This is a genomic window from Bacillus sp. NPDC077411, from assembly GCF_044543425.1.
Lineage (GTDB): Bacteria > Bacillota > Bacilli > Bacillales > Bacillaceae_G > Bacillus_A > Bacillus_A bruguierae.
Genome location: NZ_JBITWA010000013.1, coordinates 1 through 57,671, shown reverse-complemented (window position 1 = coordinate 57,671; position 57,671 = coordinate 1). Strand labels below are relative to the sequence as shown.

51 protein-coding genes, 1 pseudogene, 1 riboswitch and 1 other annotated feature (1 of these 54 running past the window's edge) are annotated in these 57,671 nt (G+C 34.7%); of the genes and pseudogenes, 32 read left to right on the top strand and 20 right to left on the bottom strand.

What is annotated here, in order from left to right:
• Positions 1-94, top strand: partial view of an ABC transporter ATP-binding protein gene (locus ACIGHG_RS16585; RefSeq protein WP_336471745.1) — the final stretch only. 728 nt of this gene lie to the left of the window's left edge; the window shows 94 of its 822 coding nt (coding positions 729-822); its start codon lies off the left edge, out of view; it ends in the stop codon at positions 92-94.
• A 257-nt stretch (positions 95-351) separates the two neighbouring features.
• Positions 352-858, top strand: a complete 507-nt coding sequence (locus ACIGHG_RS16580) for a DinB family protein (RefSeq protein WP_336471746.1) — start codon at positions 352-354, stop codon at positions 856-858.
• 198 nt (positions 859-1,056) lie between these two features.
• On the opposite strand, the gene ACIGHG_RS16575 is transcribed toward ACIGHG_RS16580, so the two are convergent.
• Together ACIGHG_RS16575 and ACIGHG_RS16570 are read right to left on the bottom strand one after the other, a co-directional pair.
• Positions 1,057-1,365, bottom strand: coding sequence for a carboxymuconolactone decarboxylase family protein (locus ACIGHG_RS16575; protein ID WP_090912263.1), 309 nt, complete (start codon positions 1,363-1,365; stop codon positions 1,057-1,059).
• Positions 1,358-1,777, bottom strand: coding sequence for a tautomerase family protein (locus ACIGHG_RS16570; protein WP_336471747.1), 420 nt, complete (start codon positions 1,775-1,777; stop codon positions 1,358-1,360). Before ACIGHG_RS16570 ends, ACIGHG_RS16575 begins: the two co-directional genes overlap by 8 nt.
• Positions 1,778-1,886: 109 nt before the next feature.
• Between ACIGHG_RS16570 and ACIGHG_RS16565 the strand changes: the two genes are divergently transcribed.
• The 3 genes from ACIGHG_RS16565 to fumC all read left to right on the top strand — a co-directional run bounded on the left by ACIGHG_RS16565 (position 1,887) and on the right by fumC (position 6,096).
• Positions 1,887-2,762 carry a LysR family transcriptional regulator gene (locus ACIGHG_RS16565; protein WP_336471748.1) on the top strand — a complete coding sequence of 292 codons (876 nt, stop codon included), beginning with the start codon at positions 1,887-1,889 and terminating at the stop codon, positions 2,760-2,762.
• Between the two features lie 343 nt (positions 2,763-3,105).
• Positions 3,106-4,509, top strand: coding sequence for a Na+/H+ antiporter NhaC (nhaC, locus tag ACIGHG_RS16560; RefSeq protein WP_336471749.1), 1,404 nt, complete (start codon positions 3,106-3,108; stop codon positions 4,507-4,509).
• A gap of 198 nt (positions 4,510-4,707) precedes the next feature.
• Positions 4,708-6,096, top strand: coding sequence for a class II fumarate hydratase (fumC, locus tag ACIGHG_RS16555; RefSeq protein ID WP_336471750.1), 1,389 nt, complete (start codon positions 4,708-4,710; stop codon positions 6,094-6,096).
• A gap of 544 nt (positions 6,097-6,640) precedes the next feature.
• On the opposite strand, the gene ACIGHG_RS16550 is transcribed toward fumC, so the two are convergent.
• Complete coding sequence (locus ACIGHG_RS16550) at positions 6,641-6,883, bottom strand: hypothetical protein (protein WP_336471821.1); 243 nt, start codon at positions 6,881-6,883, stop codon at positions 6,641-6,643.
• Positions 6,884-7,213: 330 nt separating this feature from the next.
• Here ACIGHG_RS16550 and ACIGHG_RS16545 point away from each other — a divergent pair, with 330 nt between their 5' ends.
• The 7 genes from ACIGHG_RS16545 (at position 7,214) to ACIGHG_RS16515 (ending at position 13,822) form a co-directional block, all read left to right on the top strand.
• Entirely contained in the window at positions 7,214-8,491 is a 1,278-nt protein-coding gene (locus tag ACIGHG_RS16545) for a right-handed parallel beta-helix repeat-containing protein (protein ID WP_396549471.1), read from the top strand.
• Positions 8,488-9,006, top strand: a complete 519-nt coding sequence (locus tag ACIGHG_RS16540; RefSeq protein WP_090912249.1) for a nitrous oxide reductase accessory protein NosL — start codon at positions 8,488-8,490, stop codon at positions 9,004-9,006. The genes ACIGHG_RS16545 and ACIGHG_RS16540 overlap by 4 nt, the downstream gene beginning before the upstream one ends.
• A 186-nt stretch (positions 9,007-9,192) precedes the next feature.
• The gene (locus ACIGHG_RS16535) at positions 9,193-10,005 is read left to right on the top strand and encodes an ABC transporter permease (protein ID WP_396549559.1); all 813 of its coding nucleotides are present in this window, start codon (positions 9,193-9,195) and stop codon (positions 10,003-10,005) included.
• A complete protein-coding gene (locus ACIGHG_RS16530) occupies positions 10,002-10,700 on the top strand; it encodes an ABC transporter ATP-binding protein (RefSeq protein ID WP_336471752.1) in 699 nt (232 codons plus the stop codon). The genes ACIGHG_RS16535 and ACIGHG_RS16530 overlap by 4 nt, the downstream gene beginning before the upstream one ends.
• A 323-nt stretch (positions 10,701-11,023) precedes the next feature.
• The gene (locus tag ACIGHG_RS16525) at positions 11,024-11,788 is read left to right on the top strand and encodes a DUF2087 domain-containing protein (RefSeq protein ID WP_396549468.1); all 765 of its coding nucleotides are present in this window, start codon (positions 11,024-11,026) and stop codon (positions 11,786-11,788) included.
• 285 nt (positions 11,789-12,073) lie between these two features.
• Entirely contained in the window at positions 12,074-12,430 is a 357-nt protein-coding gene (locus ACIGHG_RS16520) for a GIY-YIG nuclease family protein (protein WP_336471754.1), read from the top strand.
• A gap of 63 nt (positions 12,431-12,493) precedes the next feature.
• Entirely contained in the window at positions 12,494-13,822 is a 1,329-nt protein-coding gene (locus tag ACIGHG_RS16515; protein ID WP_396549557.1) for an MATE family efflux transporter, read from the top strand.
• Positions 13,823-13,919: 97 nt separating this feature from the next.
• On the opposite strand, the gene ACIGHG_RS16510 is transcribed toward ACIGHG_RS16515, so the two are convergent.
• Positions 13,920-14,597 (bottom strand): HAD family hydrolase, encoded by a 678-nt coding sequence (locus ACIGHG_RS16510; RefSeq protein WP_396549466.1) that lies wholly within the window; start codon positions 14,595-14,597, stop codon positions 13,920-13,922.
• A gap of 208 nt (positions 14,598-14,805) precedes the next feature.
• Entirely contained in the window at positions 14,806-15,816 is a 1,011-nt protein-coding gene (locus tag ACIGHG_RS16505; protein ID WP_396549464.1) for a ketoacyl-ACP synthase III, read from the bottom strand.
• Positions 15,817-16,144: 328 nt separating this feature from the next.
• Here ACIGHG_RS16505 and ACIGHG_RS16500 point away from each other — a divergent pair, with 328 nt between their 5' ends.
• The gene (locus ACIGHG_RS16500) at positions 16,145-17,011 is read left to right on the top strand and encodes an SMP-30/gluconolactonase/LRE family protein (protein WP_396549462.1); all 867 of its coding nucleotides are present in this window, start codon (positions 16,145-16,147) and stop codon (positions 17,009-17,011) included.
• A gap of 105 nt (positions 17,012-17,116) precedes the next feature.
• On the opposite strand, the gene ACIGHG_RS16495 is transcribed toward ACIGHG_RS16500, so the two are convergent.
• From ACIGHG_RS16495 to ACIGHG_RS16465, 7 genes are all read right to left on the bottom strand, one after another.
• Positions 17,117-19,669, bottom strand: coding sequence for an ABC transporter permease (locus ACIGHG_RS16495; protein WP_336471756.1), 2,553 nt, complete (start codon positions 19,667-19,669; stop codon positions 17,117-17,119).
• Positions 19,660-20,400: an ABC transporter ATP-binding protein gene (locus ACIGHG_RS16490; protein WP_090912238.1), complete on the bottom strand. Its 741-nt coding sequence runs from the start codon at positions 20,398-20,400 to the stop codon at positions 19,660-19,662. Before ACIGHG_RS16490 ends, ACIGHG_RS16495 begins: the two co-directional genes overlap by 10 nt.
• Entirely contained in the window at positions 20,348-21,589 is a 1,242-nt protein-coding gene (locus ACIGHG_RS16485) for a peptidase (protein ID WP_336471758.1), read from the bottom strand. The genes ACIGHG_RS16490 and ACIGHG_RS16485 overlap by 53 nt, the downstream gene beginning before the upstream one ends.
• Before the next feature lie 66 nt (positions 21,590-21,655).
• Positions 21,656-23,110 carry a radical SAM protein gene (locus ACIGHG_RS16480; protein ID WP_396549459.1) on the bottom strand — a complete coding sequence of 485 codons (1,455 nt, stop codon included), beginning with the start codon at positions 23,108-23,110 and terminating at the stop codon, positions 21,656-21,658.
• A gap of 16 nt (positions 23,111-23,126) precedes the next feature.
• A complete protein-coding gene (locus ACIGHG_RS16475) occupies positions 23,127-24,506 on the bottom strand; it encodes a radical SAM/SPASM domain-containing protein (protein WP_336471760.1) in 1,380 nt (459 codons plus the stop codon).
• A gap of 800 nt (positions 24,507-25,306) precedes the next feature.
• Positions 25,307-26,227 carry a DMT family transporter gene (locus tag ACIGHG_RS16470; protein ID WP_336471761.1) on the bottom strand — a complete coding sequence of 307 codons (921 nt, stop codon included), beginning with the start codon at positions 26,225-26,227 and terminating at the stop codon, positions 25,307-25,309.
• Between the two features lie 19 nt (positions 26,228-26,246).
• A complete protein-coding gene (locus ACIGHG_RS16465; protein WP_090912228.1) occupies positions 26,247-26,966 on the bottom strand; it encodes a class I SAM-dependent methyltransferase in 720 nt (239 codons plus the stop codon).
• Positions 26,967-27,383: 417 nt separating this feature from the next.
• Between ACIGHG_RS16465 and ACIGHG_RS16460 the strand changes: the two genes are divergently transcribed.
• From ACIGHG_RS16460 to ACIGHG_RS16450, 3 genes are all read left to right on the top strand, one after another.
• A complete protein-coding gene (locus tag ACIGHG_RS16460; protein ID WP_396549456.1) occupies positions 27,384-27,812 on the top strand; it encodes a DUF3995 domain-containing protein in 429 nt (142 codons plus the stop codon).
• Positions 27,813-27,917: 105 nt separating this feature from the next.
• Positions 27,918-28,057, top strand: a riboswitch (cyclic di-AMP (ydaO/yuaA leader).
• A gap of 128 nt (positions 28,058-28,185) precedes the next feature.
• Positions 28,186-29,853 (top strand): potassium-transporting ATPase subunit KdpA, encoded by a 1,668-nt coding sequence (gene kdpA, locus ACIGHG_RS16455; RefSeq protein ID WP_396549454.1) that lies wholly within the window; start codon positions 28,186-28,188, stop codon positions 29,851-29,853.
• A 196-nt stretch (positions 29,854-30,049) separates the two neighbouring features.
• Complete coding sequence (locus ACIGHG_RS16450; RefSeq protein ID WP_396549452.1) at positions 30,050-31,297, top strand: DUF445 domain-containing protein; 1,248 nt, start codon at positions 30,050-30,052, stop codon at positions 31,295-31,297.
• Positions 31,298-31,341: 44 nt separating this feature from the next.
• Here the strand turns inward: ACIGHG_RS16450 and ACIGHG_RS16445 are convergent, their stop codons facing one another.
• Genes ACIGHG_RS16445 through ACIGHG_RS16430 form a run of 4 tightly spaced genes read right to left on the bottom strand, consistent with a single transcriptional unit; the run spans position 31,342 to position 34,376 of the window.
• The gene (locus ACIGHG_RS16445; protein WP_396549450.1) at positions 31,342-32,298 is read right to left on the bottom strand and encodes an exosporium protein E; all 957 of its coding nucleotides are present in this window, start codon (positions 32,296-32,298) and stop codon (positions 31,342-31,344) included.
• On the bottom strand, positions 32,295-33,365 hold the full coding sequence (locus ACIGHG_RS16440; protein WP_336471766.1) for a hypothetical protein: 1,071 nt from the start codon (positions 33,363-33,365) through the stop codon (positions 32,295-32,297). Before ACIGHG_RS16440 ends, ACIGHG_RS16445 begins: the two co-directional genes overlap by 4 nt.
• Entirely contained in the window at positions 33,358-33,810 is a 453-nt protein-coding gene (locus tag ACIGHG_RS16435; protein ID WP_336471767.1) for a hypothetical protein, read from the bottom strand. The genes ACIGHG_RS16440 and ACIGHG_RS16435 overlap by 8 nt, the downstream gene beginning before the upstream one ends.
• Complete coding sequence (locus ACIGHG_RS16430) at positions 33,807-34,376, bottom strand: RNA polymerase sigma factor (RefSeq protein ID WP_244547972.1); 570 nt, start codon at positions 34,374-34,376, stop codon at positions 33,807-33,809. Before ACIGHG_RS16430 ends, ACIGHG_RS16435 begins: the two co-directional genes overlap by 4 nt.
• A 196-nt stretch (positions 34,377-34,572) precedes the next feature.
• On the opposite strand from ACIGHG_RS16430, the gene ACIGHG_RS16425 reads away from it, so the two are divergent.
• The 5 genes from ACIGHG_RS16425 (at position 34,573) to ACIGHG_RS16405 (ending at position 39,811) form a co-directional block, all read left to right on the top strand.
• Complete coding sequence (locus ACIGHG_RS16425; protein ID WP_090912212.1) at positions 34,573-35,211, top strand: response regulator transcription factor; 639 nt, start codon at positions 34,573-34,575, stop codon at positions 35,209-35,211.
• A gap of 4 nt (positions 35,212-35,215) precedes the next feature.
• The gene (locus tag ACIGHG_RS16420) at positions 35,216-36,319 is read left to right on the top strand and encodes a sensor histidine kinase (protein ID WP_396549447.1); all 1,104 of its coding nucleotides are present in this window, start codon (positions 35,216-35,218) and stop codon (positions 36,317-36,319) included.
• A gap of 262 nt (positions 36,320-36,581) precedes the next feature.
• The gene (locus tag ACIGHG_RS16415; RefSeq protein ID WP_336471824.1) at positions 36,582-37,517 is read left to right on the top strand and encodes an ABC transporter ATP-binding protein; all 936 of its coding nucleotides are present in this window, start codon (positions 36,582-36,584) and stop codon (positions 37,515-37,517) included.
• A gap of 37 nt (positions 37,518-37,554) precedes the next feature.
• Positions 37,555-38,664, top strand: a complete 1,110-nt coding sequence (locus ACIGHG_RS16410) for an ABC transporter permease (RefSeq protein ID WP_396549445.1) — start codon at positions 37,555-37,557, stop codon at positions 38,662-38,664.
• Position 38,665: 1 nt separating this feature from the next.
• On the top strand, positions 38,666-39,811 hold the full coding sequence (locus tag ACIGHG_RS16405; protein ID WP_396549443.1) for an ABC transporter permease: 1,146 nt from the start codon (positions 38,666-38,668) through the stop codon (positions 39,809-39,811).
• 55 nt (positions 39,812-39,866) lie between these two features.
• Here the strand turns inward: ACIGHG_RS16405 and ACIGHG_RS25700 are convergent.
• A pseudogene (locus ACIGHG_RS25700) lies at positions 39,867-39,959 on the bottom strand (esterase/lipase family protein); the annotation flags it as partial.
• Positions 39,960-40,112: 153 nt separating this feature from the next.
• Here ACIGHG_RS25700 and ACIGHG_RS16400 point away from each other — a divergent pair.
• The gene (locus ACIGHG_RS16400) at positions 40,113-41,258 is read left to right on the top strand and encodes a phospholipase D-like domain-containing protein (RefSeq protein WP_336471825.1); all 1,146 of its coding nucleotides are present in this window, start codon (positions 40,113-40,115) and stop codon (positions 41,256-41,258) included.
• A 459-nt stretch (positions 41,259-41,717) separates the two neighbouring features.
• The gene (locus ACIGHG_RS16395) at positions 41,718-42,386 is read left to right on the top strand and encodes a nucleoside/nucleotide kinase family protein (protein WP_336471772.1); all 669 of its coding nucleotides are present in this window, start codon (positions 41,718-41,720) and stop codon (positions 42,384-42,386) included.
• A 251-nt stretch (positions 42,387-42,637) separates the two neighbouring features.
• On the opposite strand, the gene pyrH is transcribed toward ACIGHG_RS16395, so the two are convergent.
• A complete protein-coding gene (gene pyrH, locus ACIGHG_RS16390) occupies positions 42,638-43,381 on the bottom strand; it encodes a UMP kinase (protein ID WP_090912197.1) in 744 nt (247 codons plus the stop codon).
• 376 nt (positions 43,382-43,757) lie between these two features.
• Here pyrH and ACIGHG_RS16385 point away from each other — a divergent pair, with 376 nt between their 5' ends.
• The 5 genes from ACIGHG_RS16385 to ACIGHG_RS16365 all read left to right on the top strand — a co-directional run bounded on the left by ACIGHG_RS16385 (position 43,758) and on the right by ACIGHG_RS16365 (position 50,744).
• On the top strand, positions 43,758-45,029 hold the full coding sequence (locus ACIGHG_RS16385; RefSeq protein ID WP_090912195.1) for a cation:dicarboxylate symporter family transporter: 1,272 nt from the start codon (positions 43,758-43,760) through the stop codon (positions 45,027-45,029).
• A gap of 173 nt (positions 45,030-45,202) precedes the next feature.
• Entirely contained in the window at positions 45,203-46,642 is a 1,440-nt protein-coding gene (aspA, locus tag ACIGHG_RS16380) for an aspartate ammonia-lyase (protein WP_090912193.1), read from the top strand.
• A gap of 55 nt (positions 46,643-46,697) precedes the next feature.
• Complete coding sequence (gene malS / locus ACIGHG_RS16375; RefSeq protein WP_396549554.1) at positions 46,698-48,428, top strand: oxaloacetate-decarboxylating malate dehydrogenase; 1,731 nt, start codon at positions 46,698-46,700, stop codon at positions 48,426-48,428.
• A gap of 74 nt (positions 48,429-48,502) precedes the next feature.
• Complete coding sequence (locus ACIGHG_RS16370) at positions 48,503-49,807, top strand: ATP-binding protein (protein WP_336471773.1); 1,305 nt, start codon at positions 48,503-48,505, stop codon at positions 49,805-49,807.
• A gap of 4 nt (positions 49,808-49,811) precedes the next feature.
• On the top strand, positions 49,812-50,744 hold the full coding sequence (locus ACIGHG_RS16365) for a response regulator (RefSeq protein WP_396549442.1): 933 nt from the start codon (positions 49,812-49,814) through the stop codon (positions 50,742-50,744).
• Between the two features lie 244 nt (positions 50,745-50,988).
• Here ACIGHG_RS16365 and ACIGHG_RS16360 read toward each other — a convergent pair whose 3' ends face one another.
• Positions 50,989-51,165 carry a DUF3934 family protein gene (locus ACIGHG_RS16360; protein WP_020060606.1) on the bottom strand — a complete coding sequence of 59 codons (177 nt, stop codon included), beginning with the start codon at positions 51,163-51,165 and terminating at the stop codon, positions 50,989-50,991.
• A 582-nt stretch (positions 51,166-51,747) separates the two neighbouring features.
• On the opposite strand from ACIGHG_RS16360, the gene ACIGHG_RS16355 reads away from it, so the two are divergent.
• The 3 genes from ACIGHG_RS16355 to ACIGHG_RS16345 all read left to right on the top strand — a co-directional run bounded on the left by ACIGHG_RS16355 (position 51,748) and on the right by ACIGHG_RS16345 (position 54,595).
• Positions 51,748-52,275 carry a nucleoside/nucleotide kinase family protein gene (locus ACIGHG_RS16355; RefSeq protein ID WP_396549439.1) on the top strand — a complete coding sequence of 176 codons (528 nt, stop codon included), beginning with the start codon at positions 51,748-51,750 and terminating at the stop codon, positions 52,273-52,275.
• 335 nt (positions 52,276-52,610) lie between these two features.
• A complete protein-coding gene (locus ACIGHG_RS16350; RefSeq protein ID WP_396549437.1) occupies positions 52,611-53,462 on the top strand; it encodes an NAD-dependent epimerase/dehydratase family protein in 852 nt (283 codons plus the stop codon).
• A gap of 236 nt (positions 53,463-53,698) precedes the next feature.
• Positions 53,699-54,595: a sigma-70 family RNA polymerase sigma factor gene (locus ACIGHG_RS16345; protein ID WP_396549436.1), complete on the top strand. Its 897-nt coding sequence runs from the start codon at positions 53,699-53,701 to the stop codon at positions 54,593-54,595.
• A 68-nt stretch (positions 54,596-54,663) separates the two neighbouring features.
• Here the strand turns inward: ACIGHG_RS16345 and ACIGHG_RS16340 are convergent, their stop codons facing one another.
• Positions 54,664-55,860, bottom strand: a complete 1,197-nt coding sequence (locus ACIGHG_RS16340) for an MFS transporter (protein ID WP_396549434.1) — start codon at positions 55,858-55,860, stop codon at positions 54,664-54,666.
• A 181-nt stretch (positions 55,861-56,041) separates the two neighbouring features.
• Positions 56,042-56,301 (top strand) — a binding site (T-box leader).
• A gap of 72 nt (positions 56,302-56,373) precedes the next feature.
• Here ACIGHG_RS16340 and asnA point away from each other — a divergent pair.
• Positions 56,374-57,357 (top strand): aspartate--ammonia ligase, encoded by a 984-nt coding sequence (asnA, locus tag ACIGHG_RS16335; RefSeq protein WP_336471779.1) that lies wholly within the window; start codon positions 56,374-56,376, stop codon positions 57,355-57,357.
• Positions 57,358-57,671 lie beyond the last annotated feature (314 nt).

The following is a 57,671-nucleotide window of genomic DNA, read 5'->3' as shown; positions in this document are numbered from 1 at the left end:
TGTGTATGATCCAGTTGCGATGACGTACATGTGTACACCGTATGCGTTACTCTCAGAGAAAAAAGAACAGCAAAAAGAAAGAATTGTTGGATAAAAAAACTGTTGAGAAAAGATTCTCAGCAGTTTTTTTATTGGGAATTTTATCTCGTTCTTTGCGGGCAGTAAAATCCCATTTAAGAATGAGAGAGAAGTGAAGAAGATGTGCACATAATAAAGTCATTTCATTTTATTTTTAGGTTGTTTTCTCAAAGATTGTTGTTTTGTAATTAAAAACAAAAAAGAACATATGTTTGTTGTGTGTGAGTTTTATGTTATGATTATATTAACTTAATTTAGAAAAGAGGGATTAATTTGAGTGAGGTAAAAAGTATAATTCGTCATTTTAATCATTATTCATCTTGGCTAATCACTTTAGAAGAAGTCGATGAAACTTTATGGTTTAAACCGATAGCCGATGGTAAATGGTCTGTAAGTGAGATAATAGCACATATTATGAATTGGGATAATTATCTATTAACAGAAATCCTCCCATCTGTACAAAATGAAAAGGGAATGGAGTTTCCCGATTTTGGTATACATAATCAAAAGGCATCAAACTACGCAAAATCAGGCATATCACAATCAAAACTTCTTGAAGAAGCAAAAGATACAAGGGAACTACTTGTAAAAGAACTTAATGAACTGCCAATCGAAAAGCTAAAAAAGCCATTAACTGCAAACGGTGTAACTCATTGTCCACATACAGGAACGCCTTATTCACTTATATATATTGTTAAGGAATTTACAGACCACGATAACCACCACCAAAGACAAATTATACAATTCCTAAGGGAAAACAGCCTATTTTTAAAAATATAAAGGTGTAGCTTTATAATCAGGTTTGATTTAAAGTGTTTCTCAAAACTGGATGATACAACCAAATAAAAAGAAGCCATTTTGAAAAAGCTTAGTCAAAATGGTTTTCATTTTTGAAATTAGATTTTTGGTTTTATAAAAAAGTTGATTATTTCTTTGGCTGTTAATATAGATGCCTTAAGAAATACTATATTGTTATTTTTAACTCAGTATTTTATTTATCGCTGTAGTTGCTTTGGGCCATCCAACATAAAAAGCCATATGTGTTATCAAAGCAATAATCTCCTTTTCGTTAATTCCATTCTTTTTAGCTAATTGTAGATGAAATGGTAGTTGTTCAGTATTGCCAATACTAATTAGAGCGGAAAGGGTAATTAAACTTCTTTCTTTTGATGTTAATGTTGGATCTCTCCATACTTTTTCAAATAATATATTTTCACCGTAATCAACAAAATCAGGAGCAATATCTCGCATTTCCTTTGGTATATTGGATTCGATACGATCATTCACTATTTTTTTCCTCCTTCATAGTAACCATTTGTGCTATTCCTTGACCAAATGACCAGTTTTCAGCAGATGTCTCGTTTAATGTAATAAAAACATCAGTTGTAGAGATGTTTAAATGATTATAAAAAGCTTCCGCGATGGATTGATACAAATCTCTTTTTTGATTTATTGTTCTTCCTGGTCCACATGTAATAGAAACGTGTAGTATTTTATCTGTTCTCTTTTGCTCTCCTTCTAAGAGATAATACGGGTCGTAAAAAAACTGATTAGATTGGTAAGGTAAAAACATGTGAAAGTAATCATTTTTGGGAATTTTAAAATGTTCAATTAATGAATGATGAATACAATTGCTCACCTTTTTTAACTCTTCTTTATTCAATTGCCCTTCTGGATAATAAACATTAACAAACGGCATATTTTCACTTCCTTCCTGACAACTTTATTGTACTTCTGGAATGTTGATTTGTATAATTGAAAATAAATAATATTATTATCAATAAAATCGATAGAGATTAGGTGTAAAATTGGAAATAAAAGAGTTAAATACATTTAAAAAGATTATTGAAGAAGGAACTTTTTCACTTGCAGCTAAAAAATTAAACTATGCTCAATCAACGGTAACAACACATATAAAAAAATTAGAAAATGAGCTTGGCTTTCTTTTATTTGAACGAGGGTGGGATGCTCGATTAACAGATGAAGGTGTATTATTTGCTGAGGAAGTAGATAACTTATTAATGCATTGGGATTATTCTGTATCTCAAGCGCAGCGCATAAGTAATGAAGAGAAGGGGGATTTAAGAATAGGATTATTGGAATCAGTTGCAGAAAAATTAATTCCACCTATATTAAAATATTTAAACGATAAGAAACCATACATACATTGTGATTTTGTCGTGGGAAATACAGCGCTTTTATCACAAATGATCGATCAAAATAAGATTGATTTTGCCGTTTGTGGAAACAACAAAAATATTTCCAATGTAAATTTTACTCCACTTTGCAAAGAACAAATCGAATTTATAGTAAGTAATCCAAATCATCCAGTATTATCAAAAGAATTAGTTGAAATATCTGATATTATTAATTATCCCATTTTGGTTGGAGAGAATAGTTGTTATTATTATCAATCTGTGAATGCTTTTTTATCAGAGAACAATTTATCTTTTAAAAGAGTCTATAATTGTAGTGCCCTGCATCTTATTCCACAAATGGTTTTTGGGGATGCGATAGGTATAATCCCTAAGGGAACTATTTTAAAACAAAATTCAATATCATTTAAGGTTGAGGGATTTGATCCTAAAATGCCTATAGGATTAGTAATTTCTTCTAAAAAAAGAAACTATTTAAGCCAAACAAAACAGCAACTTATGAAATTGATTGAATCGATGTTGTTATAAATAACGTTTTCGATTACTTATTATCTAAGTTGATTTGATTAAATACATCATACAAATCTTTAAAAGTTGAGAATACAAAAAGAAGCTATTTTTATCAATTTTAAAATAGCTTTTTTTTTTATGACTCGGATTGAATATGATGAGATATGAAAAAATAATGTAATTTTTAAAAATTAGCATTGCGAAATACAGGTTGTACTTTTAAAATAAAAAGGTCGTGTATTTATTATACTAAAAAAACAAATCGGAATAATGTGAATATTTATGTTTTATCTAGTTATGTTTATGTAAAAATAACTAAACGACATGCATCATGTTATTGCTTCATAAGGAGAGAAGAAATTTGAAAAGTGTAAGATTACCATCGATGATCGAAATCATCATTCTTTTGTTGTTATTTTTAGGCGTTGTCTTTTCATTTCAGACAATTTTTGATTTACCGATTCAGCTTGCGTTATTTATTTCATGGTTTCTTGTCATTGCGCTTGGATTAAGACTTGGGTTTCGTTATCAAGAATTACAAGATGCAATTACAAAAGGAATTTCGAATGGACTTGAAGCAATTTTAATATTAGTAGCGGTTGGTTCTCTTATTGGAACTTGGATTGCTGGTGGTGTTGTGCCAACACTTATTTATTATGGTTTAGAATTTATTCACCCAAGTATCTTTCTATTAGCGACATTAATTATTTGTTCGATTACATCTATCGCAACAGGTACTTCTTGGGGGACGGTAGGTACAGCTGGTATTGCCATGATGGCAATCGGGGAAGGACTTGGATTACCACTTCCTCTTGTAGCTGGTGCAGTTCTATCTGGTGCATATTTTGGAGATAAATTATCACCATTATCTGATAGCACCGTACTTGCAGCTTCTATGGCGAAAGTAGATGTTATTGCGCACGTTCGTGCTATGTTGTATTTAGATATTCCAGCTTATATTATTACCGGTATTATGTTTACAGTTGCCGGCTGGATATATGGCGGGAAAAATGTAGATTTAGAAAAAGTAGATTTCCTAAAGGCATCTTTACTAAAACAATTTGATATTCACATTTGGATGCTCGTTCCAGCGGTCGTTGTCATTATACTGTTAGCGATGAAACGTCCATCTATGCCTACAATTGCAATGGGTGCTCTTCTTGGTGCCATCTGGGCAGCTGTGTTCCAAGGCATGCCTTTTGGAGAAGCGATTGGCACAGCTTACAAAGGATTTTCTATTGATTCTGGTATCGATTTCATTGATAAGTTATTAAATCGCGGCGGAATTGAAGGAATGCTCAGCTCAGTTGCTGTTATTATTTTCGGACTTGGTTTTGGTGGTTTACTAGAAAAGCTTGGCGTTTTGAAAGTTATTGTTTCGAAGTTTGAGAAAAAATTAACATCTGCAGGTAATGTAACACTTTCGACTTTAATTGTTGCATTTTTAGCAAACGTATTTGGCTGCGCCATGTATGTATCATTAATTTTAACGCCAAAAATTATGGAAGAAAGCTACGATAAATTAAAATTAGATCGCCGCATTTTAGCTCGTAACTCAGAAGTCGGTGGAACGCTCACATCAGGAATGGTTCCATGGTCTGATAACGGTATTTTTATGGCGGGTATTCTAGGCGTTTCGACGTTATCTTATCTGCCATTTATGTGGCTGAGCTTTGTATCATTAGCGCTTGCTGTTATTTACGGATATACAGGTAAATTTATTTGGTATGTAAATGATGTAGAGAAAGAAAAGCAAGTATCATAGTATGAAAAAATCATCCTTTCGCTTATAGCGGGGATGATTTTTTGTTTTTATGGGCTAATTTAATATCTTTGTGCAGTAATTTATATTATCAAAATCATCATTCAATAGATGACTTTCATTTTTAGTGGTAATATTTATTATTTTTAGTGTTTTCAGTAAAATGAAAGAGAAGGTATTTAATTCTAAGGGGATGAAAATATGGAGTACAGAATTGAAAGAGATACATTAGGAGAAATGAAAGTTCCAGCTGATAAATTATGGGCAGCACAAACGCAGCGTAGTAAGGAGAACTTTCCAATTGGAACAGAGTGTATGCCGCTTGAAATTGTTCGGGCATTTGCAATTTTAAAGAAAAGTGCAGCGATTAGTAATCAAAAGTTAGGGAAGCTAGCAGACGAAAAGGCAAATGCAATTGTAGAGGCAGTTGATGAAATTTTATCGGGAAAATGGGATGAGCATTTTCCGCTTGTTGTTTGGCAGACAGGAAGTGGTACACAATCTAATATGAATGTGAATGAAGTGATTGCTAACCGTGGAAATCAAATTTTAAGAGAAAAAGAGCTTGATCTACATATTCATCCAAACGATGATGTAAATATGTCTCAAAGCTCAAATGATACATTTCCAACAGCACTTCATATTGCGTGCGTGATAGCTGTAGAAGAGCAAGTATTACCAGCAGTAGAAAAATTAAAAGGCACGTTAAAAGAAAAAGTAAACGAGTTCTCTCATATAATTAAAATTGGTCGTACTCATTTGCAGGATGCAACGCCGTTAACGTTAGGTCAAGAAGTGAGTGGCTGGCATCGTATGCTTGAAAAGACAGAGCGGATGATTATAGAAAGTAGTACATATATGAAAGAGCTTGCAATTGGTGGTACTGCGGTTGGAACAGGGATTAATGCCCACCCAAAATTCGGTGATATGGTTGCAGAAGAAATTAGTAATTTCACAGGAAAACATTTTGTATCAGCACTAAATAAATTTCATGCGTTAACAAGTCATGACGAAGTTGTTTATACGCACGGGGCATTAAAAGCGTTAGCAGCGGATGTAATGAAAATTGCAAACGATGTCCGCTGGCTTGCAAGCGGACCGCGTAGCGGCCTTGGGGAAATTACGATTCCAGTCAATGAGCCAGGGAGCTCTATTATGCCAGGAAAAGTAAATCCAACGCAAAGTGAAGCTTTAACGATGGTTGCAGCACAGGTCATGGGAAATGATGCAACAATCGGCTTTGCGGCAAGTCAAGGAAACTTTGAGTTAAATGTCTTTAAGCCAGTCATTGCTTATAATTTCTTACAATCTGCTAGATTATTAGCAGATGCGCTTGTTTCATTTAATGATAAATGTGCAGTAGGTATTGAAGCAAATGAAGAAATTACCAGACAGCACTTAAATAACTCGTTAATGCTTGTAACAGCGTTAAATCCGCACATCGGTTATGAAAATGCAGCAAACATTGCCAAGCATGCACATAAAGAGGGATTAACACTAAAAGAAGCGGCACTGCAATCAGGTTTGTTAACAGAAGAACAATTTGATGAAATTGTAGATCCGAAGAAAATGATTGAGCCGAAGGAATGAAATACTTTATAAAAGGTAGGGTTCTCAAGTGAGGATCCTATTCTTTTAGTTTATCCCGCTATTTTTGGGCAGTAATACTCCCACCTCAAAATTCAGCGAAAGCATTGTCCAGCTCCAGTGGCTAGAATGTTCGGTGGGAGATAAACGGCTGGCATGCGCCCGATTGGTGAGGATTGATTAAAGTTTCACTTTATAAAGGGATTATATATATGAATCAGTTTCATAATTGTTTCTTTTCCTGAGTTGGATTGGCAGAATTTTAGAAGTATGTTTTTTGAAAATACTAAGCGGTTTTTCCATCATGTAAGTAGTTTAGAAAAGATAAAATGAAATTTCCATTAGTATGGATCTTACTGCCCACGAATAGCGGAATAAAAAAATCTCCGTTATAAACGGAGATTAGAAGGAAAGAAAGAATAAAGTTGTATTTTGAATCTATTACTAATTTGGGGGCAATATAAGATTATATTTTCCTTAAGTTTTAAATAAATAATGAAACAACTTTTTGATGCATTTTATTAATCTCTGCAAGCAATTCGTGTTTTTAATAGACGCGAAAAAACAAACCAGTAAGTTCAGAGTTAACACTAAAATCATCATTTAACGTGATAGAGAAACAAGCAGTTAAAGGTAACGTAATTACGACAGATCCATCTGCTTTTACTTCGATTGTAGGACTTGTCCCACATGCATCAGCACAATCCACAACTACTTCAGTTTCACTACCTGGTGTAATGGTAATTGTAAGACATATATCAAAACAAACATTCTCTTTTGTACAAGCCATCATTTTCCCTCCTTTAATAGAATTCACTGATAGATTATGTAATAAAGAGAGAAAATGTACCTTATAATTCATATATTAAGTTTAAAATGGGGTATATACTCTATATTTTCTCTTGAAAAATGTTGTTATTATTTATGGCTTATATTCTTTATTAACAACATTTGCTCTTATTTTTCTTTCTATATATAGAATCCACTTATCGATTTAACTAAGTTGCACTTTATAGTGAAAAAATATTATTTTCCAAATCATACAAAATTACTTCACAAATTCCACACAATTGTTTGTTATCCTTCATATAGGTCGACTTGATTTAGAGGAGATTGCCATATGAAAATAACTCGAGTTTTTTTTCTCTTTTGTATAATTTTTTTAAGTTTTTCATTCCATACTTATGCACAGGATACGTTACAATCTCAAATTAACGCTGCTCCTGAATATGGAATTGTAAAAATACCGAGTGGTGTCTATAACGAGACACTCGTTCTTTCAAAGCCTGTTACTTTAGAAGGGACAGGGGAAGTCACTGTTCGTTCTTGTAGTAAAGAACCTGTTATTACGGTAAAAGGACAATCTATCACCCTGAAGCATATAAAGGTAGAACAATGCAGCAGTAGAGCAGACACGGAGGCTATTCGTGTTACTGGTAAGAATCATAGGTTGAATAATCTTCAAATCTACACAAAGCAGTTCGGGATTAAATTTAACGAGACAAATGATACGGTTGTAGAAGGTGGTTTTATTAAAGGGAATTCGAAAGGAAACGGAATCGACTTATGGGAATCAAATAACAATATGATTCAAGGAGTCGAGATTGATAGAGTAAGAGATGGCATTTATATTGAAAATAGCCATTTTAATCGAATAACTCGCAATGCTATCGGAAATTCTCGTTATGGCATACATATTATGTTTTCTAATCACATAACCGTACAGGATAACAAGTCTCACAACAATATTACAGGTGCCATGGTGATGGGAACAAAAGAGACAAAAATTAAAAGGAACGAGTTAACTTTCAATAATCGTAATGTTAATGCACAGGGTTTATTGCTGTATGATGCAGAGAAAACAGAAGCGATTGGCAATCGAATTTCTTATAATCGTGTTGGAATGTATGTGGAAAATGCAAATAACAACCGTATTTCAGATAATGAAGTAAATGGGAATTTTATTGGCATGCAATTTAAAAATGCTAATGAAAATAATGTGTCTGACAATGTCTTTATTGGAAATGTAAATGAGTCTCAAGCGATAAACAGCACTGAAAACAAAATTATACATAATTATTGGGACGCATCCTTGAAACTGGATACAAAGGGAAATGGTATTAGCAGCATTCCGCACAGAGCAGATCCATTTTTTCTAACACTAACAAATGAAGTCCCCGAATATCAGTTGTTTTTCCAAGCACCTGGTATGCTTGTACTCCAAGCATTGTTAAAAAGTCCTGAAAATCAAGTTTTAACTGATTATGAACCTAGGATGACAATTAGAGGGGAAAAGGAAGAAAACAATTCTTCATTTAAGATGCAAATCGGAATAATCAGTATGAGTATGTTAGCAATAAGTATTACTTTATTTAAAATTGGGAGGAAAAGAAGATGAAATGGAAAGGTTTGTTTATTACAATAGTTGCAGCTCTTTTATTGACAGTAGTTGGCTGCGGGAAAAAGGAAGTTAAGCCAGTATCAATTGACGAGAAAACTGATAAATGTGCCAACTGTAATATGGCTGTGACGAACGATCAGTTTGGAACAGAAGTAATTCTTGAAAACGGTAAATCATTAAAATTTGATGATCTTGGTTGTATGTACAAATGGATGAATAAAAACAAGAACGAAAAGTTGCAGGCAAAATTTGTACGTGATTACAATACAAAAGAGTGGGTTGAAGTAGAGAAAGCGACTTATGTTTATGACAAAGATATTAAAACACCGATGGCTTATAATGTGATTTCTTTCAAAGATAAAAAAGATGCAGAAAGCTTTGTCTCTAAAAATAAAGGTGAAGTGTTAGAAGCAAAAGATTTGGAAAAGCATGAATGGAAAAAGAACATGGATATGATGATGAAAATAAAAGAAGAGAATGCAAAGAAAAAGGATATGAATCATTCTCATTAATAAAAAAGGACAACCGTTCCGGTTGTCCTTTTTTATCCTGCAATAAGAGGGAGTTAGCCCCACTTTAAGATTGAGAGAGAAGAAAATAGGTGGGGGCTAACTGCTGGCATGCGCCCGATTGGTTCAATTAACCATCAGTGGGAGACTCCACTGATGGAAGTTTCACATTATGGAAAGAGGGATATTATGTGGCACATTTGGCAATCTGAGTGGCGAATCACGATAAGACAACGTTCATCTTATACATTTGTCATTCTTTGGACGAGCGTTTTGTCTTTACTATTTTTATTGGAGCGAAATACACCTACTATAACAGGATACACAAATATGACAGGTACAATGGTGAATTTAGTGCTGTATATTATACCGTTATTTATGCTTATTATCAGTTCTTTTTCTATTGCAAATGAAATGGAAAACGGACAGTGGCGGTTATTAAGTACGTATCCCATTTCTAGTGTTGCTTATGTAATGGGAAAAGCATTCGGGCAATTTACAGCGCAGCTCATTATTTTTACACTTAGTTATGGTATAAGTCTTATAATTGGTCTCATTAGTGGAAGTGCATTATCTATTAAATGGGTGCTAGCTCTTTATATATTCTCAATAGTATTAATGCTTTTCTTTCTAATAATCGGTTTCGTGGTAGGTTCTTTTGTCGTAACAAGATGGCAGGCGCTAACAATATCTGTTGGGGTTTGGTTTTTCTTAATTATGATTTGGCCTACTGCACTTATTGCTGTTCTTAGCTTTGTTCCGTATCCAATGATTGCTGTGTTCCTAAAAGTAGCTTTGTTTGTTAATCCTGCTGAACTGCTTCGCATCGTATTTGTTGTTCAATTAGGTGGTGGTGCAATATTTGGACAAGCATACGATACTCTTATTACTTTCTTACAATCTGAGGCGGCGTGGGGAGTTCTCATTTTATATACACTGATATATATGGTTTTTGGCTTTACTCTCTCTGCATGGAAGTTAGAAAGGAGAAAAATGCAATGACACTTTTACAAGTTACAGAGGTTTCAAAAGAATATAAGACAAAACAAGCACTTTCTCACTTTTCACTTCAAGTAGATGCGGGAACTTGTATCGTACTATGCGGCGGAAACGGTGCAGGAAAAAGTACACTTCTTCATATATTGGCAGGTATTTTAAAACCGACAGCAGGTACAATTGTATTAAACGGTATTGCTCTCCATGAAAACAGGAATGCATACGTGTCGCAAATTGGATATATGCCAGATGACTTCCATGCGCAGGAAATGATGACTGTGCACGAATTTCTTTCTTTTTATGGTGTGTTACGAAAGGTAAGTCAAAAACAAATACAAGAGATTTTAGAAAAAATCGGTCTGATTGAAAAGAGGAATGAACTTGTAAAACATTTATCGAAGGGAATGCGGCAACGCTTAGTATTTGGACAAGCGTTGTTAGGGAAACCGAAACTATTATTATTAGATGAACCGACAAATGGTTTGGATCCATTTTGGGTCAATGCATTCGTCGAGGTTTTACAGGACATCAAGAAGAATGGGACAATTGTTATTTTTTCCACACATATGATGGACGTGGCGGCGGAGATAGGGGATTGTATTTTGTTTATGAAAGATGGAATCGTGGCAAAGCGTATTGAACATAAAGGGAGTAAAGAGGAGAAAACACTGCATCTATTACAATTGCACCGGCAGGGATGAAATCGAAAAAATAAAAGTTTAATAGTGATAATGAACAATAGGACTAGTATGGTAGCTAGTCCTATTTGTTGTATGTAAGCAAAAGTTGTAGTTGCTTCTTCAGTTACTGGGGAGAATAAGACCACATTGATAGAAATGTTGTTTTATTGAAAGGCATAAAATTCCCTTTTGATTTTTATGAAACATAAACATTATTTAATTTTGTTTGAAGATAGGCAAACGATATGTTGGAATGTTTGTTTTTGTTATGATATTATAAATAAAAATAAACTAAATCATAATTTGTTTGTTTTTAAAATAAACTTTTTAGGGGATTGTTTAGCATGAATGATATTTCAGAATGGTTTTGGAATGCCACGGTTGATGAATTGAAAAAAGGATATGTATTTGAGAAAGACACTGAAGAATACGTTTGTTTAGCTTGCGGAGAAAAATTTATGAAAGGTATTATTTATCAAGAACAGAACGTTTTTTATGAAGCGGAGAAATTTACACAACTTCATATCGCAAACGAACATATTTCTATGTTCGACTATTTATTAGGGTTAGATAAGAAGTTAACAGGTTTAACAGATTTACAGAAGAAGATGATACAGTTCTTTCATATGGGTTTAAACGATAAAGAAATTGTGAAGGAAATGGACGGTGGAAGCACTTCAACTATTCGGAACCATCGTTTTACATTAAGGGAGAAGATGAAACAAGCAAAAGTGTTTCTTGCGCTTATGGAACTGTCAGAAGAAAAAGCAACGAATCAACCTAAAATTCTCCCTATTCATCGTACAGCTACGATGGTTGACCAGCGGTATGACATTACAGAAGCAGAGAGTGAAGAAGTTTTAAAATTGCATTTTACAGAAGGATTAGACGGACCGCTCTCTACATTTCCGAAGAAACAAAAGCGAAAGCTCATTATTTTGAAACATTTAGTCACAAAGTTTGATAGTAATCAAAAATATACAGAAAAAGAAGTTAATGAGATTTTAGAAAATGTATACCCTGATTATGTCACGTTAAGAAGGTATTTAATTGAATATGGTTTCCTCGATAGAACAGCAGATGGAGATCAGTACTGGGTGAAATTATAGAGAATAATATAAATGCAAATTTAAAAATCAATATAAAAACCCTGTTTTTTTTAGGTGGGCGAGAGCATCTGGTCGTGAATAGAAGCGGTCAGGGCCTTTTTCTACCACATGCCAGGTTTAAAACAAAAGGAGAAAGCAAGTAGCGGTCATGGTGTATTCTGCATAGCAGCGACTTACAAAGAAAAGCGGAAGCGGCTCGCTCAGAACAAGAGGGGGCAGAGCTAGACAAAGATGTCGAAAAAATAAAATGGATATATATAGATGAAGTTGAAAGGAGAAAGGAAATTGAATAGAAAAAAAGAATTAAAACAAATGTATAAAGAAACAAAAACAGAAGCGGGTATTTATTGTATTAGAAATACAAAGAACGAAAAAGTGTATGTAGAGAGTACAAGGGATTTAAAAACGATGAGTGGAAGACGACTTTTACTTAATATGGGTTCTCATACGAATAAGGCATTGCAAGATGATTGGAAGGAATACGGGACAGATGCTTTTGAGTTTGAAATATTAGAAGTGTTGAAAAAGAAAGAAACGGGATATTTTAATGAAAAAGAAGAATTAAAGAAACTAGAAGAGAAGTGGTTAGAGAAATTGCAGCCATATGGAGAGCGAGGATATAACCGCGAAATCTCTCGATAAAAGGGGTTATGAAACTTGAAAATAACTGAAGAAGGAACAGAAAGTAAACCAATATGGCGTTCTATGGCTATGTTTCTTATTCCTTTACTGTTAAGTAATGTATTGCAGTCACTTGGACAGTTGTTTGGTATGGTAGTGGTAGGGCGTTGGCTTGGTATGATTGAATTAGCTGCTATTTCGGCTTTCTTTCCGTTATTTTTTCTACTTATTTCATTTGTAATTGGGATTGGTTCTGGTAGCTCGATTTTAATTGGTCAGGCTTTTGGGGCTCGTAATGAAGAGCGCTTAAAGGCCATTGTCGGTACAACGTTGACATTTACGTTTGTACTTGGAGCAATTTTAGCAGTAGTGGGTAGTATGTTCGCAATGGATATTATGCGACTTGTTGGTACGCCGGAAAATATTATTGATATAAGTGTTCATTATGCACGAATTTTATTTATTTCCATGCCAGTGCTATTTTTGTATTTTGCATATACAACATTTATGCGCGGAGCAGGGGATTCTAAAACACCATTTTATTTTTTAATTGTGAGTACAGGACTAAATATGATATTTTTACCTATTCTTATATTTGGTTGGTTCGGCCTGCCGAAACTCGGTGTGTACGGCGCAGCATATGCTTCTGTTATATCAACAATTGTTACATTTATTATTCTGTTAGTGTATTTAAGAAAAACGAAACATCCATTACAATTTGATGCAACAGTTCGAAAGTATCTTCGCATGGATGGGGAGTTGTTAAAACTATTATTACGTCTTGGCATTCCAGCAAGTATTAATATGATACTCGTTTCATTATCAGAGATTGCCGTTATTTCGTTTGTAAATCGTTTTGGGTCAGGTGCAACGGCAGCGTATGGAGTAGTGAACCAAGTGGCAAGTTATGTACAGATGCCAGCAGTGAGCCTTGGGATTACTGTTTCCATATTTGCAGCGCAGTCCATTGGAGCAAATCAATTTGATCGCCTGCAAAAAGTAATTCGAGCAGGACTTGTTATGAACTATGTAATTGGTGGAATATTAATCTCTTTTATTTATTTGTTCTCAAAACAAATTTTAGCGCTCTTTTTAACGAGTCAGAATACCATTGATATTGCACATAGTCTCATTATGATTACATTATGGAGTTACTTAATTTTTGGTCATGCGCAAATTATTGGGGCAACAATGAGAGCGAGCGGAACTGTATTATGGCCGACTATTTTTGCGGTTATTTCAATTTGGCTTGTAGAAGTTCCGGTAGCCTATTTTCTGTCGTATCATACGAGCCTTGGAATAAAAGGAATATGGGTTGGGTATCCAGCTGCGTTTATTGTGAGTTTGCTCCTGCAATACGGATATTACAGGTTGTCGTGGAAGAAGAAGCGAATTACGCGTCTTATAAGTTAGAATCAATGACGTAGATAAGGACTCCCCTTCAGATAAGCGGTCTGAAGGAGAGTTTTGTGGTTCAAGATAAAGAATAAATTTTGCACATTTTCTTGTACTACTCCGCAATCGTACTCGTTTGTGGAAAATAACTTAATAATCTATCAAAAGAATGGATCTCGGCATATGGTTTTATTTCGGTATCATTCTCGATCATATGGGGATTGAACCAAATGCCCTTTATATTTGCATTCTGACAACCACCGATATCCTTTTCTATGTCATCTCCAACGAATAATACGTCTTCTGGTTGCACATTAAGCTTGTTTAATGCTAATTCAAATATGCGTTTGTCAGGTTTACTAAATCCCACTTCTTCAGAAATAATGATTATATCAAAACAACTATTTAAATTCGTGTTAATTATTTTAGATTTTTGTCTCTGAGTTAGGCCGTTTGTTATTATCGCAACTTTAACATGCATCTTTAGAGTATTTACGATATTTATAGTATTTTGGTTTATAGAAAAACAATGAGGGAAATTATTATTCCAAAAATCTTGAATGTAATAGCGTGGCAATCTATATTTTGGTGGGAATTCATCGAAAAATGATTCTAAAACGGTTGTTTTATCACCATAGCCGTAGCTTTTTTTATCGTATTCTTTGAATTTCTGTAACATTTCATTTTTTACTGAATGTTTAACATCCTCATAACACTTTTCTAAAATAATTAAAAACATGTTATCTACTGCCTTATCTCTATTAAGTAAGGTATCATCTAAATCAAATAGCATTGCTTTATAACCTCTCAAATAACTTCACAGCCTTTCTCATATTATATAAATAATCCTTAGTTCGTACCTTCAAACTTTTGTTTTACCAAAAAACGTTATCTTCAATTATCGCGCCCGATAATTGAAGATAAGAAAAACTGAGTTGTCGATTGGCAACCAGTTTTTAAAATCAAATTCATTTCTTTGTTCATCATTACGAAAAAATCTATCACAACGGGGTTGGAGCATTAATTAGTTGGTCAAAATTTATTTCTAAAAGTTGTCCAGCGTGAACCAAACCAGATCCAAAACCATACAAAAGAACTCGATCCCCATTCTTGACTTTTCCATGGCGGATTCCAAGATCAAGAGCTAAAGGAATTGTTGCAGCAGAGGTATTTCCAAAGTTGATTAAGCTATAAAGGGTTTTCTTCAATGGGTATTCTAATTTTTCGCAAATCGGTTCTATCAGCCTTAAGTTAGCGCTATGGGGTATAAACCAATCAACTTGATCTAAACTCGTTTGCGTTTTTTCTAGAAGCTGTCTTATATTATCAGGAACATTCCTTACAACCCATCGAAAAACTTCTCTACCATTTTGTACAAGATATTGAGTATCGATTAACTCAATCCCATTGACTTTTTTCGATAGTCCAGGTTGATATACATGTTGGGCTCCTCTTCCATCACTTCCTAGGTGGAATCCAATGAAGCTGCTTGATTGTTCATCCCTTTCAACTAATACTGCACCAGCACCATCACCAAACAAAATACATGTACTTCTATCGGTATAATCGGTAATTTTTGAGATTGTATCTGCCCCGATAACAAGTACCTTTTTGTGGAGCCTAGAAGAAATTAAACTGTGTGCTGTATGCAATGCGTAAACAAATCCTGCACACGCTGCACTTAAATCTATAGCACCTGTTTGGGATATATTTAATTTCTTCTGAATTATACTGGAGACAGATGGGAATGGAAAATCTGGCGTGCTAGTTGCCACAATAATCATATCTACATCTTCGACTTTTTTATTATATCGGTGCATCAAATCTTTTACTGCAGATACACATAAATCACTGGTAAATTCATCAGGACGAGTTATTCTACGTTCATGAATTCCTGTTCTTTGAATAATCCACTCATTATTTGTTTCAACCATTTGCTCAAGCTCAAAGTTTGTTAACTTCTTTTCAGGTACATAGGTACCAATAGCTGTAATTCGTGTTTTTGAACTCATTTATTTTTCCTCCTTTACCATTTTTATACTTGCTTATATAACTTAATATTAGTAGTAAGTGCTAATATATGTCAATAATTAAAAATGAAAATAATGGTAATTAAATGTCCGCTTGTGAAAATATAAAAAGGAGATGGATTTATGTTTAATACTCAACAAATTAAAGAAATTATTTCACATCGTTACCCGTTCTTATAAGTTGATCGTATTCTTGAAATGGGTATAGTGTGGTTTCAAATCCGCAATAATGTTTGCCATTAATAAAAATATAAAACTATTACATGTTATTATGAAAAGACAGAATATTCTTTAATGTGGAGGGATTAATTTGCTAGGTGAATTAGAACTAGTCATTGATGCAAAGGCTACTCTTGGAGAAGGGCCTTGCTGGGATAGTAAAAAGCAGTTATTGTATTGGGTCGACATTTTGGAGAAGAAAGTTCATATGTATAATCCAGTTACAAATGAAGATAAGGAAATTTTTCTTGGACAAATGGTAGGATCAGTGGCTCCGAGTGAATGTGGTGAAATGATTCTTGCTCTAGAGAATGGCTTTTATTTCTTAAATTCGGATACGGAAGAACTACGGGCTATTTGTGACCCTGAAAGTCATTTGCAAGAAAATCGTTTTAATGACGGGAAATGTGATCCGGCAGGTCGTTTTTGGGCAGGCACCACAGAAGGTGTTGGTATTGATGGAAAGGGAGCTCTTTACTGTTTAGATACCGATTTGAATGTAAAAAAGAAAGTAGAACATGTAAGTACTTCTAATGGCTTAGCGTGGTCACCAGACCATATGTATATGTATTTCATAGATACGCCGACAAGAAAAGTAGTTCGTTTTGATTATGATATTTGCACAGGTCATATTGAAAATCCACAAGATGTTGTTGTCGTGCACAAAGAAGAAGGATTTCCTGATGGAATGACAATTGATGAAGAAGGAATGTTGTGGATTGCCCATTGGGGTGGTTCTAAAGTATCGAGGTGGAATCCTATGAACGGAGAACAGCTACTAAGTATTTCTATCCCAGTCTTAAATGTAACTTCTTGCACATTTGGTGGAAGTGACTTAAACGAGTTATACATTACAACAGCCAAAATGCATACTACTGATGCAAGCGCTGGTGGAGTATTTCGAATAAAAACGAATGTAAGAGGGTGCCCTACATATCGATTTAATAGACTTTACTAAATATATTGTTTTTTGATTTTTAAAATGTAAGAAATATAAGACGAAGAAAAAACGTAGTTTGATCAAACTATGTTTTTTCTTCGTTAGATAAGGTTTTATAAATTTTTATTTGCTTTGCAATAGATGAATTGGTTTAGCTGATAAGGATTGTTTTGCTGCAATCCAAACAACAATCGCTGTTGTGATAACAGATAACAAGATGCCCAGAATAGACCAAGTTATATCAATTTTCATAGGCATTTGGAATAAGAATCGTAAAACAACTCCTGAAAAAGCTAAAGCAATTCCAGCCCCAACGAATCCGGCTGATAAGGAAATGACCGTGTTTTCTAATAAAATGGATTTCATTAAATTGCCCGAAGACATACCAACTGTCTTTATAATGGCAACATCTCGTGTTTGTTGAAGTAAGCGAATGACCACTTGATTTCCAATCGTCAGAACTGCAGTTAAGAATGCAAATAAGGCTACGATAGAAAAGAAAGCACTTTGCATACGAATAATATATTGTAGACTATCGATAGCTGTAGCGGAAATGGAGTAAGCCATTGCTGAATTTGGAAGTTTGTTGTTTAGATCTGTTAGAATGACATTCGTTTGCTTCGGATCGCTATCTATTGAATAGGTAATGCGGTTCGGCTTTCCGTATGTAGCTAATGTTTTTGTTGGAATACGAATACCTACCGTTTTCACAATACCTGATTTAAAAAACCCTACAATTTCACAACTCACCAATTCATTTCCTATTTGAATATCAACTGTATCACCTGTTTTGAGTCCTATCTTCTTATAACTATCCAACAGGATTGCTTTTTTTTCATCTGCATCTGCTGAAGTTAAATCGCGTCCTTCAGATATGGTATATGCTTTGGAAGTAAGAGAAGTATCTATACCTTCTACTGAAATTTTAGTTGAACTAAAAAATTTGTCCTCTTTTATTTTTTGGGCGAATTTAGCTGCGGCTTCTTCACCATTAATATTTTGGAGTCTTCCATCTAATTGATAGCCTTTTTTCCATGCTTTTATTTCCTTCATTGATTTAAGTTGTTTTTCAACTTTTTCTTCATCGTTCACTGAACTTGTAATTAGAAGATTTCCCATTGCTTCTTTTTCTAATTGTCCTTGAACAGATTCAATTAAATTATCAGCAAATACGTGGCTAGAAACTACAGAAACGACACCTATCGTTAAGGTAACTGCTAATAATCCATTTCGCTTATTCGTAGCTGCTATATTGTGTAAGGCAAGAAAAAGACCTTGTGGCATCCTATTTTTCATAGCCCCAATAGTTCGGAATAATAAAGCGTATATAAATCCAATCGAACGAATGAAAGAAAAGAGGAGTAACATGACTCCTGTTGTAAGTAGGAAAGCAAGAATCCATTTAAATATAAAACTACCATTTGCGCTGGTTGTAAATGCTACTTTGTAAACATAAATAGAAAGAATACTACAAACTAAAATAAAAAGTTGAAGTTTTTTTCTAAAAGGTAATGAATAATTTACATTTGTATTCTCTGTATCCCGTAACATTTGCAGAGGTGACACACGCATTCCACTTTTTACTGGTATCCATGATGCTAAAAAGGTTACGACAAATCCAACAACGATTGTAGTACCAACAACAGACCATGACATTCCCCACGTAAGAGGTAATGAAAGTACACTTGATAAATATGAGGTGAGCCAAACACTAACTAATAATCCAATTCCAATACCACCAGTTGTTCCGAGGATTGCTAACCAGAATGCTTCTAGCAAAAAATATCGAACGATAGATCGCGTTTTCATTCCTACTGATTTCATGACAGCGATATCATGTGTGCGCGTGGCAATGATTACTTTCATTGTATTTGAAGTTGTGATTGCCGCGATTCCAAGAGCTAATATGCTAAATAGTTGAAGAAATGGCAGTAACATATGCAAATCTTTTTGTTTTTCTAATTCTTTATCACGAATGTCGATTACACTGCTTTGTGGGAATTGTTCTTGCACTTTACTTTTAAAAGTAGAAACGTTAACTTTATTATGCAATACAATTAAAGCTTCATTAATTGTATTTGCTGGTACATTTAAAAGTTGTTGTGCTTGATTTAAATGTAGATAAGCTGTTCCAAAGATAGAAGCATCACCATAAGATTCTTGAACGCCTTCGACAAGCCCACGAATTTTATAAGAAGACATCGCTCCGGTAGAACGATTCGGAATCTCCACATTATCTCCGACTTTCACTTGTAAACGATCCGCAGTACTTTTTGATAAAAGCACTTCATTCTCTTGTAAATTACGAACATTCGGAAACTGATTATCTCCATACAGCGGATATTGCTTTGGTTCTATACCCTTTATTATTAAGCTTGTTGTTTTTTTATCAGACTTTACCATACTCTGACCTAATAAAGAAGTTGTAAGTGCTTTTTGTTCTTCTTTGGGAACAGAAGAGATCAATGTATCACGGTTAACAGGGTTTAAGTAGGATTGAATAGCTACGTCTCCTCCTAAAAGAATTTTAGAGGATTCGTGAATAGAACGAGGAACTAATTCGACTAACAGTGACATTGAGAAAAAGCTAGCTACCCCAATTACAATACTGAACATAGTAAAGAGGGTTCTCAAACGATTTCGTACTAAACTACGTAATGCTGATTTTAGTAACATGACGTTGTTTCACCTTCTTTGGGAGTTGTATGATTATTCACGTTTTCTTGAATTAACAATCCATCTTCTATTTGTAAAATACGATCTGAAAGCTTTGCTACATAAGAATCATGTGTAGCGATAATAAAAGTCATGTTAAGTTGATCACGTAGTTGAAAGATTAAATCCAAAATAGTTTGTCCCGTTTTCGTATCTAAATTACCAGTAGGTTCATCTGCAATAACAATAGCGGGGTTGTTTACTAATGCACGTGCAATTGCAACGCGTTGTTGCTGACCTCCTGATAGCTGGCTTGGTAAATGATGATAACGTTCTTTCATCCCAACAAGATCGAGCATCTCTCTTGCCTTATGTATCATTTCTTTTCGACTCTTCATCCCGGCGCACATAAGTGCCATCATTACATTTTCCTCGGCTGTCATTGTTGTTACTAAATTATAGGATTGAAAAACAAAACCAATTTTTTTTGCACGAAAATCTGCTAAATTTTCTTCAGATAGGGATGTAATATCCTGTTGATCAATCATAATGCGTCCTTCGCTTGGGGTGTCTAATGATCCTAATATCCCGAGTAATGTAGATTTTCCACTTCCACTAGGACCTATAATACTAACCACTTCTCCTCGGTAAAATTGTGTATCAATTCCTTTTAAAATATGGATGATTCCTGCTTCCGTTTCATAATTTTTCTTTATTCCCTGTACTTGAAGAATAGGGTGTTTTGTTGTCATCCTTTGTTCCTCCAGACTTTTTGAATTTTAGTGCGAAGACAATTATGGTTCTAATTAAAACTATAATGATTACAATGAACAAACCTTTTGCATTTCCCCAAGTAAAAGATTCTATAGATGTTAATAAATAAAAGATGTATCGAATAATGAACCATATGGCAGTAATGACTGAACAAAAATATATACTGGCATATGTGAGAAATGCTATTTTGTAGTGTTTACTCATATTCCGAATGGTATCATTGAATTGCTCTTTATAATCAGGTTTGAAAAACAAGTATCCTAGTAAACCGCTTTTTACCAATTTGAAAGTTCTAGTATGCAAGTTTGCGATTCCTAGAATGTCGGTTAGAGCCCAAAAGCCATCATATTGTAAAAATGGATATAAGTTATATAAAACTGTAATGAGAATAAATTGATTTGCTACAAAAAGTTCTTGATACCCTGAAATCCAATAGCATAATTCTAAAAATATAAATATCCATAATTCAAAATAAATTCCCCCGAGATCAATAATTACTCTATACTTCCTAGGTAATCGCCAAGCATCACTTAAATCAACAAATAAAACAGGTCTCATCATATAAAGACCAGCTCCAACATCCTTTGGTTTTATCCCATAACGATAAGCGGCAACTATATGACCAAATTCGTGGATAATTATAGAAAATAAAAGTAGAAAAATTGCAATGAAAAATTTAGATACTGATCCAAATGTGTTAGCTATATTTTCAGTATTAATTTGAAAAAAATAATGTATTAGACTTATACTGAAACAAATGCAGAATAAAAATAATGCTCCCCATGAAAAAACGAATTTGAAATATTGAGACGCTTTTTGTAAGCGTGATGCATGGAATATTGCTATTCTAAATGTAATTGCAGAGTGATGAGATGCTCTTTTTTCTGAACCAACTAAAATTCCCTTTGGCAATAAATGCCCATTTATAAGCTCTTCTAATTCGCTTATAGTTATATGTCCACCATAATCATTCTGTACAATTGTACAAATATCCTCTATTGAACTTGTTCCATCCATATAATTAAATAGGTTTTTTAATGATTCTGTAACTTTTATCTGTAACCCGTTATCAAATTTAATTAAATAACGGGGCCCGTCCTCCCAAACATCCATATTGTAAACTTTATAAGGGATTAGTTTTGGGAAAAAGATTTGTGAGGTTGTCAAATTTGTCACATCCTTTGAGAAGAAGTAACCCCACAATGATAAAGATGTTTGTGGAGTTAGATATTTTTATTTGATTAGTTCTAAAAAAGCTGTTTCGTTTTGTTTTATATAAGTTGAAATTGTTTGATGTGAGTCATTACAATAAGGTTTATTAATGGCACCATTACGCATTAGATTGGCATAAGCGCAGCCCCCGCCACAAAATAATGAAATGCTACAGCTAATACATTGCTTTGAATCAGTGATATCTTGATCCCAAATGGCATGTTTGCTAGGATCTAGATTATATTCAGGGAAAAAAGAACCTACTGCTGTTTGGGGTTTACCCACTGCTTCTGGACAAGCATATATTAGACCTTCTGCACCAAACGCATAAAAACGATGTTCTCGTGCGCTGCATTCTTTAAAATAAGGTAAGCTATGCATAACAGGAGAACATGAATCGAGTTCGCTTACCTTTTCCCAATCAAAAGTACGTATAGCTTGACGGATCCTAGAAGTACGAATATTAAGGTCTGTACCGAGTTTGGCATTAAATTTATCCATAAAGTCCTCTAAATCTCCAAAAATATTATAGATTTCGGCCAGTAGTTCATGCTCTGGAAGATGGTTTGGTAGATTGTCTCCATAATGGTCTGTAACAGGGGATACCTGCCAACCAAAGTTAGGATAATTATGCCAATTTTTGTTTTCGATAAAAGTAGCTAATTCTTCTAAATGCTCGAGGTTATCTTTATTTACATTGGTACGCAAACCCACTGCGAAGCCGCGTTCTAATGCCATTGAGATATTAGCGGTAATTCGATCGAATGTTCCGGTACCACCTGCTGTAATACGCCGTTGATCATGTATATGTTTTGGACCATCAATAGAAATTTGAAAATAATCCCAGTTATCTTTGTAGGGTTCTAAAAAATCTAAAAATTCGTGTAAGAACGTACCGTTTGTAATTGCATACATGCGAAATCCATATTCTTTGGTTGCACGTTGAACCACTCTTTCGACAGTTTTTCGAGTTGTTGGTAATAATGGTTCACCACCATATAGCATCATACGATGGGTCGCATCTTTAAAGCGTCCACGCTCATTCTCCATAGATAAAATGTTGTCCACTGCTTGAAACATTTTATCTACTTCTGTAGATGTTAAAGCATGTGAGATTTTATGTATGTCATGACCTTGGTAACAATAAGGACATCGAAGATTACACATATATGTTGTACATACGTTGAATGTAACACCGGAATTGCTGCTTGCTAAAGATTGGGTCATCCGATCACGAATAATAGTAAGTGTGTTTAATTCTTCATCACGATCCTTAAAAAGGTAACCGCGTTTTGTTAAAAAAGAGAGGAGTTCCTCTAATTCAGGATAAGGAGTTAAATTTTTATTACGCCTAATATCATCTAAAACTTTTTTTATGTCCGCATTAATTACATCAAGGGCACCGCTTAGTGAGTTTATTAAAACAAAATTTCCATCAGATAATTTATATGTTGAATTATAAGTGCTTGCAATCATAGCTTAGTCTCTCTCCCTATATTAAAATTTCTTCTTTAATGCTATCTAAATATTCGAAAACTTGTTTATTTGTTTGTGGACAGTTTGGCTGATTTAAATTCCCGTGAACAATAAGAGCCTCAGCAGCACAACCACCTCCGCATATAGGAGATGAAGCACAGGACTTACATTGTGGAATGGTAAGTGAATTGAATTCTTTCCACTTGTCCCATTTCCAATCTTGACGAGCGAATTTAGGGAAATAATCTCCAATTTTGAATTCTGGTCGTCCAACTAAATCGGGACATGCGTAAATGTGGTTATCTGGTCCAAAGACCACTCGTTTTCCTTCAGCTGATTCACAATAAACTATATTCGGTACTATCATTTCAATTTTATTTTTTAATGCAGGGTCTAACTGCATAATTGGTTTGAAGAAACGATACATATCAGCCCCAACGTTAAGCGATTTTTGAGCTTCTAATTTTTCAAAATCGGGAATGTTTTTCTGGAGTTTCTTTACAATTTCGTACCCTTTCATTAAATCTTCTCCCAAGCCTTTGCATGTATGATCTGTAACAGGTGAAAAAGAAATTGAGAAATTTTCATTATTAAACAAGTTATTTTTTTGATAGTAGTCTATGAGAAGTGGGATGTAGTCAACGTTAGTTTGATCGATATTGACCCTTACAATGGTTCGGATACCATGATTAAGTGAATCGCAAATACCTTTTTGAATCTGATCAAATGTACCTTGTCCTCCAGTCATAATCCGTCGTTGATCGTGTATAGATTTAGGACCATCGACTGTAACCATAATACTCATTCGATCACGATAGTTTTTTAAAATTTGTACGAAAGAAGAAAGGTGATAGCCATTTGTATTGCAGCCAATTTTGAAGTTGCGTTTAACAGCTTCTTCACAAATTTGTTTGACTATATTTTTGGTGAATGGAAGAAGTGGTTCACCTCCGAAAAGATTGATCATTCCAATTGTATAACCACTTTCTTGATGAAATATATCTATAGCGGCCATGATTGCTTGTAGCTGTTCATCGGTTAAAGCTGTTATTTTTTCATGAAGACTATGACTTTCAAAACAGTAAGGGCATCGAAAATTACATGTATATGTAGGACAAATTACATATTGCATTTCATTTCCAGCATCTACAATATTTTTGGCTTGCCATAATCTGTGTTCCCTGTCTTCATTGTTTCTAAATATATACCCTCTATCTAGTAACACTTTAGTGGCATCTTTCTCCTCGTTAGATAAATTTATTGGATCTATATGTGGTAATTTATCCATCAAGTCAATTAAATCTTGTGAAAAAAAATCAACAGCACCTGTTAAGGTGTTAATCATTAAAACCTCTCCATTTAAAGGATAGCGTAAGTGATATTTATTAATAATCATCGAATCACCCTTGTATGATAATATTTATACTTGTTGAAGTTATTAGTTAATTAGTATAAATATTTTCTGTTCTTGCACAGCAAGAACAGAAAATATTAGATTTAATACTTCAAAGTATTAAAGAATACAATTACTTACCTTGTTTTTAACCATGAGTATAAACTAGATTTGGAAACAACAATTAAAGCAACAATTATCGCAACAAATTGAGCAGTTGAAGCATCTCATTTCATCTCGATTTTCAAGTGTTTCCATTTGATCAGCTAGTTTTGTCCAAAGTTGATCGTTTTCATTAACAGAACGAATCTTAAAAGATTTATTTTCCATTCTTAAATCCTCCTCTTGAGTTATTTTAATACGGTTACATACAATGAAACAAAAAGCGAATCATAATATAAAAATAATTCTTGTGAAAATAGGTTTAGCATCTATTGAAAAAAATGTATGGTATACCATATTCTTACTGTATTTTTCCATTATTTGGAGTCGACTCAACTATTATAATAAACGAATCTATATTTAGTTAACAAGAGTTAATATCTGAACATTCTGTGACAGACTTTTCAGACTAATAAGTCTATTAAATACATTGAGTTCCACATTCTTGAATAATGATAACCAAAATTTTATGTGTGATTTTTTTGATAAAGAATAGCATTGTTTTTCTTTTCAAGATAAAAGTTAAAAAAGATATAGAAGGAGCTTTTAGTGGATGATAAAAAGGAGTTGACCTTTATTGGTCAACTCCTTTTTACAGTTTCAAAAAATATGATGTGATATAGTCAATATAAGGTAAAACGTTATTTGTTGCTAACACCTTTATTTTTAGAAAGTAGTATTTTTTTCTCTTTAGAAGATAAGTAGACGCCTATTCCAATTAAACAGGCTCCTAAAAGGAAAGTAATGCCTAAACTTTCATCAAGTAATAAAAAGCCTAACAAGCTACCAACTACAGGTTGAAGGAAAAAGAAGAGAGAACCAGTACTAGCATCTAAATATTCAAAGCCCTTGTTCCAAAAATAAAATGCTACTGCAGTTGATATAATTCCTAAGTACAATACTCCTAACCAAATCCATACATCTTCTGGTAAATCAGTAGGCGTAACTTCTTGTTCCCAAATTACAATGGGAATAGTAAAAATTACACCAAACAAATTAGACCAAGTAGTAACTGTAAGAGAAGAATATTTTTGAGTTTGGACTTTACTTAGTACTGTATAAATGGCCCAAGTAATAGCAGCACCGAAGAGTATAATATTTCCAAGATACATACTTTCAGTTTGATTATTGGTTGATGGAAAACCGATAACACAAAGTACCCCAATTGTTGCTAGAATCAGTGCTGTTATTTTATTTATATGTAATCTTTCTTTTAAAATATAGAAAGCAAAGATAGAGATAAGTGCTGGAGAAGCAGCTGTAATTAAAGATCCCATAGCAGCACTAGATAGATCTGTCCCAACAAACTGCATTCCAATAGAACCAGTATATCCAACTAGACCAATCATAGCCATTTTAAAAACATCTTGTCGCTGGATTTTCCATAATCCTTTCCACCAAGTTATAAATCCTAAAACAAATAAACTAATAATAAAACGCATCTCTAATAATAACCAAGGCTGAATATATCCTAAAATAATTTTACTTACTACATACATACCACCCCAAATAGCAGCAGCTAATGATAAAGCTAACGCTCCTTTTAAAAAGTTCTTATTCATATGCATACCATCTTTTCATTTATTTATATCCAATAGCAAGATACATTTGCCCCATTTTATTGGTAATTCTACTATAAATATACTCTTGAATCCCTAAAAATGCCTCAAATTCATTATCTGGCTGAAAAGAAGCCATTTGTTCGTCTGAAAAGGGAATGATATTTTGAATTTTAGCATACGGAAATATTGAATCCATTAATTTTTTAAACTCGATAGCAGACATACTATTATTCTTTAATTTAACTTTTTCTTGTTCGTTATAAAAAGATAAAAATTCAGTGAAAGAACAATCTGGATCCCAAGAAGAAATAATCACAAAACCTCTTGGTTTTAAAATATATTTAACTTTTTTTAGAAAATGTTCATATTGCTCTTGGTTCATATGACAAATAGTACCCATCATACATGTGATTAAGTCGAATGAATTTTCAGGGAAATCAAGTTCTGTTGCATCCATTTTAAATAAATTGACTTTATCAGAAACTCTTTCTTTCATAACATTGTTAGACGCGATTGTTAGAGCGTCATCGGAAATATCTATTCCAGTAACCTCATATTTCTTTTTTGCAAATAAAATCGGATATCTTCCGGTAGCGGTACCAATATCTAGAATTTGTGAAATGTTTGGATTTTCACTTACAATTTTTAATACACTTTGTAGTTCTAAATATTTTTTTACTTCATCAGCATGAGGTAACTGCATATAGGTTTCATATCTTTTTTCATCATATTTAATCATGTCTATCCCCTCTTTTTCAGTTGATAAAATCCATTTATAGAATTATATTACAATTAAAGCTCCTTATTTTTAAAGGAATAAAAATTTTCTCAAGTGAATTACCTTGGGGAATTTCCAATTTGAAAGTTTCATTCATTTCATAGACCAATTAGGGAAAGAATTTATGATGTTTCTAGAATGAAGATTCTATCTCTTTTATAGCAATGAGATTCATTTCTATTGTTTGGAGAATAATTAATTTTGTTATGTTGAGGGGACGACACCTTCAGCATGACGAAAAAAGCATGCTAAGTAAATTTGATAAAGAACACTCGATTTTAATTATATTGAGATTTATGAAAGAAAGTTACTAAAAGTAAGCGAAACTATGAAGGAGAAAATATGATTTTTCATATGTGCGAGTAGGAGGGAGATACAATGGCAGCCTTTTTCATTATTTTAGGTGCAAACATACTTGTGTTCATCAGTCTCATTCATATGTACTGGGCATGTGGCGGATCTTGGGGCAGTAAGGTTGTTCTTCCGATGAAAAAAGACAGTGGCGAATATGCTTTTGTTCCGCGGAAAATAGGGACTTTTGCAGTGGCACTTGCCATTCTCTGTTTTGCTATGATTCTTTTAGCACAAAGTGGATATTTGTCTTTCTGGAATCCGAGTCGTTATACAAAATGGGGATGTATCGCTTTGGCTGGAATTTTCTTTTTACGTGCAGTTGGTGATATGAAATATGTTGGTTTTTTTAAGAAAGTAAAAGGGACAAAATTTTCGATGTATGATACGTGGTTATATAGTCCGCTTTGTTTGTATATCGCACTTATTTTTGTAGTAGCGTTTTATTGTTATTGATATGTAGAAGGAAAACTTTCAGTAAGGGAGGTTTTCTTTTTTTATTTTCTCTCTTTACAATAAGAGTTTAGAAGAGTATATTAACAGACAAATGGAAAATTTTACAGACGAATATCGCTTAATCCATATAGGAGCGGGGGAACCAATTTTGTGCTTTGTCACTCGGGGTGAATCCTTTTTAGGTAGGGCTACTCTCAAGGTCCGAATCCGACAGCTAACCTCGTCAGCGTTTTGAGAGGGGGGACTTGTGTGTAAAAAACACTAGGTGCAGCCTAGTGTTTTCTTTTATTCTTCTTGTGGTAAAAAATTACATTATGGCTTATTTCTATGTTTAATGGAGAAAAATATAGAGATAACAGAGGAGAGGAAAAGAGTGAGCTGGCTTACAAGTCTAATTACAATTTGTTTATTTGTAGTTGTCGCAAAACCAATGGGAGATTACATATACAATGTTTTTCAACAAAATGGACCATTTCAAAAGGTATTTGGTCCGATAGAAAAAATTTTGTTTAAAATCGCGGGCATTAAGGGCTATAGTCAAAGTTGGAAGCGCTATCTGTTTTGTTTAATCATAACGAATCTATTTTTTATACTTGTTGTGTATTCTATATTTCGATTACAGGGGATGTTACCGTTAAATCCAAATCATTTTCCAGGAATGGAGCCGACGTTAGCGTTTCATACAGCCATCACGTTTATGACAAATGCGAATCTACAACATTATGGGGGCGAAAGTAATTTATCTTATTTCTCTCAAATGGCTGGGGTAACGTTTATGATGTTTGCAGCACCTGCAACTTCAATGGCGATTGGGATTACGTTTATTCGTGTGCTAGCAGGTAAAAAAGTAAGGAATTTCTTTGTTGATTTTGTTCAATCTATTGTAAGGGTATTGTTACCAATTTCATTTGTAGCTTCGTTAATTTTTCTAGCACTAGGAACACCGCAGACGTTAGATTCTACAATTATCGCAAAAACGTTAGAAGGAACGGAGCAGGTAATTCCTCGTGGACCAGTAGCGTCGTTGCTAGCTATTAAAGAACTTGGAGATAATGGCGGTGGTTTTTTTGGAACAGTTTCAGCACATCCTTTTGAAAACCCAAATATGATTAGTAATGTGCTTCAAATGATGCTGCAAATGTTAATTCCAATGGCATTTCCGTTTGTATACGGACGAATGGTTGGAAATCGTAAACAAGGAAGAATGTTTTTTGTATCAATGCTCATTTTGTTTATCGTTGGATTTTCGGCACTTGCCATATCTGAATTAAAAGGAAATCCGCTGTTAAATCAAATTGGTGTAGATCACTCACAAGGAAATATGGAAGGGAAAGAAATGCGTCTTGGCGTTATATCTTCCGCTTTATATGCAACTGTTACAAGTGCTTCGGGGACAGGGGGCGTGAATGCAACACATGATACGTTAACACCAATTGGAGGAATGGTCCCGCTCGTAAATATGCTTCTAGGAACTGTATATGGCGGGATTGGAGTCGGATTCATGAACGTAATCATGTATGCAATGATTGCAGTATTTTTGGCAGGATTAATGGTAGGACGTACGCCGGAGTTTCTTAACAAAAAATTAGAAGGGAAAGAACTGAAATTAATCGCCATTACGATTGTATCTCAGCCATTACTTATTCTTGGCGCTGCAGCAATTGCCTTTTCAACACATTTCGGAACAGATGCAATTTCGAATCCTGGCTTTCACGGTTTAACACAAGTTATATACGAATATACATCGTCTGCTGTAAATAATGGATCTGGATTTGAAGGATTAAATGATAATACCCCATTTTGGAATATTTCAACAGGTCTTGTTATGTATATTGGTCGTTATTTTAGTATCATTACGATGCTTGCTGTTGCAGTTGGACTCAAAAAGAAAAAAATTGTACCTGAAACGATTGGCACGTTCCAAACCGACAGTCGTTTGTTTGGAGGAATCTTACTTGGTACGATATTTATAATAGGTGCTTTAACATTTTTACCAGTACTTGTACTGGGGCCAATTGCTGAATTTTTAACAATATTATAAAATTGTAAAATGAGAGAGGCATATAAGCCTCTCGTTTTTGTTCTGAATTTCTTTGTTATTTTTAACGTGGTTTATTATAGTATATATATGCTTGTGTTAAAGAAAATTGAGATTCTATACATAAAGGTCTAAATCATTCAATGAATTTACAAATTGAAGGGTTTACTTATACATAATAAGAGGATGTGGAAATACAATGTCACTACAGTCAAAATATTTAGCTGGAATTTCACTTGGAATAATGGGAGTTGGGTTTGCCGCAACAATTCCGTTTCAAGGAACGATAGCAGGTGGGATTATACAAGGCGGCTTTGAAGCTGGTTTAGTAGGCGGACTTGCCGATTGGTTTGCAGTTACGGCGCTGTTTCGTCATCCGATGGGAATCCCAATTCCGCATACAGCACTACTACCAAAAAACCGGAAACGAATTACGAAAGGAATTGTTTCTACACTGGAAAATGATTGGCTGACGAAAGAAAGTATAACAAATAAAGTAAAAGAGATGGAGTTAGCACAAATCGTATTGCAGGTTGCAGAAAGAGAGTTGCAATCGGATAACGTGAGAAAAGGCATTGTTACAATCGCTGAAAAAGCGATTCTTCAAATTAATACTGAAAAATTAGCTACTGTAATTGAAAAAGAATTAAAAACGTATTTGCATACGATTCATACAGGAAATATACTGCAAGTCCTTATTGATCAATTAGTTGCAGAAGAGTACGATGAAAAAACATTTGATTATATGTTAGTTAAAGTAAAAGAGTGGACACTTCAAGATGAAGCGCGTTATCAGCTCGGAAGTTTAGGCATGAAAGCGATGGAAAATATAAAAGTAGAGGGATTTTTACAGTTTACGCTTAAATCTTTTATGAATATGGTAGATGAAGAAAAAATCGGAAATATTTTGCAGAAGTTTGTGATTAGTAATATTGGTAGTTTACAAAATCCTGATAATAGCACAAGACAACTTATATTAATGAAGATTCGCCAAGAACTTGTTCAAGTTAAGGAAAATGAAGCGGTACTACAGGAATTGGAGAATTGGAAAGAAAGTTTGATTACCAATTGGAAAGTGAATGAAAAAATAGCAGAAATATTGAGTCAGGCACAAGAAAGAGCAGTTGCTTTTGTGAAAAAAGAAGAGTTTACAAATAAATATCTTCTTTCATTTTTAAGGGCGCAAATAAATAAAGTAAAAGAAGATCCAGCAACGATTCAAAGACTGGAAGAATGGTTGCAAAAGCAAATTGTAATCTTTGTCGAAAACAATCATTCTAAAATTGGAAAGCTTGTACAAGAAAATTTGGATAAGCTAGATGATCAAACACTAATTGAAATGATTGAAAATAATGTAGGAAAAGATTTGCAGTGGATTCGTGTAAATGGTGCTGTTTGTGGGTTTATGATTGGGTTAGTTTTGGAAGGAATTAAAGCAATTATATAGAAAAATCCTTCCACATGATGAATGTGGAAGGGTTTTTTAGCTTCTTATTTTTCAAGAACACTTATGTCTATATTATAAGTTTTTTGAATGTTTAGCTGATGTGCACCATTTCCAGTTTTTATGGTGTTTTTATACCATTGTTCTTGCTGATTTGAATCGGGATTCTCTTCTGAAGTATTATTTTCTGTTTTCGTTAGTTTTTCTACATGTTCCCAAGGTGTACTCCCATGAGAATCCTTTTGAGTGGTTACAGCTGATAGTGTCATATCACTATCTTTTACAAGATGAACAGATACGTTTGAACTTTCTTGTACAGACCAATTGTTTTGTAATTGACCTGGGTAAAGAGAGAGTTCTCTTTCAGAACCACGAATTTCCACGTTTTTATTTTGCGGGAGGACAAGTGTTGCTGTCATTCGTGATTGTGAAGCGAAGAATTTATGGTGAACGGGTAATGGTTTTAATGTCACATACATCGTTTCGCCGACTGTTTGAATCGCAATGAAGTCGTCCTGCTTGAGTTTGTCTTTTTCATTTTCTTTCATAGTCATTTCATATGTTCCTAATAAATGTACTTTATTGCTGTTGCTTCCTTCTATTGTAAGAGGGGCATTACTTGTATTAACTACAATTTTTTTAATAGAGTCAGCTATGTCATACTGCACTTCTGGGATGTTCTTTGTTTGTTCAGTTGTGTTAATAGAATAACGAATCTCTTCTAGTAATCCAGTGGATAATAAGAAATAGAAGGCAATACCAATTGTCCCTAAGACACCGATAAAGAAAATACTAAAAATATCATATTTAATGATAGGTTGCTCTTTTTTAGAGAATACAACATATAGTAAAATTTCGATGCCGAGTACAATGAAAAGAATAGGCCACCATGCTGTAATGTTATCGAATACTTGTATACCTTTTATAGTTGAAAATAATAAGAAACAACCTAATGTAATAGTTGAAATCCCCATAGATATCGTTCCTACACGCCATGTTCTCATTCTTTCGCACCACCTTTTTCTTCTTTATTTCCTAGTAATAATTTAAAGCCACCACCAATTAAAAGGAGGGCAACGATAGATGTTTGGAAATAGCGATAATACAATTCACTAATATGAATGTTAAATATAGTAGCGAAATAATCGTTTAAAATAGGAAGGAGTGTTTGATCTAATAAATAGTAGACTCCTAACCCGATAAGTCCGATGCCGAGCCATTTTTGATGATTAATAAAATAATCAATAATGGGTGTGTCTTGTAAGTCTTCTTTTCCGTATTTTGCAGTTTGCTGTAATGTATCAAAAAAGCTATAAAACCAAATAATAGGTACTAAAAATAAGAAGGCTGATAATCTTAATAAGTCGAGCAAATAAATAGCAAGTAAAAAAGCTGCCATTAGCTGAAGACCGCGGCGCTGTAAGCCTAAGTACATATGGCCTGCTCCAGGGAACATAGCTAAAATAGAAGCAAATGTTTTGCTTTTCTTTCCTTGTTCTCGATGCTCTTCAAATTCTTCGAAAATAGTACGATCGACTATTATATCACCGCGTTCTTTTTTCTGTAGTTGTTGGACGACATCGAAGAAATTATAAATCCAAAGAACAGGTAAAGTAGCAAGAAAGATAAGAAAGCTTTCTTGATTTGTTAATAGTGTAACGAATATAATCATGCTACCTAGTCCTGTGCAAGCAACTAAAAATGTAAGTCCGCGCTGCATAAGTCCTAATTGAAAATGCCCAAGTCCAGGTATGATGGATAAGAGAATGATATAAAATCGTTCACTTTCACGTGCTGATTCTTGCGTTTGGTCTTTCTCTTTTTTCCATGACTGATTCACTATAGAAATAATTAAGTCTAGCAGATTTATTCCCCATACAAGTGCTAATAAAAATACGATAAGGAAAATTATATCGCTATACCCAAAGTTAATAATAAACCCTACCGCAGCAGTGAATAGTAATAATGAACAACCACTATATATAATAAAACGTCCAATGCGCTTTAAATATAAATGTCCAAGCCCAGGAATTAGCCCTAAAACAAGCGCTAAAAAAGGATTTTTATTCATGTTTTGAACCTCCGTTCGTTTTTGATGTGTGTATAGTTTTGTTTAAGATTTGTTTTGAAATCGAAACCCCACTTTGTTTAGAAGATTGTTCAAAACTAGAAGTTACTGTGAAAATATAATGGAATAAACCGCTTGCCATAAAAATTAACGTAGCTGCAGTTGCAATTATGTAGTGAATGAGCGTACTTTTTATTTGTCTTGGTTGCTTCTTACTCATTTTTTCTTCAGACTCTAAGGCTTCAAAGTTGATTTGCTCCATAACTTCATTTGTAAATGAAGAATCATTTATCATTGGAAGGTTTTCATTTTGTTCATCAATGATTTCCATATAAAGTGCTAAACAATGATCACATTCATAAAGATGTTGTTCCATAGATTCGCGTTCACTGTTTGATAGAAGGTCTAAAATATAATTGCACCAAACTTCTTTTGAAAAATGCGTCATAAAAAATCTTCCTCCTTCCAATGTTTTTTAATCCATTTTCTTGCTCTGTAAAGTTTCATTTCCACCGTTTTGACTTCAGCATTTTGTTGAGCAGCAATTTCTTGATAACTTTTTTCTTCTAAGTAATGTGCGAGAACAACATCACGATAATTCTTTGGAAGTTCTCTTAGTTTTTGAGCAATCAACAATTTTTGCTCTTTCGTCAATAACAATGCCTCAATATTATGGGAGGATTTTATATCTTCCTGAGTTTTTTTGGATAAGGAGAGTTCTTCATTTTCCCTTGCTTTCTTTCTCTTATAATCAATGGCATGATTTGTAGCAATCCGCGTAATCCACGTTTTGAATCCGCGGAATTGATAATTAGGTAGAAAAGCGTGGATCTTTACGAACACTTCTTGTGTGACATCTTGGGCATCTTCTTGATGTCTTAAAATAGCAAAAATAACTTGAAAAATATAATGGCGATATGTTTCTATAAGGATGCGAAAAGCATGTTCACTTCCTTGTTGTGCTTTTTCAATTAATTGTTTTTCCTCAATGGTTCTCTCCCTCCTTTTTGACACATTCTATTATATAGACGTAAGAAATGAGAAGTCCCCCTACACATGATATAAAAAAAGAATAATATATTTTCAGAGAAGGGGCTATATCAAAAAAAGTGTGAAAAAATGGTATAGAGAAGTATATAATGAGCAATAGGGAAATGTTACATGGAGAAAGGATGTGAATGTTAGTAGGAGAATTTCCATACTAACAAACATGAAAATAAAAATATTAATAGCTGATGATAACTCTTTTATTAGAGAAGGCATGAAGATTATTTTAAGTACATATGAAGAATTTGAAGTGTTAGAAACGGTAAATGATGGACAAGAAGCTTTAGCATATTGTAAAAAACATGAAGTGGATATTGCGCTTTTAGATGTTCGGATGCCAAATATGAACGGTGTGGAAGCAACGAAATTAATTTGTGAACAAACAAAAACAAAGCCGCTTATTTTAACGACATTTGATGATGACGAATACATTTTAGATGCAGTGAAAAATGGAGCGAAAGGTTATTTATTGAAAAATAACGACCCAGAGCGTATTCGTGATGCGATAAAAGGAGTATATAACGGGCAAACTGTTATGCAAGACGTAGTGCTTGATAAAATTAAGTCTAACTTGCTGGAAAACAAAGAAGAGGAGTCAAAAATAGATAAGACTCTTTTCACAGAGAGGGAACTTAGTATTATTGCATTAATTGCAAAGGGTTTCTCTAATAAAGAAATTTCAAAGCAGCTCTTCATATCAGAAGGAACAATTGCAAATTATATTACGTCTATTCTAGGGAAAACGGGCCTTGAGCATCGTACGCAAATCGCGATTTACTATTTAACAGGGAAAGTAGACTAATTATATGGAATCTTGGTTAATCATGAGTAAATTAATTGTCTTCCTATATATTGTGTTCAGTTATATTTACTCAAATGCTACAAACTTACCGTGGGTTATATTTGCTTTGCTTTCATATCTTTGTGTGAACGTGACAATTTCTATTTTAAAACAAGATGCTTATAAAAAAATATTAATCGGGATTTCAACTGGCATTACAATTTTGTTTACAGGACAGATTCATCCGTTATTCATTTTGTTTTTACCACTGAACTTATATGAACTAGTATCTTATTACGTGAAAGAGAAATGGCAGCCTTTTTTAATTATGATTCTTCCTATTGTTTTTGCTGATGAAAGTGTCCGAATGACATATGGATTAATTGCTACATTTTGTTTTCTTATTTTCACAATGGCGTCTCTTTATACAGCGCGTTTATTAAAGTTTGAAATGCAAAATGATAGGATGCGAAAGGATATGCAACGACTCACAAAGAGCTTAAACGAAAATAAAGAATACATAAGACAATCTGAATACACATTTAAATTAGAAGAGAGAAATCGATTATCACAAGAAATTCATGATAAAATTGGTCATTCCATGACAGGTGCGCTTATTCAAATGGAAGCAGCAAAGAGGTTAATGGAAATAGATAGGGACAAAGCTGCGGAGTTATTACAAAATGCGATTCATATTTCTAAAGATGGTATTGAAAGTATTAGGATTACCCTTAAAAATATGAAACCACCAACTGAGCAAATGGGGATTCATCGTATGAAATTATTCATAGATGAATTTGCGAGCAAGCATAATATAAAAATCCCATTTGTGTATAAAGGAAATTTGGATACAATTTCTCCTATCCAGTGGAAAATTATCGGTGAAAATGTTACAGAGGCATTAACGAATGCGATGAAATATGCGGATGCGACGGTTATTTCAATCGATATTCATGTGCTTAACAAGATGGTTAAGGTGCAGGTGAAGGATAATGGGAAGGGTGGAGTTCTTGTTAAAAAAGGCCTTGGTATTATTGGGATGGAGGAGAGAACCGCGTCCGTTAATGGCAAGATTATTGTAGATGGAACCAATGGTTTTTCTGTAACAATGCTACTGCCGATACAATAAAGTGAAACTTCCATCAGTGGGGAGTTTTTTCATCTCCCACTGATGGAAAGCCCTCACCAATCGGGCTTTTACGGGTAGTTATCCCCCACCAATATTGAGGGGGGCCTACTGCCCGTTAATGCGGGATAAAGAATAAGCGAGATGAATGATCTCATATGAAAAAAGTGAATATTCTCATGTGAAAAGAATGAACTTCTGCACTGAGCAGGTTCATTTTTTTTGCTTATAATAACAACATAGAAATGAAAACAGGGGTGAAATGATGAACGCATTAGAAATAAAAAACTTAACGAAAAAATTTGGGGATTTCATCGCAGTAGATAATATGTCTTTAGCTATTAAACAAGGAGAAATATTTGGTTTTTTAGGTTCAAATGGTGCTGGTAAAAGTACAACAATTAATATGATTGCTGGATTGTTACGAAGTAACGAAGGTGAGATTTGTATACTAGGAAAAAATATAAAGAAGCATAACCGTTTTGCAAAAATGAACATCGGTATTGTCCCGCAAGATTTAGCAATTTACGAGGAATTAACAGCCTATGAAAATGTAAAGTTTTTTGCAGGATTATATGGCTTACGAGGAGCGGAATTAAAAGCGAGAGTAGAAGAAGCCCTTCAATTTGTAGGGCTTAGTGATAAACATAAAAGCTATCCAAAGAACTTTTCCGGTGGAATGAAACGAAGACTTAACATTGCTTGCGCTATTGCGCATCGTCCGAAGTTAATTATTATGGATGAACCGACAGTAGGGATTGATCCGCAGTCAAGGAACTACATTCTCCAGTCTGTTCGAAAGTTAAATGAAATGGGGAGCACAATCATTTATACAAGTCACTATATGGAAGAAGTGGAGGAAATCTGTACAAAAATTGCGATTGTTGATCACGGAAAGATTATTGCAGAAGGAACGAAAGAACAGTTAAAGGCGATCATTACTGATACGAAAGATATTTGGATTGAAGTAAAATCGCTTGAAAATATGAATGTGAACCAACTTAAAGAAATTAGCGGGGTTAAGGCTGTTCAAATAGAAGAGAACGTAATTAAAGTGAATTCCGATACAGGAGTGAACAATTTAAATAAAATCATTCAATATTTTATTAGTCATGATATAGAAATACGATCATTAGAAGAACAGGCACCAAACTTAGAAACAGTGTTTCTGACGTTGACGGGAAGAAAATTACGAGACTAACAAGATTAATAGTAAATCGAAAAAGGAGGTTCATCGTTTGAATATCTTCAATATTGCTATCACACAAATTAAAAGGGATTTTCGAGATATAAGAACATTAGTTTTTATGTTAGCATTCCCAGTTGTGCTTATGCTAATCTTGGGAACAGCTTTAACAAATGCATTTAATAGTGACAGTCTTTCTATTAAAAATATACAGGTATTATATAAAGATGAAGCGGATAGTAAGTTCTCACAATCATTTGAAGCATTTATAAAAGAAACAAGTAAATCGGGAATTCACTTTAAAAAAGTTTCAACCGATGTAGATGGAAAGGAAGAAGTGAAACAAAATAAATATGCTGGCTATGTAGAAATGAATCAAGATGGTGTGAAGTTATATGAGAGTGATCGAAATAGTATTGAAGGAAGTATTGTTGAGGGGATGCTTACTACATTTGTCGATAAGTACAACGTAGTAGTAGAAGTTGCGAAAGTAGATCCTGAGAAAGTTAGTACAGTTATTTCAAGTGGAAATCATGATGATTATATAAAAGAGACATCTTTACAAGCTGCTAAAAAACCAAGTTCTATGGATTATTATGCGGTTGTGATGACGACAATGATTGCCTTGTACGGAGCGATGGGAGCAAGTCATCTCATTCGCGGAGAGCGATTACGAAGAACGGGAGATCGTTTAATTGCTGCGCCGGTTAGCAAAGCGGAGATTTTCTTAGGAAAAATATTTGGTAGTCTTGTAACAAATGGACTTTGTTTACTTCTTGTTATTTTCTTTAGTAAGTTTGTCTATAAGGCAAATTGGGGTGATCATCTTGGGGTAGTTTTTCTGATTTTACTGACAGAAGTATTGCTTGCGATTAGCTTTGGATTAGGGATAGGCTATATTACGAAAACAGGTGAGGCAGCTAAAGCAATGATTATGGTCGTTGTACAATTAGCTTCTATTTTTGGAGGGGCATATTTTGTAGTCGAAGAAAATGTGCTGACAAATATGTCGCCATTAACATGGGCAAATACAGCGATTATGAAAATTATTTATGCGAATAATTTAGGAGCAGCATTTCCGGTAATTTCTTTAAACCTTGGAATTTCAGCATTGTTTTTATTGCTTGCGATTATCGCATTACGTAGACGGGAGGGGCTATAATATGAAAGATATTTTATGGCTCATACAAAAAACATTATCTGTACTTTTGAAAAATAAAAAAGGGTTACTTTTTATTATTGGATTGCCCATAGCAGGAGCGTTAATTTCATTTTTGATGTATGGAAATGCAGGGCAGGGGACATTACGTATTGGGGTTGTAAATAATGAAAATCATTATATAGCAAGTGATACTGTGAAATTTATAGAAGGATTAGACCATGTAAAAGTAAGCAAAATTAAATCATCAGAAATAGAAGAGAACCTTGCCTCGAAAAAACTTGATGCAGTCATTACGTTAGATTCAGGCTTTTCGCAAAGTACTCGAGATGGCAAGCCGAGTCACATTGAAATCTCCTCCATTAAAGGTGTACAAATCACAGGTTTTATAAAATCTTATTTGTATAATTATATTGATAATATAACGGCAATAAGTAAAGTAGCACAAGGTGATCAAAATAAGTTTGACAAGATGTATGCAAGCTATCAAAAAAAATCGTTCAAGTTAACAGCTCATACACTTAAGGATACTTCGAAAAATAAAGATATGACGAATCAAACAGTTGGTTATCTCATAATGTTTATGCTATTTTCAGCGGTGAACTTTTCAGAAGTAATTTTGAAAGAAAAAGAGAATAGAACGTATTTCAGATTATTATCAACACCGATAGATGGAAGGAAATATATATTATCTAATGTTGCTGTTAATATGCTTATTTTAATCGTACAAATTGTTGTAACAGTATTATGTATGACGAATGTATTTCATATTGATCCCAATATGCCTTTGCTTGTTATGATTGGAGTATTGATGATATTTGGCTTAATCGCAATAGGTTTATCGTTAGCAATTGTATCTTTTGCGAAAAATTCACCTTCTGCAAACGCAATGCAAAACATCATTATTACACCTACATGTTTGCTTGCAGGATGCTTCTTTCCATTTGAAATTATGCCAACATCAGTCCAAAAAATAGCTGAATTTCTTCCGCAGCGTTGGTTATTAGATACAATCACGAAATTACAGCAAGGAACGCAGTTCGCAGATTTATATTTAAACATTTTAATCTTATTCGCCTTTGCAATTTCCTTCTTCTTAATTGCTATTTATAAATTTGGCCGTAATAACGATGCTAGGAATTTTATTTAATAAAGATGGAAAAAGGGTACAGCTGAATGCTGTATCCTTTTTGTGCATGGGCGAATTAAAGTATCTTTTGTAATATTGATATGCTTTTATATAAAACCTCATTATGAGTTCCTTGTACAATATATTTGTCTCCGTCTAAAAGAAAAACAATATTTGAAGCATTTAACGAGCATTAAAAGCAACTTCTGTTGAAATACTATGTAGAGACAATTATTTTGTACGGAAGGAAAACGAAACGGTGAAAAAAATACTTCGGATTATTTCTATTATCATTGCTATATTAGTTCTTCTGCTTGTTTGGATGCATGTTGATGTTACACTGGGAAGGAAAATAGAAGCGAACAAAAATCAAACGAAAGAATATGGACCTCACTATAGTGATTTTCAATTATATGCTGATGGGCAACCTTTGTATCAGCAGCTATTTTCTGATATAAAAGAGGCGAAACATTCAATTTTCACCTATTTCTTTATCATTTCAGATGATAAAAGCGGCCATACTTTTTTGAAGTTGTTGCAAGAAAAGGCAAAAGAAGGAGTACAAGTATACTTGTCAATCGATTTGATTAATGATTTGTCTTTCGAAAGAAAATTTAAAAATGAATTACAAGCAAGCGGTGTTCATTTTACATATAGTAGAAAACCTGAATTTCCATTCTTTTTTTATTCGCTACATCATCGGAATCACCGCCGAATCACAACAATTGATGGGAAAATAGGGTACAGTGGTGGTTTTAACATAGGAGATGAGTATTTAGGAAAAGAAAAGAAATTTGGATACTGGCGAGATTATCATATACGAATAACGGGAGAAGGGGTGAAAGATTTAGAAGAACAGTTTGCAATAGACTGGAAACGAGATGCTTCTGAAGTAATAACAAGTACTTCTAAACAGAGTGTCCCAGGGAAAACGTTACATACAATGTCTAGTTATAATGGTCATGATGTAATCCAAAAGTATATTGAATTAATAAAGCAGGCAAAACAATCTATTGTTATTGCCACCCCGTATTTTATACCAAAAGATGAAAAACTTATGAATGCTTTAATTCAAGCAAGGCAGCGTGGTGTTTCCATTAAAATACTATGGTCTTTCAAGCCGGATGTTCCTTTTATAAAAGAGGCTGCATATCCTTATATTCGGCAAGCTATCGAGAATGATATTTCTGTATATGGATATAAAAAGGGGATGTTTCATGGAAAAGCTATGGTATTTGATAATGAAACAATCGTTATAGGGACAACAAATTTTACTTCACGTAGCTTTCATATCAATGATGAGATGGATTTCTATATAAAGGATGGTCCGATTCTGCAACAAATCAATCAGGCATTAGCGCAAGATATTCAAGATTCAAAAGAAATGACGATATCATTTTTAAACAATTTATCCTTTTTAGATAAGTGTAAAGAAAAGATAGTAGGAATATTTAATTATTATTTATAGGCGCAAAAATATGAATGAGGGAAAATGCGGCGTGATGCTGCATTTTTTCTTATTTATCCCGCTACTTTAGGGCAGTAAGACTCCCACCTCAAGATTCTGAGAAAACATTGTCCAGCTCCAGTGGCTAGAATGTTCAGTGGCTTCGCTTCTTCCTACGAGGAAAAAAAACTCTACGTCAAAAGCTCCATCCCCCTTACATTCTGAACGAGCCACTTCCGCTTTTCTTAAGAAGATAGGTGGGAGATAACTGCCCATAAGAGCCCGATTGGGTGGGCTAACCATCAGTGGGGGATGAAGAAAAACCCCACTGATGGAAGCTTCACTTTATAATGATTCCTCGAGAAACGAAAACATATTTTTACAACATATATTTGGGGTGATACACTAAAATGGCAAGGAAGAATTATTTTCCAGGAAAACAAGGAAGCATGTGGGTGGATTTCGTGAGGAGGGATTTGGGTGAAACGTCAAACTGTTATTCGTAAAATTGCCGAGCATATATGTGCACTTAAATTAAATCATCCTGTAAGAGTGGGTGTTAGTGGTATTACAGCTTCTGGGAAAACAACATTTGCAAATGAATTGGCGAAAGAAATTCAAAACCAAGGAAGAACAGTAATTCGAACGAGTATCGATCATTTCCATAATCCAAGAGCAATTCGATATTCACAGGGGAAGGAATCAGCAAAGGGGTATTATGAAGATGCTCATGATTATAAAGCTATTTCTGAACGATTATTAAAACCATTAGGACCTAATGGTACGATGCGTTATGAGATACAATCACATGATTTAGAGACCGATATGTATATTCATTCAGAATCTGTACTAGCCTCAGAAGATACTATATTTATAGTAGATGGAACCTTTTTATTTAAGGAAGAATTGAAACATTTATTTGACTATAAAGTATTTATAGAAACAGACTTCAAGATTGCTAGAGAACGTGGTTCCAAAAGGGAAGCGCAAGCTTTTGGAAGTGAAGAGAAGGCAGGCGAAATGTTTTTACAGCGATATCATGCGGCTTGTCATATGTACATAGAAGAGCATGCACCAAAGGATTGTGCGGATGTAGTTGTAAACAATAATCATATAGAAGAACCAGTAGTTGTATTCACCAATTTGTGATTGTATATATAAGTTTAAAAACGACATAAAAACCCCCTTTTTTAGGGGGACGAGAGCATTTGGTCATGCATGGAAGCGGTTAGGGATTTTTTCTGCTACACATGCAAGGGTTTAAAACAAAAGGAGAAAGTAAGTAGCGGTTATGTTGTATTCTACAAAGCAGCGATTTATTATAGAAAGTATAAGGTGCGGTGTATCACTGCATCTTATTGTATGTTCATAATTACAGTTGGATTTTGTTTTGAAAAATGCTAGTTTTCATCCTCAAGTTTTGTTAACTGATGGCTGATTAAAGTGCCGATATGTTCTCCTAAGCATATTTTTTTCATAACTCCTTGTTCATCAAAGTTAAAGATATGGACGGGTAAATGATAGTCACGAGCAAGTAGTAAAGCTGATTGGTCCATCACTTTTATATTGTTTTTGACGACGTCGTTATAGTTTAAATGGTGATACATTTTTGCTGATTTATTTCGCTTGGGGTCACTTGTGAAGACACCATCTACACCTTGTTTTGCAACTAAAATTGCGTCGCTATTCATTTCGATTGCCCGTTGTACACTTGGATAATCTGTTGTAACAAAAGGTTGGCCATTGCCGCCCCCAAAAATAACAATGTATCCTTTATCTAAATGATGCATAGCTCGTAAATGAATGTAGGGTTCAGCAACAGTAGTAATAGGAATAGATGTCATGACGCGAACTTCTTTATCTGTTTTACTTTTTAGTACACCGCGTAACATTAAGCTATTAATAATTGTGCCTAATGTACCTATATTGTCTGCCTCTACCCGGTCAATTCCCCAGTCCTCAGCTAAATTCCCTTTAAAAATGTTACCTCCACCCACGACAATAGAAACTTCAATTCCCAAATCGATAATAGATAAAATTTCAGTTGCGATGTGCTCTAAATGATTGGAACTAAAACTGTTTCCATCATGATCGGCTAGAGCGCCGCCGCTTAGTTTGATTAAGACCCGCTGATACAATTTCATCATTACTCCTCCTTTTAAAAATGGCGTTAAAAAAAGAGCGAAGGCGAATGCCTTTGCTCCTTTACGAGAAAATGAAACGGAAAAGAAAGGTTTATAATGAAAGTCATTGTATATCTTTTCATAATATCTCCTCCTTTTCGTTTCGCTGTTTAATAGGTTTACTTTTTGGATTATACAAAATAATCTGATGTTTTAACAATTCTATGTTTCGATTGTATACTAAAGAAGAAGAACAATGAACATTTTAAGGGGGAAATTCGAAAGTTTTGTGACAAACTTGTAGTTTTTTGTCTGATTTTGTAGGTTCACCTATATCATGTGGGTAAGCTTTTATACATACAAATTGAAAGCGTTCGCATGGAGGGGATGAAAATACATGAAAAAATTCGGATTAGCTACACAAATTTTTGTAGCGCTCATTTTAGGGATTGTAGTAGGGGCAATCTTTTATGGGAATAAAACAGCTATTTCCTATATTACACCGCTTGGAGATATTTTTATTCATTTAATTAAAATGATTGTTGTTCCAATTGTTATTTCTGCACTTATTGTAGCGGTAGCTGGTGTGGGCGATATGAAGAAGCTTGGTAAATTAGGTGGAAAGACAATCCTTTATTTTGAAATTATTACGACGATTGCTATTTTAATGGGATTAATAGCAGCAAACGTGTTCCACCCAGGAACGGGCGTTGATATGAGCCATTTACAGCAAGGTGATATTTCAGCATACAAAGCAACAGCTGATGCAACGCAGAAAAAAGGTTTTGCAGAAACAATTGTTCATATTGTACCAAAAAACGTATTTGAATCAATTGCACAAGGAGACTTATTACCAATTATTTTCTTCTCAGTGTTATTTGGTTTAGGGGTTGCTGCAATCGGAGAAAAAGGAAAGCCAGTCTTTCATTTCTTTGAAGGTGTCTTAGAAGCAATGTTTTGGGTGACAAATCAAGTCATGAAATTTGCTCCGGTTGGTGTATTTGCACTAATTGCTGTTACGGTTGCAAAATTTGGAGTGGCTACACTGCTTCCATTAGGAAAATTAGTGGTCGCAGTTTATGTAACAGTTGTGTTATTTGTTATTGTTGTACTAGGTATAAATGCAAAAATGGTGGGAGTAAATATTTTCACCTTAATGAAAGTTTTAAAAGAAGAATTGATTTTGTCTTTTACAACAGCAAGTTCAGAAGCCGTTTTACCAAATATTATGAGAAAAATGGAAGAGTTCGGTTGTCCGAAGGCCGTAGCTTCTTTCGTAATACCTACTGGTTACACATTTAATTTAACTGGATCAGCTATTTATCAAGCGTTAGCATCGCTATTTGTGGCGCAAATGTACGGTATACACATGTCACTAACAGAACAAGTTACATTGTTATTTGTTTTAATGTTAACGTCTAAAGGAATGGCTGGTGTTCCTGGTGCTTCCTTTGTTGTCGTATTGGCAACACTAGGTTCGATGGGACTTCCATTAGAAGGAATTGCTTTAATTGCTGGTATTGACCGCATTTTAGATATGATTCGCTCGTCTGTCAATGTATTAGGGAACGCATTAGCAGCGATTGTCATGTCAAAATGGGAAGGCGAATTTGATCAAGCGAAAGCAAAACAGTATGTAGAAACTGTAAATCAAACAAAAGCAGCATAAATTGAAAGCTTAATCAGTGAGAGATTTTTTATCTCTCGCTGATTATTCGTGAAACGAATTGATTTATCACAAATAGTATATCTCTCGCTTCATTTTTTATTTCTTATAAAATTTGAGGTAGGAGAATGGTTACATATGAATGTGGAGAAAAATAAGTTGAGGAGTGAACAGATATGGCAGCAATAACTGAAGCTACAAAAGATGTGCGAATTGAAAAAGATTTTTTAGGTGAGAAAGAAGTACCAATGCATGCATATTATGGTGTTCAAACAATGCGTGCGGTCGAAAACTTTCCGATTACAGGTTATAAGATTCATGAAGGATTAATTAAAGCATTTGCGATTGTAAAAAAAGCGGCGGCGCTTGCAAATACAGATGTTGGACGATTAGAACTAAAAAAAGGTACAGCAATTGCGGAAGCAGCACAAGAGATTCTTGAAGGGAAATGGCACGAGCATTTTATCGTTGATCCGATTCAAGGCGGAGCTGGAACTTCTATGAATATGAATGCAAATGAAGTTATTGCCAATCGTGCTCTTGAATTATTAGAAATGGAAAAAGGGGACTATCATTACATTAGTCCAAATAGCCATGTGAATATGGCACAATCAACAAATGATGCATTCCCGACTGCAATTCATATTGCGACGTTAAACTTGTTAGAAGAATTATTACAAACGATGGGATATATGCGTGATATCTTTGAATTAAAAGCAGAACAATTCGATCATATTATTAAAATGGGACGTACGCATTTACAAGATGCTGTACCAATTCGTCTTGGACAAGAGTTTAAAGCATACGCTCGCGTGCTTGGACGTGATATAAAACGCATCGAGAAATCTCGTCAACACTTATATGAAGTGAATATGGGAGCAACAGCTGTTGGTACAGGATTAAATGCAGATCCGCAGTACATTGAGGCTGTAGTAAAACATTTGGCGGCTATTAGTAAGTTGCCTCTTGTTGGAGCAGAGGATTTAGTAGATGCAACGCAAAATACAGATGCATATACAGAAGTATCAGCTGCACTGAAAGTATGTATGATGAATATGTCAAAAATTGCAAATGACTTACGCTTAATGGCATCTGGCCCACGTGTTGGGTTAGGTGAAATTATGCTTCCAGCTCGTCAACCTGGTTCTTCTATTATGCCAGGGAAAGTAAATCCTGTAATGCCAGAAGTGATTAACCAAATTGCGTTCCAAGTAATTGGGAACGACCATACAATTTGTCTTGCTTCAGAAGCAGGCCAATTAGAGCTAAATGTAATGGAACCGGTGCTTGTATTTAACTTACTTCAATCCATCAGTATTATGAATAACGGCTTCCGTGCCTTTACAGATAATTGCTTAAAAGGGATTGAAGCAAATGAAGAGCACTTAAAAGAGTATGTTGAGCAAAGCGTTGGTATTATTACAGCTGTGAATCCACATATCGGATACGAAGCAGCAGCTCGCGTTGCAAAAGAAGCAATTGCAACTGGTCAATCTGTCAGAGAGCTTTGCCTGAAAACCGGTGTATTATCAGAAGAAGAATTAGATTTGATTTTAGATCCGTATGAAATGACGCACCCTGGAATTGCGGGAGCATCTCTTTTAAAGAAAAATTAAAAAAAAGGGGGGACTTTCCCCCTTTTTTTGTTTACAATATAGAAATGTTATATATATAAATAAGGGTAGGGATTTTATGAGTAAATTTACAGTTTCCTCGGATGGAACTTTAGAAACGACATTACGAGGAAGGGAAGTATTAGCAACACCACTTTTAAATAAAGGCGTTGCTTTCACAACAGAAGAAAGGGAAGAACTAGGGCTGAAAGGATTATTGCCACCAGCTGTATTAACATTGGACGAACAAGCACGCCGTGCATATGAACAGTTTTGTTCACAGCCGGATGACTTATTAAAAAACGTATACTTAACAGCACTGCATGATCGTAATGAAGTGTTATTTTATCGTTTGCTTACAAATCATTTACGAGAAATGCTTCCGATTGTATACACGCCAACTGTTGGTGTGGCGATTCAAAGATATAGTCATGAGTATCGTAAACCACGTGGGGTGTATTTATCAGTTAATGATCCAAATGGTATTGAGGAAGCATTTTCTAACATTGGTGCAACTGCAGAAAATATTGATTTAGTCGTTGTAACAGACGGTGAAGGTATTTTAGGAATTGGAGACTGGGGTGTAGGTGGTATTAATATTGCCATTGGAAAACTAGCTGTTTATACAGCAGCAGTTGGTATTGATCCAAGTCGTGTATTACCGGTTATTTTAGATGTTGGTACAAACAATGAAGATTTATTAAATAATCCGTTTTATATCGGAAATCGCCATCCACGTGTAACGGGAGAAGCGTATGATACATTTATCGATTTGTTTGTAAAAGCTGTATGTAATAAGTTTCCGAATGCATTGCTGCACTGGGAAGATTTTAGTACACGTAATGCACGTAAAATTTTAGACAAATATCGCGATAGCGTATGTACATTTAACGATGATATACAAGGAACTGGGGCTGTTTCACTGGCAGCTGTGTTATCAGCTGTGAAGGCTTCAGGTATTCCACTTTGTGAACATCGCGTTGTAGTCTTTGGTGCGGGTACTGCTGGAGTTGGAATTGCAGATCAAGTACGTGATGCAATGGTGCGCTTAGGTTTATCGAAGGATGAAGCAAACCGCCGTTTTTGGTGTATTGACCGTAATGGTTTACTTACTGATATGGATGATCTTCTTGACTTCCAACGTCCTTATGCACGTGAAAGGTCTGAAGTCCAACAATGGCAGCAATCAGAAATGATTGGTCTTGCTGAAGTTGTAAAACATGTACAACCAACTATTTTAATCGGGACGTCAACAGTTGCTGGTGCATTTACAGAAGCAATAGTAAAAGAAATGGCAGCACATGTGGAACGACCAATTATTTTACCAATGTCTAATCCAACGCCTCTTGCAGAAGCGAAACCAGCCGATTTAATTTCTTGGACAGAAGGGCGAGCGCTTGTTGCAACTGGTAGTCCGTTCGATCCAGTTACATATAATGGAGTTACTTATATAATTGGGCAATCTAACAATGCACTTATCTTCCCAGGTCTTGGTCTTGGTACAAATGTTGTTCGTGCTCGTGTAATGACAGATGGCATGTTTGCAGCGGCAGCAGAAGCGGTAGCGAGTATGGTAGATACAAGTCAACCTGGTGCACCAATTCTTCCGGAAGTAGAAGAGCTGCGTAATATTTCAGAGATTGTTGCTGTTGAAGTAGCAAAAGCGGCAGTTGCTGAAGGTGTTGCTCGTGAGGTATTAAGTGATAACGATATCAGGAAGGCTGTAAAAGATGCAATGTGGCAACCTGTTTATCGTCAAATAAAAGCAGTTGAAAAGGTAACAGTATAGGAATAAAGCCCGTTTATATAATAAGCGGGCTTTCCTTATTATGTTTCAATACTAGATAATGGGAAGTGACGTGTTTGAACTGGCATCAATTGTGGAAAAAAGATATTTCACTTTTAATTATTTTAATTTTGATTGTTCCAGTAGCTGGAGAATTGAACTTTCATCCATTTAATGATACGTTTCGTGTTAGCTTTGGAACACCGATTTTCTTCTTTTTACTATTATTTTTAAGAAAAATTCCAGCTGCTATAGCAGGAATTCTTGTTGGGGCATCTGTAGTAATATTTCGAATTGGCCTTGACTGGATGCTGCAAGGTTCTTTTCATTTTTCAGACTCCTTTTGTATGCGTTATCCAGTCTTCTTTTATTATTTCGTATATGGAAGTCTTTTTTCAATATGCAAAGTAAATCAATTTCATCAAAAACCATTTTTAATCGGATGTTTTGGCATTACGATTGAAATTATTTCAAGCATGGCGGAACTTGCTTTTTATCATATTTTTGTGTTGAGCACGATGATTACAGTTTCAGAAGTGAATAAAATTATTATTATTGCTACTTTCCGTAGTTTTTTTGCGCTCGGTTTTTTAAATATGATGAGTTTATATGAGACAAAATTAAAAGAAGCGCAGGTTCGGAAAGAAAATGAAAAGATGTTTATGCATCTTTCTAACTTGTATGTAGAATCTGTTCATTTGAAGAAAACGCTGCAAGATGCTGAAAGGATCACACAAGAAGCATACCAATTATATCGGAATTTACAGCAGCAAGAAAGTGCTGGAAGTGATATAGAGCTGTATAGTAAGAACGCGCTGAAAATTGCAGGAGAGGTACACGAAATAAAAAAAGATAACCAAAGAATTTTTGCAGGGTTATCTAAACTTCTTTTAGATAAAGATCTTTCGGAATATATAAATGGAAATGAACTGGCGGAAATGATTATAAGAATTAACGAGAAATACGCACAGTTATTACAAAAGGACATCGTATTTTCTAAACAGATAGAAGGGGAACATACGCAATATCATGTATATACCGTTTTGTCGATTTTAAATAATTTAGTTGCAAATGCTGTAGAAGCAATTGATCGTGTTGGTACAATTACAATTCATATTAAGAAGCAAGGAGCGGTTGTCTCGTTTGAAGTAATAGATGATGGTCCGGGTATTTCGGGGAAATATAAGGAGCTAGTATTTAAGCCTGGTTTTACTTCAAAATATGACCAAACTGGAACACCGTCAACAGGAATTGGCTTATCTTATATAAAAGAGATGGTGACGGAACTTGGGGGAGAGGTTATACTACAAGACAGAGACGCTGAAAGAGGCTGCAAATTTATTGTACGGTTGCCGGAATCTAGCCTGACTAAGGAAGGATGAGTCTATGTTTTATTACATCGTAGATGATGACGAAGTGTTTCGTTCTATGTTAGCGCAAATTATTGAAGATGAAGACCTTGGAGAAGTAGTTGGAGAAGAAGAAGATGGGGCTTTTGTAGAAGGGGAAAAATTAAATTTTAAAAAAGTAGATATATTATTTATTGACTTATTAATGCCAATTCGCGACGGAATTGAAACGGTTCGGCGCATCGTCCCGTCGTTTGCGGGGAAAGTGGTTATGATTTCTCAAGTAGAATCAAAACAATTAATTGGTGAAGCTTATTCCCTTGGTGTTGAATATTATATTATAAAACCTCTCAATAAAATTGAAGTTGTAGCAGTTGTACGAAAAGTGATAGAACGTATTCGCTTGGAACGCTCTATTCAAGATATTCAAAAATCATTAAACAATGTATTTCAATGGGAACAACCAAAAGGACGCATTGAATCAGGGCTAGAAGAGAAAAAAATTGCTGATTCTGGCCGTTTCTTATTAGCGGAACTAGGGATTGCTGGGGAGAACGGAAGTAAAGATTTACTAAGTATGCTGGAATACTTATATCAATATGAAAAGAAGGAAACCTTTGAACACGGTTTTCCAGTATTAAAAGATATTTTTCAACATATTACGGTCAAAAAGTTAGGTGAAATGGCTTCGGAAGGTGAGATTGATAAAGAGAGAAAAGCTTCAGAACAAAGGGTGCGCCGAGCAATTTATCAATCGCTTAATCACTTAGCTTCTCTTGGCTTAACGGATTTTTCGAATCCGAAATTTGAAAGCTATGCTCCGAAATTTTTTGATTTTACAATTGTGCGTAAACGAATGACAGAGTTAACAAACGAATCATTATCATCGACTGGTCATACACGAATTAATACGAAGAAATTTATTCAAGTGTTGTATTTTGAAGTGAAGCGATTGACTGAAGACGATTAAGTGGATAAAGTACGGTAAAAGAAAAAGATGTTTGCTTATTTGTGGCAAACATCTTTTTCTTTTACTGTTTGATAAACGCCCATTTTTTCATAATATATCGTATTAATGAATTTTAAAAGTTGTCTTTTTACAATGAGCAACCACTTGTTTTGTTGTTTTAAATCTTTGCTTTTCTCCGCAAAATAAACCCACACAACATCTATCTTACACTTACACGAAAGATATCAAACGGAAATAGCAGTCCCTATCTTTCGGATTTGTCACCTGTATTACTGTTTGTCTTTGCGCCACCCGCTTTTTTCACACCTTTGCTTGTATAAGGTTTGGCACTCTTTTTTTTGTTGGCACTGGCTTTCCAGCGGTTCCAGCCCTTACTGCCTGTTCCTCTACCTGTTCCGCCTTTACCTTTAGCTTTACTCATATAATATAATCACTCCGTTATTATTGTATAGCAAATCTGTTTCCACAGTAGTCGATAAATCTTTAAAATAAAATTTGGGTTTATGACTTTTTCCTTTCCGACAGTTGCTCATAAAAATGAACAGCAGGATATAATAGTATATCATAACATGGACAGTAATGCGCAAAATTCTCAGGTTTATCCCGTTAATAGAAATCTTTTAATTTTTGCTGATAGTAATGTGTTATGTAAAAGGTGTTAAATCTTGAATACATGGTAACTACTTAGTCACTCTGTAAAAAAAGGTAGAAAAGAATTTTTTAAAATGGCCTGGGAGGGACTGGCCATGCATAGAAGCGGTCAGTGCCTATTTCTGCCACGTGCAAAGTATGGTAACAAAGAAAGGCAGCAAGGTGCATTGTCATTTGTATCGTCACGGCAGCAATCTATGTGCTGAAAGGTAATAAGTGGTGTATGGCTGAGTAGTTACTTTTTTAATGTTTCATATACGCCCATTTGTAACTATAGACTCCAGCAAAAGATTATTTTAGAGTAAAGGGATAGGAAAGAGATTAAAATTCTATTATTTCATGGAGGAGTAATATGGGGGAAAAAACAACAGTAATATCTATTTCAGCTGTATCTGGCGGCGGTAAGACAACCGTTACGAAGGAGTTAGCTAATAGACTGAATAACGCCAAGACTTTTCATTTTGATGATTATAATTTAGAGGGGCCAAGTGACATTTGTGAATGGATGGAAAAAGGTGCAAATTATAATGAGTGGAATGTTAGTCCCATCATGATAGATATTGAATCGTTATTAAATGATGCAGTTGTAGATTATATTATTTTGGACTATCCATTTTCGTACTTGAATAACCAGATGAAAGATGTGATAGACATTTCATTTTATATTGATACACCATTAGATATAGCGATGGCGAGAAGATTTATTCGTAATCCTTTACATACTATTGATGAGATTCTTTTCGAATGTGAGGTATACTTGCAAGCTGGGAGAGAGGCATACTTAGAGATGGAGAAAAGTGTGAAACCTAATGCTGACTACGTAATTGATGGGGAGATGACGGTTGAACATATCGTAGAAGCAATTATGAATAAACTGTAAGATCTCTAGCATAGTAATAGATGGTTTTTTATTGTATATAAATACAAATTGAAAAAATGACATTTTAGATAGGCAAGAGCGTCTGGCCATGCATAGAAGCAGTCAGGGCCTTTTCCTGCCACGGACAATGGTTAAAACAAAGAGAGAAAACGAGTGCAAGACATTTTTTCTCTCTAGCAGCAACTTGTAAGCTGAAACATTAAAATGGATTTATATAGTAAATTTTTTGATTCATGTCACGATTTATAAACCCAATTTGTCTTATATATGAACAGCAAAATAACAGTCTCAAAAAACAAGACGAATTAGTTGAAACATATATAGGGGGAATAGAATTGAACATTTTTCTTGCCGGAGCAACTGGTGTAATCGGACGCTCTTTAATTCCTTTGTTAGTACAGGAGGGCCACGATGTGTTCGGAATGATTCGTGATGAATCAAAGGCAAGCACAATTACAAAATTGGGTGCAAAGCCCATGGTGGCCGATGCATTTGATCGAGATGCTGTATTCACTGCATTGCAAAATAGTCAGCCAGATGTAGTGATTCATCAACTTACATCGCTAAGTGGGGGAAGCTCCGTAGATAATGCAAAAATGCGAATGGAGGGGACAGAAAATCTTGTAGATGCTGCAAACTTAGCTGGTGTTAGACGAATGATTGCACAAAGTATTTCGTGGGCATATGAGCCTGGAGAGGGACCTGCTACAGAAGAGGACATGTTAGACATTACTGCTCCGTTTCCGCGGAAAACGACGATAGAAGGTATTATGGCGTTAGAAGAAAAGGTATCTCAAATGCCGGAATTTGTGATTCTTCGTTATGGAACGCTCTATGGTCCGGGAACTTGGTATGCAATAGATGGAATGATTGCGAATCAAGTACGACGACAAGAAAGGGCAGCAACTGATGGTGTAGCTTCTTTTCTACATGTAGACGATGCAGCAAGAGCAGCACTACTGGCACTAGATTGGCCATCTGGTCCGGTCAACATTGTCGATGACCATCCTGCATCAGGACATGTTTGGTTGCCTGTTTATGCTTCTGCAATCGGTGCACCTGAGCCTTCTTTTCAAGTTAGTAGTAATCGTGGTGAGCGCGGCGCTTCTAATACTAAAGCTCGAAAAGAATATGGGTGGGAGCCCATTCATCCTTCTTGGTCTAAAGGGTTTCAAAATCATTTGTAGAATCAATTATAAATACAAATTGTTAGGTGGGCGAGAGCGTCTAGTTATGTATAGCAGTGACTTCTATCTGGAAGATCAAAATAGATTTATTTAGTTCGTAATTTTTTATAAATATTATTTTCAAAAAATGTTTTTTGAGAAACTTACATAGGTATACCCTAGGGGATTTTTTCTAGGGTATTTGTGGTTGGATATAATGCTAAAATTTGGGTGAGTTAGCTTCAAGGAGGGGTAAGGTGGAAGGACATCATTTAGACATAAATAAATTGTATATAGCATACAAATCTTATTTTATTGCTATTGCATATAAAATGCTTGGATCGATAAGTGATGCTGAAGATATTGTTCAAGATACATTTCTAAAGCTACAGATGAATGAGATTCATTTAACTGATATTAACAATATAAAGTCGTATATAAGTAGAATGGTTGTAAATCGTTGTATAAATGAATTACAATCAAGCCGAAAAAAAAGAGAAACTTATGTGGGTACATGGCTGCCAGAGCCGATTGTGCAGGATATGAAATGGGATCCTTCAGAGAAAATCATGCAAGATGACCAGCTGCACTATACATTTGTTGTTCTTATGGAAAAACTCTCGGCCACAGAGCGAGCGGTTTATGTTCTAAAAGAAGCATTAGATTTAAAACATAGTGAAATCGCGGATTTACTCCATATAACGGAGATGAATTGCCGTAAAGTGTTTAGCCGTGCGAAGAAGAAAATGAATGTATCTTTTGATGAAAATTATACATCATACGAAATTCAACAAGAGCAAATTCATAAGTTTATTTTGGCCTTATCGAAAGGCAACGTTCAAGAAATTTCAGAGATTCTTACTAACGATGTAACCCTTATTGCAGATGGAGGAGGGAATGTTGTTACAGCTATTAATCAAATTATTAGTAAAGAGCGCGTGCTGAGTTTGTTATCTGCAATTGCTACAAAGTTTTTCACAGGAAAAAAGGCACAAGCAGTCATAGTAAATAATGAGCCAGGCGTTCTCATAGTAAAGGATGAAGAGGTCGTCGGTGTCTTCAGTTTTGCTTGGAAGCAAAATACGAATCAGATTGAACAAATTTTTTATGTTGTAAATCCTGATAAGCTGGGGCGTGTTATTATACAACGTTAAGGGCGTAGAGTTGTTCTAAAAGTTGTGAGAGAACTGTTAGAGCAACTCTTATTTATATTGTTTGCAAACTAATCATTTTGATTAACTGGTATCTTTTCGCAGAAATGGTGTTGCTTTTTTCGTAAAAAAATTGATGTTAGGATAGACAAAAATAAGATAGAGAAAATAGTAAGTACGACATATTTAAACATCATTTTTGTCCCGATATACGGACCTATACTAGATCCTAAAAATAAAGTAAATGTATAAAGTGCCATTGCAACTCCTTTTTTCTTCCCGCTTATTTGTCCAATATGAAAAATGATAGAAGGTAGTACGACTGAAATTCCTGCCGCAAATAGGATTGTAGTGATAGAGAGAAAATAAATATGATCCCATTTCAAGAACAAAAGTACTCCTGTGCACGTGATTATAAGTCCTAATGTAATCATTTTGGGGGCTTTAATATGTGTAATAAAGTTATTCATAAAAGGAGAAATAGACATTCCGATTATGCCAAGGCATTGAAATAACAGAATTTCATGACCTGTAAGGTGATACATTTGGATTAATAAGTGATGTAAAGAACTATAAATGGCAACGAATGAAAGAAACTGTGTAAAGGTAATCGCAAGACAAATTGCCATGTAACGATTTCGAAATAATGTAAACATATCAAACCAGTATGCTATAGATAATGGACGATTACTTTTGATAGATGCAGGTAGAGTGAAATATAAAATTGCCCCACATAAAAGATGAATGAAAGCGAAAAAATAAAAAAGACTAGGAAAAGCGTATTGAGATATAAACCAATTACTGAGTATTTGTCCTAATAGGCTAGACATGGTAAATGCTGTGCTTAAAATCCCGATAACATAGCCTTGACGCTTTGGAATAAACAATTCGAATGCATAGGCAAGCGCTAAAGGCGTAAACGTAGCTGCTACTAGTCCTTGCAAAGCTCTAAGAAACAAAAATAAGTTGTATACTTTGCAAAAGCTAATCGTCAGCGTACAAAAGGACAAAGCGAATAGACCGAGAACTAATATATTTTTCTTCCCAAATCGATTGGATAGAGGAGCGAAAATTAAGAATCCAATGGCGTAGAAAATGGAAAATATGCTGCTTGAGAGATAGGCAACATTTTTAGGAATTTGAAAATAGAATATAAGTTGACTTTCGATTGGAATCATGATGAATCCTTGAGAAACGACACTGATCCCAGCGGTGCAAAATACAAATATGTATAACCATTCAGGAACTTTATTTGTTAAATTACTCATGGAGATCCTCCTTTATATTTAGTCTTTATTAATAAGACACGATAATTTGTTGAAGTGTGACACATGTTATTTTGTGAATACACAAAATAAAGAATTGAAAAATATTTTAAAAATTTTTGTTGACTTTCTTATTTTTTTGTATAGAATAAACTTTAATAAAATGTTTCAGAGATGTGACAGTAAAACGACTGTGAAAGGAAGAGTAGTAATAGGACGTAGTCCAAGCGAGTCAGGGATGGTGTGAGCCTGATACGAAGCCTGTTATGAAGAACCTCCTGGAGTCGCTAACCGAAATCCTTTTTAGGAAAGTAGACTTAGCCGGAAACTTCGCCGTTACAAGAAGAACAGTATCGAGTTATCTCTAATCTCCGTACTGATAAGTGAGCAACCTCTGTTGCTAATTTGGGTGGTACCGCGGAACCAAAGTCTTTCGTCCCAGTTTTTTGGGAAAGAAGGGCTTTTTTTATTGGTTTCTTTCCTCATTACATCAAAACATTTTAGGAGGAAAACATCATGTATCAAACATTAATGACAGTAAGAGAAACACAAATCGCAATTAAGGAAGTTAAAACATTTTTTGAAGAGCAATTATCAAAACGTCTTGGGTTATTCCGTGTATCTGCACCATTATTTGTAACGAAAAAATCAGGATTAAACGATCATTTAAACGGTGTGGAGCGTCCAATTGAATTTGATATGCTGCATTCAGGAGAAGAGTTAGAAATTGTACATTCACTAGCAAAATGGAAACGATTCGCTTTGCATGAATATGGATATGAAGCTGGTGAAGGGCTATATACAAATATGAACGCAATTCGCCGCGATGAAGAATTAGATGCAACGCATTCTATTTACGTGGATCAATGGGATTGGGAAAAAATTATTCAAAAAGAATGGCGTACAGTAGATTATTTACAAGAAACAGTACGAACAATTTACGGAATATTCAAAGAATTAGAGAGCTATTTGTTTGAAAAATATCCGTTCCTTGGTAAGTATTTACCAGAAGATATCGTATTTATCACATCACAAGAGCTTGAGGATAAATACCCAGAATTAACACCGAAGGATCGTGAGCATGCGATTGCGAAAGAACATGGTGCCGTCTTTATTAGCGGGATTGGCGGGGCGCTTTGCTCTGGGGAAAAACATGATGGACGCGCATCGGACTATGATGATTGGAAATTGAACGGAGATATTTTATTCTGGCATCCAGTATTGCAGTCTTCATTTGAATTATCATCGATGGGCATTCGCGTTGACAGTAAATCTCTTGATGAACAATTAACAATAACAGGGGAAGACTTCAAACGTGAATACGATTTCCATAAAGGAATTTTAGAAGATGTACTGCCGTTAACACTTGGTGGTGGCATTGGACAATCAAGAATGTGCATGTACTTTTTACGTAAAGCACATATCGGTGAAGTGCAGTCTTCAGTGTGGCCAGATGAAATGCGTGAAGAGTGCAAAAAGCAAAACATTCACTTGTTCTAAAAGACCGAGCTTTAGAGACTAGACTGTTTTTCATGTCGAATCGCCGATATATTTTAAGAAACGGTCGATATATTGTAAAAAGCGCCGATAAAAGTACCATTTCCGCCGATATATCGGCGGATAAGTAAGAAGGAACCGACCTCCGAAAGGCACCTACTGAACTGCACCCCAATTGTTAGACACCGTCTAACAATTGGAGGTGCAGTTTTTTTTATGACGAAATACTCTTTAGAAACCAAGTTATCGGCTGTTACTGCTTATCTTAATGGCGTAGAATCCTTTAAAGATATAGCTCAAAAGCATTGTGTAGATAT

Excerpts from the sequence above, each read along its gene's own strand:
- ACIGHG_RS16570 (WP_336471747.1), bottom strand. The coding sequence starts at position 1,777 with ATGCCGTTTGTTAATGTTTATTATCCAGAAGGGCAATTGAATAAAGAA.
- fumC (WP_336471750.1), top strand. The coding sequence starts at position 4,708 with ATGGAGTACAGAATTGAAAGAGATACATTAGGAGAAATGAAAGTTCCA.
- ACIGHG_RS16550 (WP_336471821.1), bottom strand. The coding sequence starts at position 6,883 with ATGGCTTGTACAAAAGAGAATGTTTGTTTTGATATATGTCTTACAATT.
- ACIGHG_RS16545 (WP_396549471.1), top strand. The coding sequence starts at position 7,214 with ATGAAAATAACTCGAGTTTTTTTTCTCTTTTGTATAATTTTTTTAAGT.
- ACIGHG_RS16540 (WP_090912249.1), top strand. The coding sequence starts at position 8,488 with ATGAAATGGAAAGGTTTGTTTATTACAATAGTTGCAGCTCTTTTATTG.
- ACIGHG_RS16535 (WP_396549559.1), top strand. The coding sequence starts at position 9,193 with ATGTGGCACATTTGGCAATCTGAGTGGCGAATCACGATAAGACAACGT.
- ACIGHG_RS16530 (WP_336471752.1), top strand. The coding sequence starts at position 10,002 with ATGACACTTTTACAAGTTACAGAGGTTTCAAAAGAATATAAGACAAAA.
- ACIGHG_RS16525 (WP_396549468.1), top strand. The coding sequence starts at position 11,024 with ATGAATGATATTTCAGAATGGTTTTGGAATGCCACGGTTGATGAATTG.
- ACIGHG_RS16515 (WP_396549557.1), top strand. The coding sequence starts at position 12,494 with ATGGCTATGTTTCTTATTCCTTTACTGTTAAGTAATGTATTGCAGTCA.
- ACIGHG_RS16510 (WP_396549466.1), bottom strand. The coding sequence starts at position 14,597 with ATGCTATTTGATTTAGATGATACCTTACTTAATAGAGATAAGGCAGTA.
- ACIGHG_RS16505 (WP_396549464.1), bottom strand. The coding sequence starts at position 15,816 with ATGAGTTCAAAAACACGAATTACAGCTATTGGTACCTATGTACCTGAA.
- ACIGHG_RS16495 (WP_336471756.1), bottom strand. The coding sequence starts at position 19,669 with ATGTTACTAAAATCAGCATTACGTAGTTTAGTACGAAATCGTTTGAGA.
- ACIGHG_RS16490 (WP_090912238.1), bottom strand. The coding sequence starts at position 20,400 with ATGACAACAAAACACCCTATTCTTCAAGTACAGGGAATAAAGAAAAAT.
- ACIGHG_RS16480 (WP_396549459.1), bottom strand. The coding sequence starts at position 23,110 with ATGATTGCAAGCACTTATAATTCAACATATAAATTATCTGATGGAAAT.
- ACIGHG_RS16475 (WP_336471760.1), bottom strand. The coding sequence starts at position 24,506 with ATGATTATTAATAAATATCACTTACGCTATCCTTTAAATGGAGAGGTT.
- ACIGHG_RS16470 (WP_336471761.1), bottom strand. The coding sequence starts at position 26,227 with ATGAATAAGAACTTTTTAAAAGGAGCGTTAGCTTTATCATTAGCTGCT.
- ACIGHG_RS16465 (WP_090912228.1), bottom strand. The coding sequence starts at position 26,966 with ATGATTAAATATGATGAAAAAAGATATGAAACCTATATGCAGTTACCT.
- ACIGHG_RS16460 (WP_396549456.1), top strand. The coding sequence starts at position 27,384 with ATGGCAGCCTTTTTCATTATTTTAGGTGCAAACATACTTGTGTTCATC.
- ACIGHG_RS16450 (WP_396549452.1), top strand. The coding sequence starts at position 30,050 with ATGTCACTACAGTCAAAATATTTAGCTGGAATTTCACTTGGAATAATG.
- ACIGHG_RS16445 (WP_396549450.1), bottom strand. The coding sequence starts at position 32,298 with ATGAGAACATGGCGTGTAGGAACGATATCTATGGGGATTTCAACTATT.
- ACIGHG_RS16440 (WP_336471766.1), bottom strand. The coding sequence starts at position 33,365 with ATGAATAAAAATCCTTTTTTAGCGCTTGTTTTAGGGCTAATTCCTGGG.
- ACIGHG_RS16435 (WP_336471767.1), bottom strand. The coding sequence starts at position 33,810 with ATGACGCATTTTTCAAAAGAAGTTTGGTGCAATTATATTTTAGACCTT.
- ACIGHG_RS16425 (WP_090912212.1), top strand. The coding sequence starts at position 34,573 with ATGAAAATAAAAATATTAATAGCTGATGATAACTCTTTTATTAGAGAA.
- ACIGHG_RS16420 (WP_396549447.1), top strand. The coding sequence starts at position 35,216 with ATGGAATCTTGGTTAATCATGAGTAAATTAATTGTCTTCCTATATATT.
- ACIGHG_RS16415 (WP_336471824.1), top strand. The coding sequence starts at position 36,582 with ATGAACGCATTAGAAATAAAAAACTTAACGAAAAAATTTGGGGATTTC.
- ACIGHG_RS16405 (WP_396549443.1), top strand. The coding sequence starts at position 38,666 with ATGAAAGATATTTTATGGCTCATACAAAAAACATTATCTGTACTTTTG.
- ACIGHG_RS16400 (WP_336471825.1), top strand. The coding sequence starts at position 40,113 with ATGCATGTTGATGTTACACTGGGAAGGAAAATAGAAGCGAACAAAAAT.
- pyrH (WP_090912197.1), bottom strand. The coding sequence starts at position 43,381 with ATGAAATTGTATCAGCGGGTCTTAATCAAACTAAGCGGCGGCGCTCTA.
- ACIGHG_RS16385 (WP_090912195.1), top strand. The coding sequence starts at position 43,758 with ATGAAAAAATTCGGATTAGCTACACAAATTTTTGTAGCGCTCATTTTA.
- aspA (WP_090912193.1), top strand. The coding sequence starts at position 45,203 with ATGGCAGCAATAACTGAAGCTACAAAAGATGTGCGAATTGAAAAAGAT.
- ACIGHG_RS16365 (WP_396549442.1), top strand. The coding sequence starts at position 49,812 with ATGTTTTATTACATCGTAGATGATGACGAAGTGTTTCGTTCTATGTTA.
- ACIGHG_RS16360 (WP_020060606.1), bottom strand. The coding sequence starts at position 51,165 with ATGAGTAAAGCTAAAGGTAAAGGCGGAACAGGTAGAGGAACAGGCAGT.
- ACIGHG_RS16355 (WP_396549439.1), top strand. The coding sequence starts at position 51,748 with ATGGGGGAAAAAACAACAGTAATATCTATTTCAGCTGTATCTGGCGGC.
- ACIGHG_RS16340 (WP_396549434.1), bottom strand. The coding sequence starts at position 55,860 with ATGAGTAATTTAACAAATAAAGTTCCTGAATGGTTATACATATTTGTA.
- asnA (WP_336471779.1), top strand. The coding sequence starts at position 56,374 with ATGTATCAAACATTAATGACAGTAAGAGAAACACAAATCGCAATTAAG.